The 57,058-nt window shown below is 68.7% G+C and carries 56 protein-coding genes and 1 pseudogene (1 of these 57 cut by a window edge); 26 read left to right on the top strand and 31 right to left on the bottom strand.

Translation table 11 applies throughout. The annotated features are described in order from the left end of the window. Positions 1-679, top strand: the 3' portion of a protein-coding gene (locus PGN37_RS20160) for an MBL fold metallo-hydrolase (RefSeq protein WP_335332843.1). 197 nt of this gene lie to the left of the window's left edge; the window shows 679 of its 876 coding nt (coding positions 198-876); the start codon falls outside the window, past its left edge; it ends in the stop codon at positions 677-679. Here PGN37_RS20160 and PGN37_RS20155 read toward each other — a convergent pair. Next, positions 676-1,302: a TetR/AcrR family transcriptional regulator gene (locus tag PGN37_RS20155; RefSeq protein ID WP_335332772.1), complete on the bottom strand. Its 627-nt coding sequence runs from the start codon at positions 1,300-1,302 to the stop codon at positions 676-678. The two genes, PGN37_RS20160 and PGN37_RS20155, sit on opposite strands and share 4 nt — an antisense overlap. A 74-nt stretch (positions 1,303-1,376) precedes the next feature. On the opposite strand from PGN37_RS20155, the gene PGN37_RS20150 reads away from it, so the two are divergent. Continuing rightward, entirely contained in the window at positions 1,377-2,000 is a 624-nt protein-coding gene (locus PGN37_RS20150) for a DUF998 domain-containing protein (RefSeq protein ID WP_335332771.1), read from the top strand. A 1-nt stretch (position 2,001) separates the two neighbouring features. On the opposite strand, the gene PGN37_RS20145 is transcribed toward PGN37_RS20150, so the two are convergent. From PGN37_RS20145 to PGN37_RS20115, 7 genes are all read right to left on the bottom strand, one after another. After that, a complete protein-coding gene (locus tag PGN37_RS20145) occupies positions 2,002-3,336 on the bottom strand; it encodes a serine/threonine-protein kinase (RefSeq protein ID WP_335332770.1) in 1,335 nt (444 codons plus the stop codon). A gap of 10 nt (positions 3,337-3,346) precedes the next feature. After that, entirely contained in the window at positions 3,347-4,258 is a 912-nt protein-coding gene (locus PGN37_RS20140; protein ID WP_335332769.1) for a DUF4331 family protein, read from the bottom strand. A gap of 26 nt (positions 4,259-4,284) precedes the next feature. Further along, positions 4,285-5,838, bottom strand: coding sequence for an acyl-CoA carboxylase subunit beta (locus tag PGN37_RS20135; RefSeq protein ID WP_335332768.1), 1,554 nt, complete (start codon positions 5,836-5,838; stop codon positions 4,285-4,287). After that, positions 5,835-11,261, bottom strand: a complete 5,427-nt coding sequence (pks13, locus tag PGN37_RS20130) for a polyketide synthase Pks13 (protein WP_335332767.1) — start codon at positions 11,259-11,261, stop codon at positions 5,835-5,837. Before pks13 ends, PGN37_RS20135 begins: the two co-directional genes overlap by 4 nt. 67 nt (positions 11,262-11,328) lie before the next feature. Then, the gene (fadD32, locus tag PGN37_RS20125; protein WP_335332766.1) at positions 11,329-13,218 is read right to left on the bottom strand and encodes a long-chain-fatty-acid--AMP ligase FadD32; all 1,890 of its coding nucleotides are present in this window, start codon (positions 13,216-13,218) and stop codon (positions 11,329-11,331) included. A 188-nt stretch (positions 13,219-13,406) separates the two neighbouring features. Further along, positions 13,407-14,426 (bottom strand): carboxylesterase Culp6, encoded by a 1,020-nt coding sequence (gene culp6, locus PGN37_RS20120; protein ID WP_335332765.1) that lies wholly within the window; start codon positions 14,424-14,426, stop codon positions 13,407-13,409. 14 nt (positions 14,427-14,440) lie between these two features. Continuing rightward, entirely contained in the window at positions 14,441-14,677 is a 237-nt protein-coding gene (locus PGN37_RS20115) for a hypothetical protein (protein ID WP_335332764.1), read from the bottom strand. Between the two features lie 44 nt (positions 14,678-14,721). Between PGN37_RS20115 and PGN37_RS20110 the strand changes: the two genes are divergently transcribed. Next, on the top strand, positions 14,722-14,928 hold the full coding sequence (locus PGN37_RS20110; RefSeq protein WP_335332763.1) for a hypothetical protein: 207 nt from the start codon (positions 14,722-14,724) through the stop codon (positions 14,926-14,928). Between the two features lie 42 nt (positions 14,929-14,970). On the opposite strand, the gene PGN37_RS20105 is transcribed toward PGN37_RS20110, so the two are convergent. The 7 genes from PGN37_RS20105 to glf form a co-directional block, all read right to left on the bottom strand. Then, complete coding sequence (locus tag PGN37_RS20105) at positions 14,971-15,861, bottom strand: esterase family protein (RefSeq protein ID WP_335332762.1); 891 nt, start codon at positions 15,859-15,861, stop codon at positions 14,971-14,973. 127 nt (positions 15,862-15,988) lie between these two features. Continuing rightward, entirely contained in the window at positions 15,989-17,020 is a 1,032-nt protein-coding gene (locus PGN37_RS20100; RefSeq protein WP_046365096.1) for an esterase family protein, read from the bottom strand. 215 nt (positions 17,021-17,235) lie between these two features. Next, positions 17,236-19,233, bottom strand: coding sequence for a flagellar motor control protein ZomB (zomB, locus tag PGN37_RS20095; RefSeq protein WP_335332761.1), 1,998 nt, complete (start codon positions 19,231-19,233; stop codon positions 17,236-17,238). Continuing rightward, positions 19,211-20,137 carry a decaprenyl-phosphate phosphoribosyltransferase gene (locus PGN37_RS20090; RefSeq protein WP_335332760.1) on the bottom strand — a complete coding sequence of 309 codons (927 nt, stop codon included), beginning with the start codon at positions 20,135-20,137 and terminating at the stop codon, positions 19,211-19,213. The genes zomB and PGN37_RS20090 overlap by 23 nt, the downstream gene beginning before the upstream one ends. Beyond that, positions 20,134-20,661: a phosphatase PAP2 family protein gene (locus PGN37_RS20085; RefSeq protein ID WP_335332759.1), complete on the bottom strand. Its 528-nt coding sequence runs from the start codon at positions 20,659-20,661 to the stop codon at positions 20,134-20,136. The genes PGN37_RS20090 and PGN37_RS20085 overlap by 4 nt, the downstream gene beginning before the upstream one ends. After that, positions 20,654-22,603 carry a glycosyltransferase gene (locus PGN37_RS20080; RefSeq protein WP_335332758.1) on the bottom strand — a complete coding sequence of 650 codons (1,950 nt, stop codon included), beginning with the start codon at positions 22,601-22,603 and terminating at the stop codon, positions 20,654-20,656. Before PGN37_RS20080 ends, PGN37_RS20085 begins: the two co-directional genes overlap by 8 nt. After that, complete coding sequence (gene glf, locus PGN37_RS20075; protein ID WP_335332757.1) at positions 22,600-23,817, bottom strand: UDP-galactopyranose mutase; 1,218 nt, start codon at positions 23,815-23,817, stop codon at positions 22,600-22,602. Before glf ends, PGN37_RS20080 begins: the two co-directional genes overlap by 4 nt. A gap of 177 nt (positions 23,818-23,994) precedes the next feature. Here glf and PGN37_RS20070 point away from each other — a divergent pair, with 177 nt between their 5' ends. Together PGN37_RS20070 and PGN37_RS20065 are read left to right on the top strand one after the other, a co-directional pair. Further along, on the top strand, positions 23,995-24,975 hold the full coding sequence (locus tag PGN37_RS20070; protein WP_335332756.1) for a hypothetical protein: 981 nt from the start codon (positions 23,995-23,997) through the stop codon (positions 24,973-24,975). 133 nt (positions 24,976-25,108) lie between these two features. Further along, positions 25,109-26,725 (top strand): N-acetylmuramoyl-L-alanine amidase, encoded by a 1,617-nt coding sequence (locus PGN37_RS20065; protein ID WP_335332755.1) that lies wholly within the window; start codon positions 25,109-25,111, stop codon positions 26,723-26,725. A gap of 2 nt (positions 26,726-26,727) precedes the next feature. Here PGN37_RS20065 and PGN37_RS20060 read toward each other — a convergent pair whose 3' ends face one another. The 3 genes from PGN37_RS20060 to PGN37_RS20050 are packed head-to-tail and all read right to left on the bottom strand — an operon-like array spanning position 26,728 to position 29,057. After that, positions 26,728-27,540, bottom strand: a complete 813-nt coding sequence (locus PGN37_RS20060; RefSeq protein WP_335332754.1) for an HAD family hydrolase — start codon at positions 27,538-27,540, stop codon at positions 26,728-26,730. Further along, positions 27,537-28,283, bottom strand: a complete 747-nt coding sequence (locus PGN37_RS20055) for a lysophospholipid acyltransferase family protein (RefSeq protein ID WP_335332753.1) — start codon at positions 28,281-28,283, stop codon at positions 27,537-27,539. Before PGN37_RS20055 ends, PGN37_RS20060 begins: the two co-directional genes overlap by 4 nt. Before the next feature lie 3 nt (positions 28,284-28,286). Continuing rightward, the gene (locus PGN37_RS20050) at positions 28,287-29,057 is read right to left on the bottom strand and encodes a lysophospholipid acyltransferase family protein (protein WP_335332752.1); all 771 of its coding nucleotides are present in this window, start codon (positions 29,055-29,057) and stop codon (positions 28,287-28,289) included. A gap of 37 nt (positions 29,058-29,094) precedes the next feature. Between PGN37_RS20050 and PGN37_RS20045 the strand changes: the two genes are divergently transcribed. The 3 genes from PGN37_RS20045 to PGN37_RS20035 are packed head-to-tail and all read left to right on the top strand — an operon-like array spanning position 29,095 to position 31,719. Further along, positions 29,095-29,790, top strand: coding sequence for an aminoglycoside 3'-phosphotransferase (locus tag PGN37_RS20045; protein ID WP_335332751.1), 696 nt, complete (start codon positions 29,095-29,097; stop codon positions 29,788-29,790). Between the two features lie 37 nt (positions 29,791-29,827). Further along, the gene (locus tag PGN37_RS20040; RefSeq protein WP_335332750.1) at positions 29,828-31,378 is read left to right on the top strand and encodes a Rieske 2Fe-2S domain-containing protein; all 1,551 of its coding nucleotides are present in this window, start codon (positions 29,828-29,830) and stop codon (positions 31,376-31,378) included. Further along, entirely contained in the window at positions 31,375-31,719 is a 345-nt protein-coding gene (locus PGN37_RS20035) for a hypothetical protein (RefSeq protein WP_335332749.1), read from the top strand. Before PGN37_RS20040 ends, PGN37_RS20035 begins: the two co-directional genes overlap by 4 nt. Here the strand turns inward: PGN37_RS20035 and serS are convergent. Continuing rightward, positions 31,716-32,972 carry a serine--tRNA ligase gene (gene serS / locus PGN37_RS20030; protein ID WP_335332748.1) on the bottom strand — a complete coding sequence of 419 codons (1,257 nt, stop codon included), beginning with the start codon at positions 32,970-32,972 and terminating at the stop codon, positions 31,716-31,718. The two genes, PGN37_RS20035 and serS, sit on opposite strands and share 4 nt — an antisense overlap. 94 nt (positions 32,973-33,066) lie before the next feature. On the opposite strand from serS, the gene PGN37_RS20025 reads away from it, so the two are divergent. Continuing rightward, a complete protein-coding gene (locus PGN37_RS20025) occupies positions 33,067-34,470 on the top strand; it encodes a septum formation family protein (RefSeq protein WP_335332747.1) in 1,404 nt (467 codons plus the stop codon). Then, positions 34,470-34,820, top strand: a complete 351-nt coding sequence (locus PGN37_RS20020; RefSeq protein ID WP_335332746.1) for a metallopeptidase family protein — start codon at positions 34,470-34,472, stop codon at positions 34,818-34,820. The genes PGN37_RS20025 and PGN37_RS20020 overlap by 1 nt, the downstream gene beginning before the upstream one ends. Positions 34,821-35,068: 248 nt before the next feature. Here PGN37_RS20020 and PGN37_RS20015 read toward each other — a convergent pair whose 3' ends face one another. Beyond that, entirely contained in the window at positions 35,069-35,761 is a 693-nt protein-coding gene (locus PGN37_RS20015) for a histidine phosphatase family protein (RefSeq protein ID WP_335332745.1), read from the bottom strand. Next, the gene (gene pheA / locus PGN37_RS20010) at positions 35,758-36,675 is read right to left on the bottom strand and encodes a prephenate dehydratase (RefSeq protein ID WP_335332744.1); all 918 of its coding nucleotides are present in this window, start codon (positions 36,673-36,675) and stop codon (positions 35,758-35,760) included. The genes PGN37_RS20015 and pheA overlap by 4 nt, the downstream gene beginning before the upstream one ends. Positions 36,676-36,781: 106 nt before the next feature. On the opposite strand from pheA, the gene PGN37_RS20005 reads away from it, so the two are divergent. Genes PGN37_RS20005 through PGN37_RS19995 form a run of 3 tightly spaced genes read left to right on the top strand, consistent with a single transcriptional unit; the run spans position 36,782 to position 39,623 of the window. Further along, positions 36,782-37,552 (top strand): DUF2470 domain-containing protein, encoded by a 771-nt coding sequence (locus tag PGN37_RS20005; protein ID WP_335332743.1) that lies wholly within the window; start codon positions 36,782-36,784, stop codon positions 37,550-37,552. Positions 37,553-37,577: 25 nt separating this feature from the next. Beyond that, the gene (locus PGN37_RS20000) at positions 37,578-38,336 is read left to right on the top strand and encodes a CPBP family intramembrane glutamic endopeptidase (RefSeq protein ID WP_335332742.1); all 759 of its coding nucleotides are present in this window, start codon (positions 37,578-37,580) and stop codon (positions 38,334-38,336) included. A 9-nt stretch (positions 38,337-38,345) separates the two neighbouring features. Further along, positions 38,346-39,623, top strand: coding sequence for an LCP family protein (locus tag PGN37_RS19995; protein WP_442932969.1), 1,278 nt, complete (start codon positions 38,346-38,348; stop codon positions 39,621-39,623). Here PGN37_RS19995 and PGN37_RS19990 read toward each other — a convergent pair whose 3' ends face one another. The 3 genes from PGN37_RS19990 to PGN37_RS19980 all read right to left on the bottom strand — a co-directional run bounded on the left by PGN37_RS19990 (position 39,624) and on the right by PGN37_RS19980 (position 41,902). Next, positions 39,624-40,445, bottom strand: coding sequence for a glycerophosphodiester phosphodiesterase (locus PGN37_RS19990; RefSeq protein WP_335332741.1), 822 nt, complete (start codon positions 40,443-40,445; stop codon positions 39,624-39,626). Positions 40,446-40,449: 4 nt separating this feature from the next. Beyond that, positions 40,450-41,481: a DUF4328 domain-containing protein gene (locus PGN37_RS19985; protein ID WP_335332740.1), complete on the bottom strand. Its 1,032-nt coding sequence runs from the start codon at positions 41,479-41,481 to the stop codon at positions 40,450-40,452. Between the two features lie 70 nt (positions 41,482-41,551). After that, the gene (locus PGN37_RS19980) at positions 41,552-41,902 is read right to left on the bottom strand and encodes a rhodanese-like domain-containing protein (RefSeq protein WP_335332739.1); all 351 of its coding nucleotides are present in this window, start codon (positions 41,900-41,902) and stop codon (positions 41,552-41,554) included. 384 nt (positions 41,903-42,286) lie between these two features. On the opposite strand from PGN37_RS19980, the gene PGN37_RS19975 reads away from it, so the two are divergent. Further along, positions 42,287-42,445, top strand: coding sequence for a hypothetical protein (locus tag PGN37_RS19975; protein ID WP_335332738.1), 159 nt, complete (start codon positions 42,287-42,289; stop codon positions 42,443-42,445). 1 nt (position 42,446) lies between these two features. On the opposite strand, the gene PGN37_RS19970 is transcribed toward PGN37_RS19975, so the two are convergent. Then, positions 42,447-42,794 carry a S26 family signal peptidase gene (locus tag PGN37_RS19970; protein ID WP_442932968.1) on the bottom strand — a complete coding sequence of 116 codons (348 nt, stop codon included), beginning with the start codon at positions 42,792-42,794 and terminating at the stop codon, positions 42,447-42,449. Positions 42,795-42,817: 23 nt separating this feature from the next. Between PGN37_RS19970 and sodN the strand changes: the two genes are divergently transcribed. The 3 genes from sodN to PGN37_RS19955 all read left to right on the top strand — a co-directional run bounded on the left by sodN (position 42,818) and on the right by PGN37_RS19955 (position 44,815). Further along, a complete protein-coding gene (gene sodN / locus PGN37_RS19965; RefSeq protein WP_335332737.1) occupies positions 42,818-43,252 on the top strand; it encodes a superoxide dismutase, Ni in 435 nt (144 codons plus the stop codon). Between the two features lie 170 nt (positions 43,253-43,422). Continuing rightward, a complete protein-coding gene (locus tag PGN37_RS19960) occupies positions 43,423-43,956 on the top strand; it encodes a peptidase (protein ID WP_335332736.1) in 534 nt (177 codons plus the stop codon). Between the two features lie 460 nt (positions 43,957-44,416). After that, complete coding sequence (locus tag PGN37_RS19955; RefSeq protein ID WP_046363341.1) at positions 44,417-44,815, top strand: helix-turn-helix domain-containing protein; 399 nt, start codon at positions 44,417-44,419, stop codon at positions 44,813-44,815. Between the two features lie 6 nt (positions 44,816-44,821). Here PGN37_RS19955 and PGN37_RS19950 read toward each other — a convergent pair whose 3' ends face one another. The 3 genes from PGN37_RS19950 to PGN37_RS19940 form a co-directional block, all read right to left on the bottom strand. After that, positions 44,822-45,979: a hypothetical protein gene (locus PGN37_RS19950; protein ID WP_335332735.1), complete on the bottom strand. Its 1,158-nt coding sequence runs from the start codon at positions 45,977-45,979 to the stop codon at positions 44,822-44,824. Beyond that, positions 45,976-46,467 (bottom strand): ImmA/IrrE family metallo-endopeptidase, encoded by a 492-nt coding sequence (locus tag PGN37_RS19945; RefSeq protein WP_335332734.1) that lies wholly within the window; start codon positions 46,465-46,467, stop codon positions 45,976-45,978. Before PGN37_RS19945 ends, PGN37_RS19950 begins: the two co-directional genes overlap by 4 nt. A gap of 93 nt (positions 46,468-46,560) precedes the next feature. Beyond that, positions 46,561-47,466, bottom strand: a complete 906-nt coding sequence (locus PGN37_RS19940; RefSeq protein ID WP_335332733.1) for a hypothetical protein — start codon at positions 47,464-47,466, stop codon at positions 46,561-46,563. A 151-nt stretch (positions 47,467-47,617) separates the two neighbouring features. On the opposite strand from PGN37_RS19940, the gene PGN37_RS19935 reads away from it, so the two are divergent. The 6 genes from PGN37_RS19935 (at position 47,618) to rraA (ending at position 51,386) form a co-directional block, all read left to right on the top strand. Continuing rightward, on the top strand, positions 47,618-48,274 hold the full coding sequence (locus PGN37_RS19935; RefSeq protein ID WP_335332732.1) for a DUF6474 family protein: 657 nt from the start codon (positions 47,618-47,620) through the stop codon (positions 48,272-48,274). A 5-nt stretch (positions 48,275-48,279) separates the two neighbouring features. Further along, entirely contained in the window at positions 48,280-48,798 is a 519-nt protein-coding gene (locus tag PGN37_RS19930) for a hypothetical protein (protein ID WP_335332731.1), read from the top strand. 41 nt (positions 48,799-48,839) lie between these two features. Next, positions 48,840-49,415 carry a copper resistance CopC family protein gene (locus tag PGN37_RS19925; RefSeq protein ID WP_335332730.1) on the top strand — a complete coding sequence of 192 codons (576 nt, stop codon included), beginning with the start codon at positions 48,840-48,842 and terminating at the stop codon, positions 49,413-49,415. Beyond that, positions 49,412-50,335 (top strand): CopD family protein, encoded by a 924-nt coding sequence (locus PGN37_RS19920; protein WP_335332729.1) that lies wholly within the window; start codon positions 49,412-49,414, stop codon positions 50,333-50,335. The genes PGN37_RS19925 and PGN37_RS19920 overlap by 4 nt, the downstream gene beginning before the upstream one ends. A gap of 76 nt (positions 50,336-50,411) precedes the next feature. Beyond that, positions 50,412-50,861: a histone H1-like repetitive region-containing protein gene (locus PGN37_RS19915; RefSeq protein ID WP_335332728.1), complete on the top strand. Its 450-nt coding sequence runs from the start codon at positions 50,412-50,414 to the stop codon at positions 50,859-50,861. Between the two features lie 45 nt (positions 50,862-50,906). Next, positions 50,907-51,386 carry a ribonuclease E activity regulator RraA gene (gene rraA, locus PGN37_RS19910; RefSeq protein WP_335332840.1) on the top strand — a complete coding sequence of 160 codons (480 nt, stop codon included), beginning with the start codon at positions 50,907-50,909 and terminating at the stop codon, positions 51,384-51,386. Between the two features lie 14 nt (positions 51,387-51,400). On the opposite strand, the pseudogene PGN37_RS19905 reads toward rraA, so the two are convergent. Then, positions 51,401-52,878: pseudogene (locus tag PGN37_RS19905) on the bottom strand (flavin-containing monooxygenase). A gap of 76 nt (positions 52,879-52,954) precedes the next feature. Here PGN37_RS19905 and PGN37_RS19900 point away from each other — a divergent pair. Together PGN37_RS19900 and dinB are read left to right on the top strand one after the other, a co-directional pair. Continuing rightward, complete coding sequence (locus PGN37_RS19900; RefSeq protein WP_335332727.1) at positions 52,955-53,596, top strand: TetR/AcrR family transcriptional regulator; 642 nt, start codon at positions 52,955-52,957, stop codon at positions 53,594-53,596. A gap of 48 nt (positions 53,597-53,644) precedes the next feature. After that, positions 53,645-54,859 carry a DNA polymerase IV gene (gene dinB / locus PGN37_RS19895; protein WP_335332726.1) on the top strand — a complete coding sequence of 405 codons (1,215 nt, stop codon included), beginning with the start codon at positions 53,645-53,647 and terminating at the stop codon, positions 54,857-54,859. A 3-nt stretch (positions 54,860-54,862) separates the two neighbouring features. Here dinB and PGN37_RS19890 read toward each other — a convergent pair whose 3' ends face one another. Beyond that, complete coding sequence (locus tag PGN37_RS19890) at positions 54,863-55,867, bottom strand: PHP domain-containing protein (protein WP_335332725.1); 1,005 nt, start codon at positions 55,865-55,867, stop codon at positions 54,863-54,865. Positions 55,868-55,905: 38 nt separating this feature from the next. Then, positions 55,906-56,484 carry a TIGR03086 family metal-binding protein gene (locus PGN37_RS19885; RefSeq protein ID WP_335332839.1) on the bottom strand — a complete coding sequence of 193 codons (579 nt, stop codon included), beginning with the start codon at positions 56,482-56,484 and terminating at the stop codon, positions 55,906-55,908. Positions 56,485-56,555: 71 nt separating this feature from the next. Here PGN37_RS19885 and PGN37_RS19880 point away from each other — a divergent pair. After that, on the top strand, positions 56,556-57,058 hold a 503-nt coding region (locus PGN37_RS19880; protein ID WP_335332724.1), incomplete at its 3' end, for an LLM class flavin-dependent oxidoreductase.

Genomic DNA, 57,058 nt, shown 5'->3' with positions numbered 1-57,058 from the left:
GCTGACCGTGCTCGTCGACACCGGGGTCGGCAACGACCGGCACCGGCCGCACTTCCCGCCGCTGCATCACCTGCAGACCGGCTACCTCGACGCGCTCTCGGCGGCCGGGGTCACCCCGGAGTCCGTGGACGTCGTGGTCAACACGCACCTGCACACCGACCACGTCGGGTGGAACACCCGCCAGGTCGACGGGGCGTGGGTGCCGACGTTCCCCAACGCGCGCTATCTGATGCCCGAGCTCGACTACCGCCACTTCTCCCCCGACGGCGACAGCACGAACGACGGCATGCGAATCGTGTTCGCCGACAGCGTGATTCCTGTCTCTGACCAGACCGAGCTGTACTCCGGTGATCATCGGCTCAGCGACTCGCTGTGGCTGCGACCCGCCGGCGGTCACACACCCGGGTCGTCGGTGGTGTGGCTGGATGCCGGCGTGCCCGCCGTGTTCGTCGGCGATCTGACGCACTGCCCCATCCAACTCGTTCGGCCGGACGATCCGTGCGCGTTCGACGAGGACCCGGCCGCCGCTGCGCGCACCCGCCACCGGGTACTGACAGAAGCCGCCCGTCGCGGCGCCGCGATGATCCCAGCGCACCACCCCGGACACGGTGGTGCACGTATCTCGCCCCGCGACAACGGGTTCGGCGTCGAGGAGTGGCTGGCCCTCTCGCCGATCTAGGCTCGCCGGTAGGCGGCGAGAAAGACCCGCACCCCCGCCGCTGCCAGCACGTCCACGTCGACCGACTCGAGCACCGCGGGACCGCCCCGGAACAGCGCCTCGTCGATGCACCGGCCCACGATCAGGAACGCGAAATGCTCTGCGGCCAAACTGGATTCGACGATGCTCAGCAGCCCTCTCTCGTCCAGACGGCTGAAGCAGTCGGCGAACGCCGCCAGTGTCCGCTCCGGCGCCTGCCGAAGATAGGCCTCGGCGAGCTCCGGCACGCGGGTGGCCTCCCCGATCACCAGACGCCGCAGTTGCACCACCGGCTCGGCCAGCACCACGCGCAGGTAGTCGGCGGCCAGCTCCGTGAGATCCCGATCCAGGTCGATCGTGTCGGCCAGCGCCGACACCCGCATCGAGAACGCTTCGACGGTGTCCTGCAGAGCCTCGTCCACGATCGCCATCAGCAGAGCGTGCTTGTCGCCGAACTGCGTGTAGACCGTCTGCTTGGACACCGCCGCAGCGGCCGCGATCGCGTCGACGCTCGTGCCTTGGTAGCCGTGAGCCAGGAACAGCCGCCGCCCCTCGGCCAGGATCGTCGCCCGCTTGCGCGCCGAACGGCTCGTCGGTTCCGGCATCTCACCTCTCCAGTACTGGACAGTCCAGTTTTGAGTACTGTACGGTCTAGTTCCATTCTGACATGGAGGGTGCCGTGACCACGACAGATTGCCCACCGCTTGCGGACCGGATCACGAAATCGCTGTTCGGCTACGGCGTGATCGCAGGCCCCATCTACGTGTTCTCGGTGGCCGCCCAAGCCGCCACCCGCGACGGATTCGACCCGACCCGGCACGCCGCGAGCCAACTCGCCAACGGCGACCTCGGCTGGATCCAGATCGCCACCTTCGTCGTCTGCGGCGCGATGACGATCGCGGCCGCCGTCGGCGTCGGTCGCGCACTGGGTCCCGGACGACGAGCGATGTGGACCGCAAGCCTGCTCGGCGTCTACGGGGCGGGGCTGATCCTCGCCGGGATGTTCCGCGCCGACCCGTCCGACGGCTTCCCGCCGGGCACCCCCGCAGGCCCTGCAGTCATGACGTGGCACGGCATCACCCACTTCGCCGTCGCCGGTGTGGGTTTCGCTTGCCTGGTCGCGGCGTGCTTCGTGTTCGGTGGATGGCCATCACGGATCGTGGGTCTGGTGTTCGCGGCGAGCTTCCTGTGGTTGTCCTCCGGCCAGGGCCGCACACCTGCACTGCTCGCCTTCACGGTGGCCGTGGTGCTGAGCTGGGCGTGGCTGTGCGCGGTGTCGATCCGGTTGTACCGCCGCGTCTGAGCTAGCCGGTGTTGTCGTTCGCCGGAGTGTCATTCGCGGCGGGGTCCGCGTTCTCCCGCGCGATGTCGCCCTGGCAGTCGGCCTGCGACCGGTTGGTCTGCTGCACGCACACCTGCACCGGAACATCCCCGGTGCCGGTCGGCTTGGCGATGTCGGACGAATACAGCGACCACAGCTGCTGATCCGACCCACTCACCTTCGCGCAGTACGCCTGCGCCTTCTGCTCCGTGATCCCGGCCGCGCCCAGCGTCCCACAGTCCGCACCGACCACCACCACGGGCACGGCCACGGTGTCCGTCTTCGCGGGCTCGTCACGCAACACGACGAACAACGTCGCGGCGACCGCCACTACAGACAGCACGAGCGCCAGCACCGCCAGGATGCGCCCGCGGGACCGCGCGGCAGCCCGCGCCGTCCTGGCGTGACGCGGACCGGCCGTCGCCGCCTGTGCCGGCATCGTGGCCAGGGGATCGGCACCGAGCGCCGGGGCCATCATCCCCGTCCGGTTCGCCAGTGCCCTGGCGAAGTCGATGCAGCGCTCGAACCGGTCTCCCGGCGATTTCGCCAGCGCCTTCTCCAACGCTCCGCCCAGCCCCGACAGATCCGGGCGCGCCTGCGCGATCGACGGTGGGCGCGCCGACAGGTGCGAGCTGATGACGATCGCCGGGTTGGAATGCTGGAACGGTGGCGAACCCGTCAACAGCTGATAGGCCGTCGCCGCCAGCGCGTACTGGTCGGCCCGCCCGTCGATGTCTTTCTCGGCGGTGAGCTGCTCCGGTGCCGAGTACGCGACCGTCCCGACCGTCATGTCCGTGCCGGTGAGCGCACTAACCTCGCCCACGCGACGGGCAATGCCAAAGTCCGCCAACAGAATTCGTTCGTCATCGGTATCGGGATCGGCGATCAGGATGTTGGCCGGCTTCACGTCGCGGTGCAGCAGGCCGCGCGCGTGCGCGTAGTCCAGCGCCTCCCCCACGGCGGTGACGATGCGGACCACCAGATCCGGCGGCATCCCGTCCGGGTAGCGCTCGGCGAGTAGGCGCGCGGCGTCGGTGCCCTCGACGTGATCCATCGACAACCACAGCCGGCCGTCGAAGTCGCCGCGGTCGTGTACCGACACGATGTGCGGATGCCACAGGGTGGCCGCGATGTCGGCCTCCCGGTTGAAGCGCTCCCGGTACTCGGTGTCGGCGCACACCGCGGCCGAGAGGACCTTCAGCGCATCGTTGCGCGGCAGCCGAGGATGGCGCGCCAGATACACCTCACCCATACCCCCCGAGCCCAGCAGCCGCATGACGGTGTAGCCCGCGATCACGTCTCCGTCGGTCAGCGGCATCGCGAGACCCCTACGGCGCGCAGAGGTAGGGGAAGTCGGGCAGGAACTCCTGCCGCGGCGCGAAGTCGGTCAGGGCGGTGCGGCCGTTCGTCAGGAACTTCGACCGATAGTCGGCGACGTCGTCACGCAGCGTGCGCCCGTTCGGATAACCGGCGGGCTTGCGCGGGTTGTACGTCAGCACGTCGGGAAGCGTGCCCTCAGCGTTGATGGCAGCGATGGCCTCCGTACGGGTGTAGCCCCCGGTCTCGGCCATCAGGTCGATCAGATGCCCCATCCACCGGCCCTGATCCCGGTTCGGCTCGTCGGCGTTGAACTCGGCGAGTTCGGCGTCGTCGGGGAAGAAGCCGCTGACCCACGGATGCGCGACACGGTCGGCGTGCACCCACCGGCCGTCGGTGTTCACACTGCACCGCGCCCAGATGCGGACGTCCGGCATCGCGCCGAGGTACGCCGTCGGGAGCTCCACCGCCATCGCGATGACCCGCGAGCCCGCGAACGCGGCGTCACTACGGGCCCCTGCGAAGAACGAGAACGACCCCGACCGCGACCGCCACAGATGCGGCTCGTCCTCGAAGGACACGTCCGTGCCACCGAAGATCTCCGACCCCACGGCGGCGTCGACCCGTGCCTCGGCCTGCAGGGCCAGGCGGACGTCGACCTTCTGCCGTGGCGACGACGGCTCCCCGAAAGGTTCGGAGAAGGTGAAGTTGAACGCGATGTCGTTGCGCAGGTCACCGTCGTTGTCGATCGCGATGCGATAGACCGCGTCGGGATGCATCGCATCGGCGTTCGGGTTCGCGGTCAGGATCAGCGCGGTGCGCCCCGGATCGCTCGGCGACGGGAACACGTACAGATCGCACAGGTCCAGGCGTGGATCGCCCAGCGGCGCACCCCGACGCAGCCCGGTGAAGTCAGTCGACACGAGCTCTATCCAACCGCACGCCAGTTCTAGATGGGCGTCAGGCCGTGTTTGCGCAGCACCTTGGGGAACGGCTGCTTGTCGCGCAGCAGTTTCAGCGACTTGCGCAGCAGCAGCCGCGTCTCGTGCGGTTCGATGACGCCGTCGATGTAGCCACGCTCGGCGGCGATCCACGGGGTGGCCATGTTCAGGTTGTAGCCCTCGATGAAATCCTTGCGGATCTTCTGCACCTCGGGGGCCGTCGGATCCGGGAATCGCTTCACCAGCAGCTGGGCCGCGCCCTCGGCGCCGATCACCGCGATACGCGCCGTCGGCCACGCGAAGTTCAGATCCGCCGAGAGCTGCTTGGAGCCCATCACCGCGTAGCCGCCGCCGTAGGCCTTGCGGACCACGATGGTGACCTTGGGGACGTCGGCCTCGACGATCGCGTTGAAGAAGCGTCCGCCACGCTTGATGATGCCGTTCTTCTCCTCCGCGACACCCGGCATCGCGCCCGGAGTGTCGACGACGAAGACCAGCGGCAGGTTGAACGAATCGCAGAACCGGATGAAGCTCGACGCCTTGTCCGACGCCTCACTGTCCACCGCGCCGGACAGCACCATGGGCTGGTTGGCGATCACGCCGACCGGCCGCCCGTCGACCCGGGCGAACGCGGTGATCATCGCGCGCCCGCGCTGATCGGACGTCTCGAACACGTCGCCGTCGTCGAAGATCCTCAGCAGGATCTCCATCATGTCGTAGGCCTGGTTGTCCGAGTCCGGCACGATCGTGTCCAGCTCGAGGTCGTGCGGGGTGATCTCCGGTTCCAGCCCCGGGTTGATGATCGGCGCATCGTCGAAGTGGTTGGCGGGCAGGAAGCTCAGGTAGTCCCGCACGTACTGGTAGGCGGCGGCCTCGGATTCGACGACCTTGTGGATATTGCCGCGCTGCGCCTGCACGTCGGCGCCACCGAGTTCGTCGAACGTGACGTCCTCACCGGTGACGTCCTTGATGACGTCGGGGCCGGTGATGAACATGTAGCCCTGGTCACGCACCGCGACGATCAGGTCGGTCTGGATCGGCGAATACACCGCGCCGCCGGCGCACTTGCCGAAGATCAGCGAGATCTCGGGCACCAGTCCGCGCAGCATCTCGTGGCGGCGGCCCAGCTCGGCGTACCAGGCCAGCGACGTCACCGCGTCCTGGATCCGCGCACCCGCCGAGTCGTTGATACCGATGATCGGGCAGCCGACCATCGCCACCCACTCCATCAGCCGGGCGACCTTGCGGCCGAACATCTCGCCGACCGAGCCCTGGAACACGGTCTGGTCGTGGCTGAACACACCCACCGGGCGGCCGTTGATCGTGCCGTGGCCGGTCACCACGCCGTCGCCGTAGAGCGCATCCGGATCACCCGGCGTCTTGGCCAGCGCACCGATCTCGAGGAAGCTGCCCGGATCGAGCAGCTCGTAGATGCGGTCCCGCGCGCTCGGGATGCCCTTCTTCGCGCGCTTCGCGACGGCCTTCTCACCGCCCGGCTCCTTGGCGAGCTCCAGCTTCTCCCGCAGTTCGGTGAGGAGTTCGGCCGTGGTTTTGGTGGTCACTTGCTCTCGCTCTCGATCACGGTGATCGCCTCACTCAGGTGAGCCCCGACCTTGGCAATGTACGGCTCGTCGATGACCTGGATGTGCTCGCCCCCGACCGGCACCACTTCGAGATCCTCGACGAACTCGCCCCAGCCGCCGTCAGGCTGACGGACGGCGTAGCGCGGCTCGAAGAAGATCGCGTCGTCGTGATAGCGGTCGGCCATGTACAGCGTGACGTGACCGTCGTACCGCTGGATCTCCGCGGTCTCGAGCAACCGGTTGTCCAGGTACGACGTGCGCTGGTGCTCGATGATGCCGCCCGGGATCTCGACCCCGGCCTGCTGCACGGCGTCGAGCACGTAGCGAACCTGGCCGTCGTCGTCGAGCGCCTCGAGGTCCTCGTAGGGGATCTCGGGGATCTCGACGTTGAAGGTGCGCTGAGCGAACAACGCGTAGCGGTCCCACCGGGCGCGGGTCTCCTCCTTGGTCTGGGGGATCTCCTCGCCGGGACGCACCATGTCGATCAGTCCGACGAATCGCACGTCGGCGCCCGCGCGCTTCAGTCCGATCGCGCACGCGTAGGCCAACGCCCCGCCGAGCGACCATCCGACCAGGATGTACGGACCGTCGCCCTGGATCTCCCGCAGCTTGGGCAGATACTCGGCGGCACGCTCCTCGACCGAACCCTCGACGCGTTCGAACCCGTACATCGGGGTGTCCGCCGGCAAGCGCTTGAGCAATGGCTCGTAGACCACGGTCGACCCGCCGGCCGGGTGGAAGACGAACACCGGGATGCGCGTCGAGCCCTCGGGCCTGGCCCGGATGGTGCGGACAAACCCGTCGACCTCGCCGGCGTCCATCAGGTCGCGCACGACGGTCGAGAGGTCCTGGATGGTGCCGGCGGCCTTGACCTGGTCGGCGGTCACCTCGCCGTCGGCGCGCTCGGAGAGCCGCTCGGCCAGCTTCTGCGCGGTCGCGTCGTCGATCGACGGCAGCTCGTTGAAGATGCCGCCCGGCGACTTCCCGGTGACGATGGCCCACGTGGCGAACGTGACGCGTTCTGCGGCGTCACGCGGCGGCACGTCGGCGCCGAGCGCCTCGGTGACCGCTTCCTGCGTCAGCACCTTCGCGGCGAGGCTTGCCGCGCTGGGCTTCTCGGCGACCGGGCCGCTCGGGTCGGTGGGAGGGGGCGGGATGCCCGGACCGGACGGATCCGTCGGCGGAGCGGGGACCGCGACATCTGACAGCGGCGGCGGGACCGTCAGGTCCCGCTGGGCCTCGACGCTGTCGGTGGCGATCTGCTCGGCCGGGGACTGTTCAGCCGCGATCGGGTGACCCGCCTCGGCGAGCTTGGCCTCGAGCTCGGCGACCGTGCTGGCCCCGCCCATCATCTCGGCCTGCTCGGCCGCGATCTCCTCGGCGGTCTTGCCCTTCTGGGCCTCGGCGAGCTGGTCGACCTCGTCGCGGTGCTCGATCGCGTAGGCGATCAACTTCTCCACCGCGTACAGGTTCGCGTCGCGGACCGCGGTCAGTTGGATCGGCGGCAGGTCGAAGTCGTACTCGACGCGGTTCTTGATGCGCACCGCCATCAGCGAGTCCAGGCCCAGCTCGATCAGCGGGACCTCCCACGGCAGGTCCTCGGGCTCGTAGCCCATCGCCGAGCCCACGATCGTGCCGAGCCGCTCGCCGATCGTCTCGCCGGACTCCGGGGACCACTTCGCGAAACTCGCACCGAGGTTCGCCCCTGCGGTCAGGTTGTCCGCCTCGAACGCCGGTGTCTCCTCCGGCTCGTCGTCGACTGGTGCACTGGCGATCTCGGCGACGGTCCCGGCGCCGACTGCCGTCGGCAGCACAGTCTGTGCACCGTTACGACTGACGATCGCGTCGTAGACCAGGGTGAAGGATTCGTCGATGCGGGCATGCACCTGCACACTTGCCCCGCCCGGATGGCGGCTCAGCGTCGTGACCAGGCGCGAGCCCTCGGCGGGAACCGCGCGCTGTTCGGAAGCGACCAGCTTGGCATCCGGAAGGACCATCGCCGCAGCGCTTTTCACCAGAGCCGCCAGATCCGCCTCGCCGCGGGGCGAGAACTCCCACACGTGCCTGCCGTCTGGAGTGGCCACATGGCTGCCCGGCATCACCGACGAGCTGTCGCCGGTGAAGTGCGCGTCAAGCCAGTGCGGCTTGCGCTTGAACGTCGTCGGGGGGATGTTCGCGAAGTCCAGTGCCCCGGCGTACCCGCGCGACGTGCGCGGGAACAGGGTGCGGAAGTCGAGGTCGTGGCCGTACACGAACAGGTGCGCCATGGCCGTGGTCATCGAGTCGACCTCGTCCTGCTTGCGCGCCAGCGTCGGGATCAGCTGCGCGTCATGCAATCCCGCATCCGCAGTGGTGAGCCCGGCCTGCATCAGCGCCACCGGGTTGGGCGCCAACTCGAGGAACGTGGTGTGCCCGTTGTCGACGGCGTTGCGGATGCCGTGGGTGAAGTAGACGCTGTGTCGCAGCCCCTTCTTCCAGTAGTCCACGTCGTGGATCGGCTCGGCCCCGGCGCGGATCAGGTTGCCCTCGTGCACCGTCGAGTAATAGGCGACCTGCAGTGGATGCGCTTCGATGCCCTGCAGTTCCGCGGCGAGCTCCCCGAGCAGCGGATCCATCTGCGAGGTGTGGCTGGCGCCCTTGGTCTGGAACTTGCGGGCGAACTTGCCCTCCGATTCGGCCCGGGCGATGATCGCGTCCACCTCGTCGGGCGGGCCGCCGATCACCGTCTGCGACGGCGCGGCGTACACACACACCTCGAGGTTCTTGAAATCGGAGAAGACGGAGTCGATTTCGGCCGCCGAGTACTCGACCAGCGCCATCAACCGGATGTACTCGCCGAACAGCATCGCCTCGCCCTCACCCATCAGGTGGCTGCGCGAGCAGATGGTCCGGGTCGCGTCCTCCAGGGAGAGGCCGCCGGCGAAGTAGGCCGCGGCCGCCTCGCCGAGCGACTGCCCGACCAGGGCACCCGGGGTGGCGCCGTGAGACTTCAGCAGTTCGCCGAGCGCGATCTGGATCGCGAAGATGGCCAGCTGCACCTTCTCGATGGGCAGTTCGGTGGTCTCGTCGGTGTAGTCGATCGCGTCGTCGAGGATGAGCTCGAGGACCGAGAAGCCGCGTTCGTCCTGGATCAGGCTGTCCACCTTGTTGATCCACTCGGCGAACGTCTCGTCACGCAGGTAGAGGCTCTTGCCCATCTTGCGGTGCTGAGCGCCGAAACCGGCGAGCACCCACACCGGCCCGTTGGTCACCGGGCCGTCGGCGCTGATGACCAGCGGGGTGGGCTTGCCCTCGGCAATGGCGCGCAGACCCTTGATCGCCTCGTCGTGATCGTGGGCCAGCACCACCGCGCGGGAACGGCCGTGGTTGCGCCGCGACAGCGAGCGGCCGATGGACTCCAGCGACGATGCGCGACCCTCGGGGCTGTCGATCCAGTCAGCCAGCTCCGCGGCGGTGGCCCTCTTGCGTGACGTCAGGAATCCTGAGACAGCCAGCGGTACAATCGGATTCGGGGGATTCTCGGCGTCGGCGGCGGCCTGCTGCTCACGGGCGATCTCGAGCAGGCGCTGCGCTTCGTCGGTCAGGCCCGGCAGTTCGTACTCGGCCTCGGCCGCCGCGGCCGGGGTGTCCAGCGCGTCGTCATCGTCGTCAACGTCATCGTCATCGTCGAGAAACTCGCCGTACTCGTCCATCCGCACCCCACCGACGTAGACGTCTTTCGCGTCGTCGTTGGCGGATGTCGTGGCGGCGACGTCAGGCTCGGGCTCCGGCTCGACGAGGTCGCTGGGGAGCACCTCGCGCACCACCAGGTGGGCGTTGGCACCGCCGAAGCCGAAGCCAGACACACCGGCGATGGCCTTGCCGCTGTAGCGCGGCCAGTCGGTCACCGTGTCGGCCACCTTGAGGTGCTCGGCGTCGAAGTCGATGTAGGGGTTGGGTCCGGCGTAGTTGATCGACGGCGGAATCTTGTTGTTGCGCAACGACAACGCGACCTTGGCCAGGCTCGCCGCACCGGCAGCGGACTCCAAGTGGCCGACATTGGACTTCACCGCGCCCAGCAGAGCGGGCTTGTCCGCCGCGCGGCCTCGACCGATGACCCGGCCCAGCGCGTCGGCCTCGATCGGATCACCGAGGATCGTGCCGGTGCCGTGAGCTTCGATGTAGTCCACGGACCGCGGGTCGATGCCGGCGTCCTTGTATGCCTTGCGCAGCACCGCTTCCTGGGCGTCCGGGTTGGGCGCCAGCATGCCGTTGGAGCGACCGTCGTGGTTGACCGCACCGCCCGCGATCACGGCGAGGATGTCGTCGCCGTCGCGGCGGGCATCCTCGAGACGCTTCAGCACGATCATGCCGCCACCCTCGGAACGGGCGTATCCGTCCGCGTCGGCGGAGAACGACTTGATGCGACCGTCGGAGGCCAGCACGCCGCCGACCTCGTCGAACCCGAGGGTGACCAGCGGCGTGATCAGCGCGTTGACCCCGCCGGCGACGACGACGTCGGCGTCCCCGGCGCGCAGCGCCTTCATGCCCTCGTGCACGGCGACCAGAGCCGACGAGCACGCCGTGTCGATGGCCATCGACGGGCCGCGGAAGTCGAAGAAATACGACACGCGGTTGGCGATCACCGCGCTGGAGTTGCCGGTGATCGCGTAGGGATGCGCGACGGTTGGATCGGCCACCGACATGAACATGTAGTCGTTGACCGAACTACCGATGAACACGCCGACGTTGCCGCCGCGCAGACTCGACGCAGGAATCCTGGCGTGCTCCAACGCTTCCCACGTCAGCTCGAGCGCCATCCGCTGCTGCGGGTCGATGTTGTCGGCTTCCATCTTCGACAGCGCGAAGAACTCGGAGTCGAAGCCCTTGATGTCTTTCAGGTAGCCGCCGCGGGTGCGGGCCTTGGCCACACGCTCGGCGATGCGCGGCTCGGACAGGAACTCCGACCACCGCCCCTCGGGCAGATCGGTGATCGCGTCGCGGCCCTCGAGCAGCGCCTCCCACGTCTGGTCGGGGGTGTTCATGTCCCCCGGAAAGCGGGTGCCCACACCGACGATCGCGATGTTGAGCCTGCCCTCGTCACCGTCGCGCGACCAATCCTCGGCATCGAGGGCAGCCATGTCCGTTTCGGGCTCGCCTTCGATGATCACGGTCGCCAGCGACTCGATCGTGGGATGGCGGAACGCCACCGTCGCGGTCAGCGTCACGCCGGTGAGATCCTCGATGTCGCTGGCCATCGCCACCGCGTCGCGCGAGGACAAACCGAGCTCGACCATGGGCGTCGACTCGCTGATGGAGTCCGGCGACTGCCCGGTGGCATTGCCGATCCAGTTACGCAGCCATTCCCGCATCTCGTTCACGGTCATGTCCGGTACGCGCGAATTCTCTTGCGAGTCAGCCATGTTCACTTAACCTCACGATCGACAAGCGGCCCGTAGGGGCCGCTTCTGCCGTTGCTGTAGTTGGGTGTCAGTCGGTCTGGTCCGGGAAGGCGTTGGCCACCTTGCCGCTGCGCAGGCTTCCGTCGAGATAGGCCGAGCGGCAGGCCCGTCGGCCGATCTTGCCGCTCGACGTCCGGGGGATGGCCCCTGCGGGGGTGAGCAGGACGTCGCGAACCGTCACGCCGTGCCGCACGGCGATCGCCGCACGGATGTCGTCGGCGATCGGGCCCATCTCGAGCTTGTGGGCACCCGGCGCACGTTCGCCGACGATCACCAGCTGCTCCGAGGTGTCGTTGGGGTCCCGCTTGAGCCCTGAATGGGCATCGGCGAACACCTCGTCGGGCAGCTGGTTGGCCGGCACGGAGAACGCGGCGACGAAGCCGGTGCGCAGTGCCTTGGTCGCCTCCTGCGCGGAGTACTCCAGGTCCTGAGGGTAGTGGTTGCGGCCGTCGATGATCACCAGGTCCTTGGTGCGGCCGGTGATGTACAGCTCGCCGTCGTGATGGGCGCCGAGGTCACCTGTGCGAACCCAGGTCGCGTCGTCGGGGGCGCCCTGGGCGTGCGACGGCTCGGTGCGCGACTTGAGAATGTTGTGGAAGGTCGCGGTGGTCTCGTCGGGCTTGCCCCAGTAGCCGGTGCCCATGTTCTGACCGCTGATCCACACCTCGCCGATCTGCCCGTCGGGCAGCTCGGTGGCGCTGTCGGCGTCGACGATGACGGCCCACTCCGCGACACCGATCTTTCCGGCGCCTGCCTGCGCGACCGCCTTGGGCGAGTCCGCCGGCACCTCGACGAAGCGGTGCTCGTTGAGCGCGTCACGGTCGACGTGGATGATGCGGGGCTCGGCGTTCATCGGTGTGGTCGAGACGAACAGTGTCGCCTCGGCCAGGCCGTAGGACGGCTTGATCGCCTGCGGCTTGAACCCGAACGGGCTGAACGCCTCGTTGAACCGGTTGACGGTGGCGGCCGAGATCGGCTCGCTGCCGTTGAGGATGCACTTGATGTTCGACATGTCGAGCGGCTCTTCGCCGTCCTTCGGCACGCCGCGCGCTGCCGCGTGATCGAAGGCGAAGTTCGGCGCCACCGAGATGGTGCCGCCGGTGTCGCTCTCCTTGCGCGCCATCTCCCGGATCCACCGACCGGGGCGACGGACGAACGCGGCGGGCGTCATGAAGGTGATGTAGTGCCCGAGCATCGGGGACAGCAGCACGGTGATCAGGCCCATGTCGTGGAAGAACGGCAGCCACGACACCCCGCGGTCGCCTTCCTGACCGTCGAGGGCCTCGATGACCTGGACGACGTTGGTGGCGAGGTTGAGGTGGGTGATCTGCACGCCGGTCGGGATGCGGGTCGAGCCGGACGTGTACTGCAGGTAGGCGATCGTGTCGTGCTGCACGTCGACCGGCTCCCACGTGGCGCCGACCTCGGTGGGCACCGCGTCGACGGCAATGACGCGGGGACGCTGGTTGGCCGGCCGGGTGCGGAAGAACTTGCGGACGCCTTCTGCGGCCGCGGTCGTCGTCAGGACCGCTGACGGCGAGCAGTCGTCGAGGACGGCGTGCAACCGGCCGACGTGGCCGGGCTCGTTGGGGTCGAACAGCGGCACGGCGATCCGGCCGGCGTACAGCGTGCCGAAGAACGCCACCAGGTAGTCGAGGTTCTGCGGGCACAGGATCGCGATGCGGTCACCGGGCTGGGTGACCTGCTGCAGCCGCGCGCCCACGGCACGGTTGCGGGCGCCGAAGTCGGCCCACTTGAGGTCACGCTCGACACCGTCGCGCTCGGTCGAGAAATCCACGAACCGGTAGGCCAGCTTGTCGCCGCGCACCTTGGCCCATCGCTCGACGTGCTTGACCAGGTTGCCGCTGTCGGGGAACTTGATCAGCCCGTCTTTGATGAACGGGTTGTGGAACGCCATCTCAACTCCAATCACATGGGATGAATCCCAAACCCCCAAATCGTACCGGCGTGACGGCCCGCCGCCCCTGAGCCGCCATCCGAGTCTTCGAAGACCGCGCCCTCGGACTCTGCCCGCAGACTGTGGTCTTAGATTTCCCTTAATGTTAGGCGACGGCCTGACCGCCGCCAAATCTCCATGGTCACGTGTCAGCCATGTTTCGGCTGCGGAGCGTTACCTATCAACTGCCGCGCCCAGTTCAGGGTCCACTCGGTGGCCGGCTGGCCGTCGATGTTCCAGAACTGGGTAGTGGCGTACATCGCATGGACCGGCTGCCCGGCACCACCGCTGAGCACCTCCAGCGTCTTCGGCAGCTGGGTGATGTTGAACGCCGACGACGGCGCCGCACAGATCAGGTCGCCCTGCGCGCAGATCTCGTTGGTGCGGTCGTTGAGCGCACCGAACCCGCCCGGCCGCGGACCCGTCATCGTCAGACCCAGCGCAGAGAGGGTCGGCACCTCGTTCAACGTGATCTCGGCACCCTGGCCGTCCGGGTTCGGACCGATGTCCTGACCCACGCTGTCCTGGCGGCGACCGTCGGCGACCAGGGTCACGCCGAGCACCAGATCCTGGTCCACCGGACCACGCCCGTTGCCGATGTCGCTGGCGATGTCGCCGGCGATCACTGCGCCCTGCGAGAACCCGATGAGCACGTAGCTGGTGAGCGGGCACCGGTTGTTCATGTCGGTCATCGCCTGCACCGCGGCCCGGGTGCCTTCGGCACGGCTGTCGTTGTAGGACATCTGCTGATCTGCCGACAGCGGATTGTGGAACTGGGCGGTGTAGGGAACCGTGAACACCTCGACCCGGTCGGTGCCGAACTCGGCCCGGATCGGGTTCGTGACGCGAAGCAACAGCGCTGCGGGGAACTGCACGGGATTGAACGGGTCGAGCGCCCGGGAGGACTCCCAGGTTCCGGGGATCGAGATCAGCTGGACATCGGGGCAGCTGGCGTCCTGGAACTCCGGCCGCGGCTTGCTCGGGCCCGGCTGCCCGGAGGGCGCCGCCGTCGGCGGCAGCGCGGTGGGCGGAATCGCGGTCGACCCGCCGTCCGGCCGGCGCAGCACGACGATGACGACGGCGACGATCAGCACGACGACGAGACCCACCGCGCCGGCAGCGAAGAGCGCCAGCAGGCGGTGGCGTTTACGCCGGTTGGTCTTGGCCATGAGTTCGGGAGCTCCTAGCAGAGTTGATCGGTGGCGATGCGAATGTAGTCGGCGGTCTCGTCTTCCACTCGGCTCGCCGGTGGCGGCGCGGCGCCGGAGTTCATCACACCGCCGGACGCCGGTTCGCTCACGTCATTGCGTACCAGCGGCGCCACGTACTCCCACACCGCTTGGTCGGTCTGTCTGGCCGCGCGCGCCTGGCACACGTAGGAGCCGATGCTCAGGGCCGCCAGATCGCTGGATGGAGCCACCCCCCGCCGACCGGAGAGCGTCGAGGAAGGAGCGTTGGCGCGGCGTGACCACCAGCGCGTTAGAGCTCTCTCCCCCGGCGGGCTGCCCGGGCAGCTGCGCTCCGGCCTGGCCGTGCGCGGGGGACGGCTCGATCTCCGAGGCCGGACCGGTGACCATCTCGTCGCTGGCACCGCAACCGGCGAGCCACGAGGAGGCGACCAGCAAGCACCCCGCCACACCTGCGCCCGCCACAGCGGTCCGTGACCTGTGATGCACGGTCTCCAAGGTACCGGGGCTCCGCACCGGCCCTCGCCTACCGGATCGTCGTGACGAGCTCCCCGCTCATCGCGCCCAGCTGCCCGCTCCAGGTTCCCCAGTCGTGGGAGCCCGAGGTCGGGAAGTCGAAGTGCCCGTTACCGCCGCCGACTGAACGGTAGTGCTGGTAGAACGCGCGATTGCTGCCCTGGGCCTGGTCGCAGTAGCCGATCATCGCCGGCACATCGGTACAGGTGGTGGTCGCCGGGCTGAAGATCCACAGCCGCGTGTTGTTGTCGGCCAGCAGCTGCACGTGCACGTCGGGGTCGTGCCACTTCCACCGGCCCAACTGCGGCAGGCCCCACATGTTGCGGATGTCCAGACCGCCGAACCGGGCCAACCCGTCGGTGATCGCGCCGTTCATCGTCGTGGCCGACGGGGTCAGGAACCCTGACAGCGAACCCGCGAAGCGATAACGGTCGGGATGGAACGCCGCCATCGTCACCGCGCCGGTGCCGCCCATCGCCGCGCCGACGATCCCGTGCCCGCCCGGCGCCAGACCCTTGTTGGCGGCCAACCAGTTCGGCAGCTCGTCGGCGAGGAACGTCTCCCACTGCTTGCTGCCGTCCTGCTCCCAATTCGTGTACATGCTCCACGCGCCACCGGCCGGGGCGACCACCGAGATGCCCTTTCCGGCCAGGGTGTTCATCGCATTGCCTGCCGTCACCCAGTTGCTGACGTCGGGCCCGCCGTTGAACGCGTCGAGCAGCACGACCGCGTGCGGACCGCCACCTTGGAACGCGACGGGGATGTCACGGCCCATCGCCGCCGAGGGCACCATCAGCATCTCGACGCCCTGGGCGTGGGCAGTGCCCACCACTGCACCGCCGGCGAAGCCTGCCGCGGCCGCCAGCACGACAGCCATGAATGTCCGGATCAGCCCACGCATCAACCCCACCTCTCGAATCGCACCGACCGCAACGTAGTGAACCACATCACCCGGACGGGCCGGGCCGCAAAGCGACTGACGGCGGTGCCCCGCGAGGGGACACCGCCGTCAGTGACGTTGCGATCGACTAGCCGCCGTTGGCCGGAGCCTCGACCGGCGCTGCCGGAGCCGACGGCTGCGGCACCGCGCCGAGCACGCGCTGCACATCCGGCTTCATCTGCTGGAGCTGCTGGCCCCAGTAGCCCCAGTCGTGGGCGCCGGAGGACGGGAAGTTGAACACGCCGTTGGTCCCGCCGTTGGCCAGGTAGGTCTCCTGGAACGTCCGGTTGGTGCGGATCGTCAGGCCCTCGAGGAACTTGGCGGGCAGGTTGTTACCGCCCAGCTCCGACGGCTTGCCGTTGCCGCAGTAGATCCAGATGCGGGTGTTGTTCGCGATCAACTTGTTGATGTTGACGAACGGGTCGTTGCGCTTCCAGGCGCTGTTGGGGTCCTCGGTCGGGCCCCACATGTCGTTGGCCTTGTAGCCGCCTGCGTCACCCATCGAGATGTTGACCAGCGCGGGCCACCAGCCCTCGGACAGGTTCAGGAAGCCCGACAGCGATCCGGCGTACTGGAACTGGTTCGGGTGGTAGATCGCCAGCGTCAGGGCGGCCGAGCCGGCCATTGACAGGCCGACGGCCGCGTTGCGGTTGGGGTTCACGCCCTTGTTGGCCGCGAGGTAGGCGGGGAGCTCCTGTGTGAGGAAGGTCTCCCACTTGTAGGTCTGGCAACCGGACTTGCCGCAGGCCGGCTTGTACCAGTCGCTGTAGAAGCTGGACTGGCCGCCGACCGGCATGATCGTCGCCAGGCCGGAGTCGAGGTACCACTCGAACGCCTGGGTGTTGATGTCCCAGCCGTTGAAGTCGTCCTGCGCACGCAGACCGTCGAGCAGGTAGAGACCGGGCGCGTTGGGGCCGCCGCTCTGGAACTGCACCTTGATGTCGCGACCCATACCGGCCGAGGGCACCATCAGGTACTCCACCGGCAGACCCGGGCGCGAGAACGCGCTCGCCGTTGCGGAGCCGCCCACGACACCGATCACGGCGGGCAACACGGCTGCCACCAGGGCCGCGATCGTGAGCCGTCGCGCATTGGCGCGCAGCCTTGAACCGAACTTCATGCTTTGTTGTGTCCCATCTTGTCGTACAGCAGCAACCAGCCGCCGGTCCCCGACCCGGCCTCGTGCCCGTGTAGTCAACCACACCTTTGTGGCCGTCTCTTGTCGCCGCGATACGCGCTCGCGACCCGTCGTCCCATGCCTATCCGGCATATCTGCTGCGGGAGTCCCTCATGTTACGAAAGCAGAAACCATGACGCCCGGCCAAATCGTGGGGCTCACGGGCCGGTCGGAGCCAACCCCGTATAGGGCGGATTGACGGGCTCCGGGATGGGCAGGCCGCACCGGGCGAGCTCGTAGAGCGGCACCCGATCGATGCGGTAGCGGGTGTACTCCGCGGCGTGCACGACGTTGGACAGGAACCGCCTGATCCCCATCGGGGCGCGGATCGCGTCGAGCACCTTGTCGGTCTCCGGGCACTTCAGCGCGGCCTCGGCCTGACGTATCCAATCCTCGTCCAGATACGGCGGAATCCACGGCGGCTCCTTGAGGAACGGGCCCTCGGCCACCGCCCAGTCGGGGAACAGGTTCTTGTCGTGTCCGATACGCCCGTCCGTCAGCCGGGCGGTGTGCGCGGCCAACGGGTTGGCCAACCCGATCTGATCGATGACGCGCACGTCGAGCCCGACGTTCATGCCGAGCATGCCGAGATTGGTGAAGAACACGGTGTGCGGGCCGACGTAGCCGCCGACCGCCGCGCGACGGACCTCAGGAGGCGGCGGCAACGCGGGCACGACGTCCCAGCGGTCGTAGTTGCCCGACGGGAGCAGGAGCGCGCCGTCGGGGGTGTTCTGGATCGCGGTCAGCACCGCCCGCATGCGCGGATAGTCCAGATAGTCCGCCGCGGTCAACGGGTGGGCGTGCCCGGTGGCCTGGGAGTAGAACCGGCGCTCGTCGACGATTCCGCTGTAGGTCACCCGGGTGGCGTCGGCGCCCAGACCCGGTGAATTGGCCGCCCACAGTGACCATCCCGCCACAGCCAGCCACAGCACCGCGGTCGCTCCGGCGTAGAGGTAGCCGGCGCCGCGCGCCATCCGGGTGCGGTCGGGCAGCAACAGCGGGATCACCGCCACCGGGGCGAGCAGGCAGAACATCGGGGTGAGCAGCACCCGGCCGTGCATGAAGTCGCCGCCCTGACGGATCCAGTACACCGCCTGCAGCACTCCGGACACCAGCATGAACGCCACCACCGCAGGCGGGCTCTGGACGGCGCGGGCCACCCAGCCGGATTCCCTGCGGGCGTTGCCTGTCGGGGTGCGCTGCGCCCATCGGGGCCGGCCGCGCAGCAAAAGCACCATCAGGCCCAGCCCGATCAGCAGAATGGCGGGCGCCCACAGCAGGTAGGGCCGGTTGAAGTTGGCCAGGTACACCAGGCCCTGGTCCCACTTCGCGCCGGAGGCATCCTTCGCCAGCGCGGTCCCTGGCACCAGCAGCCCGTAGTAGCCCATGCGAAAGATCTGGTACGCCACGGGAATCAGGCCGCCGGCGACGACGAGGAGCACCCGGGCGGCCCATCCGGTGGTCGCGATCAGCATCATCACCAGGGCGACGCCGCCGATCAGCGCCAGCTCGGGTCGCACCAGCACGGAGAATCCCGCCACGAACGCGAGAGCGATCTGGAAGCCGCGAGACGCGCCGCCGTGCCGAGGGGCTTGCGCCCAGCAGACCATCATCCACCACAGCAGCCCGAGATAGGCCAGCACCAAACCGTTTTCAAGCCCGGAGGTGGCGAAGTCGCGCGCCGGGGGAACAGCGATGTACACCAGCGCACCCGCGGGCAGGAAGATCGCGCGGCGCCCGCCGAGACCAGGGGCGTAGAGCCGCGCTGTACCGAGCATCACCAGGACCACGCCCACCACGCTGAGCACGAGGGCCAGCACAAGCGCGACGTACTCGAGCCGGGCCGATCCGGAGACGAACCCGCCGAGCGTCACGAGGTAGGACCAGGCGGTCGAGGTGTTGGCCTCCACCCGCTCACCGGCGTTGAACACCGGGCCGTTGCCCGCCAACAGGTTTCGTACGGTCCGCAGCACGATCAGGCCGTCATCGGCGATCCACCGGCGCTGCCAGGCGCCCCACCCGAAGAGCGCGGCCACCGCGGCCACGCTCACCCACAGGCTGATCCGCACCCATGCGTGGTACGGAAAGGCGGGCCACCGGTTCAGCCGGTCCGCCGCCGCGGAGGTGATGCGCTCAGCTGAAGAAGATTGCGGCACCGATGGTCCCGATCCACGCCAGCAGCAGCAGCTGCAGAACCCGGTCCTTCAGCGCGATCTCCTCCGGTTCACCGGCCAGTCCCCCGTCGACGTCGACGGCGTAGCGCAGGATCGCGATCGTGATGGGAATGATGGTGATCGCGTACCACGAGGCGTTGGCGCCGTCACGTTCGAAGGCCCACAGGCTGTAGCAGACCACCATCGCCGTGGCCGCCACCGTCCACACGAATCTCAGATACGAGGCGGTGTAGCTCTCCAGTGACTTGCGGATCTTTGCGCCGGTGCGCTCGGCGAGTTGCAGTTCGGCATAACGCTTTCCGGCCACCATGAACAGCGAACCGAACGTCATCACCAGCAGGAACCACTGCGACAGCGGAATGCCCGCGGCGGCGCCGCCGGCGATCGCGCGGATCAGGTACGCCGACGAGACGATGCAGATGTCCAGCACCGCTTGATGTTTGAGCCCGAAGCAGTAGGCCAGCTGCATCGCGATGTACACGGCGATGACCACGACCAGGTTGGGCGAGGCGAGGAACGAGATCCCCAGCGAGGCGAGACCGAGGACCAGCGCCAGGGTGTAGGCCAGCCACTGCGGGACCACCCCTGCCGCGATCGGCCGGAACCGTTTGGTCGGGTGCTGCCGGTCGGCCTCGACGTCGCGCGAATCGTTGACCAGGTAGATGCACGAGGCGGCCATGGAGAACGCCACGAACGCGATGACGATGTTGACCGCCATCACGTCGTAGTCGTAGCGGGCCGTGCCGCCGAACGCCGCGATCGGAGCCGCGAGCACGAGGAGGTTCTTCACCCACTGCCGCGGCCGGATCGCCTTGATGATGCCGGCGGGCAGGTTCTTTGGCGGTCCTGCCGCCGATCCCGTCTCGCGAACCTGGGATGTACTCATCGCGATCCTCCTTCGAGCACCTCGGCGGCCTTGGCGACCGCACCGGCCACGGCTGTGCCGACGGCGACCCCGGCGACGACGTCGCTCGGATAGTGCACACCGAGTACCAAGCGCGACAACGCCATCGGCGGCACCAGCAGAGCAGGCAGCGGCAGACCGGTCGGTCGGGCCAGCAGCACCGCTGCGGCCGCGGTCGAGGTGGCGTGCGCCGACGGAAAACTGAGCCGGCTGGGGGTGCCGACGTTCACCGCGATCGCGGGGTGGTGCGGGCGGGCCCGCCGGACCACGCGTTTGATCAGGACCGCGGCGGCGTGCGCGGCGAACGCGCCGACACCGGCGGTCACGTACTGCCGCCGCCGGGCGGGCACCAGCCATGCGCCGAGCGCGGCGACGACGAGCCATCCGAGGCTGTGCTCACCGAAGTGGGACAGTGCCCGCGCCGCCGGCAGCACGCCCGGCCTGCCGGCCACCGCCGACTGCACGGCCACCAGCACGGCGTCCTCGCCGCGCGGTGTCTCAGACACGGCCGGTTTCTGAACTGGCGTCCAGGAGCACGCTTTCCCATTTCTGTGTGCTCGTCAGCATCGGAAGGGCGGAGCGGTACACCTTGCGCATCTTGTTGAACTTCCGGGCCAGCAGCGCCTGCCGCTTGAGTGACTCGCGCAGCAGATCGAACATCTGCTCCCGGTCACGCTGGCGGTAGACCACGCCGCGGCCGTCGGCGGTGGTCACGGTGACGCCGTCGACGTTGCACAGCGAGAACCAGCGCGCGTCCTGGGTGGCGACGTTGACCTGCGGACGCTGGTGGTGTTCGGGATCGTGGGGCTTGAGCTGGTGCGCCACGCCGCGGCCCAGCCGCAGCGAGATCGACAACGGGTTGGTCGGGATCTCCACCTTCTTGCGCCAGCGCTTGTCCGACGGAGTCGGCAGCGTGGTGGCGCTGGGCAGGACCACCGCGTCGGGGAAGTCCTGACGCATCGCGCGGACGTCGGGCAGCGAGGACTCCAGGATCGAGAAGAGGTTCTCGGGTCCGGCGAGGAAGTCGTCCATCGCCTTGTTCTGGATCGCGACGGTCGAATACTCCAGGCAGAGAAGGTGTTTCAGCGTCGCCTTGAGATGGCTGCGCAGCAGGCCGCGAATGTTGCCGTCCCAGTGCAGGGCCGCGACGATCAGCCGGTTGCGCAGATGGAAGTAGGCCTGCCAGTCGATCGCGTCGTCTTTGTCGCTCCACGCCATGTGCCAGATCGCCGCACCAGGCAACGTCACCGTGGGGTAGCCGTGCTCGCCGGCGCGCAGGCCGTAGTCGGCGTCGTCCCACTTGATGAACAGCGGCAGCGGCTGGCCCAGCTCCTCGGCGACCTGCCGCGGGATCATGCACATCCACCAGCCGTTGTAATCGACGTCGATGCGGCGGTGCAGCAGCCGGCTGCGGTACTCGTCCTCGTCGTTGAGCGGGTATTTGGCGAAGTTGTGGTCGTACTCGGTGTTGACCGCCCCGGTCCACATGAAGTTCTCGGAGTCGACCATCTCACCCATCACGTGCAGGTGGCTGGGCTCCTGCAGGTTGAGCATCTGGCCGCCGACGAGGGTGGGCACCTTGGCGAAGCGGTTCATCGCCAGGGCGCGCAGGATCGAGTCCGGTTCGATCCTGATGTCGTCGTCCATGAACAGGATCTGTTCGCAGTCGGTGTTCTTCAGCGCCTCGTACATCACGCGGCTGTAGCCGCCCGATCCGCCGAGGTTGGGCTGGTTGTGGATCGAGAGCCGGTTGCCCAGCGCGGCGGCGGCCTCGGCGAAGCCGGGGTGGTCCTTGGCCTTCTTGGTGCCCTGATCGGAGACGATGACGGCGCTGATCACCTCGTCGACCAGGGGGTCGGACGTCAACGCGGCCAACGCGCTGACACAGTCCGAGGGCCGGTTGAACGTCGGGATGCCGACGGCGACGTTGGCCCGGCCGGGGGCGGGGATCGGGGCGTACCAGCCCGCGTGGTGCAGCGTCGTCGCCGCGTCGGTGGTGATGTCGAACCAGATCCAGCCGCCGTCCTCGAACGGCGTCAAATCGATCTCGAACTCGGCCACTGCGGGCTCGTCGCCACTGCTGACGACGGGGGCGCCGCCGACGGTGATGCGGGCACCGGTGGCCTTGGAGCGGTAGACGTCGACCCGGGCGCTGCCGGTCAGCTCCACCCGCAGGACCACGCTCTCCAGCACCGACCAGCGCCGCCAGTAGCTGGCCGGGAACGCGTTGAAGTACGTCGCGAACGACACCTCGGATTCGGTGCCGATCTCGAGCGTCGTGCGGGTGGGGGCGTGCGCGCGCCGGGCGTTGGTGTCCGACTCCTCGATGTAGAGCTTGCGGACGTCGAGCGGCTCACCGGGGCGCGGCAGGATCACGCGAGCCAGTGGACTCACGGCCTGCGACTGGCCTGACGCGAGCGCACCGGACGGGATGTCGCTGGTTGTCATGTGTCTGTCTCCTCGGCCAGCGGCGCACCGTCACGCAGATGCGGCGCCAGCGTGTTGTCGTACATGTTGAGCGCGCTGGCGATCGCCATGTGCATGTCCAGGTACTGGTAGGTGCCCAGGCGCCCACCGAAAAGCACCTTCGCCGAGGCGGTCTCGGCCTTGGCCCGGGTGCGGTAGGACGCCAGCAGCGCACGGTCGGACTCGGTGTTGATCGGGTAGTAGGGCTCGTCGTCGGCCTCGGCGAACCGGGAGTACTCCCGCATGATCACGGTCTTGTCTTGGGGGTAGGCCCGCTCGGGGTGGAAGTGCCGGAATTCGTGGATGCGGGTGAACGGCACGTCGGCGTCGTTGTAGTTCATGACGGGTGTGCCCTGGAAGTCACCGGTCGGCAGCACTTCGAGGTCGAAGTCCAGCGTGCGCCAGCCCAGCCGGCCTTCGCTGTAGTCGAAGTAGCGGTCCAGCGGCCCGGTGTAGACGACCGGCGCGTCGGGGTTGGCGGCCCGCAGCTCGTCGCGCACGTCGAACCAGTCGGTGTCCAGACGCACCTCGATGCGCTCGTCGGCGGCCATGTTCTGCAGCCAGGCGGTGTAGCCGTCGACCGGCAGCCCTTCATAGGTGTCGTTGAAGTAGCGGTTGTCGAAGGTGTAGCGCACCGGCAACCGGTTGATCGTCGAGGCGGGCAGTTCCTTGGGGTCGGTCTGCCACTGCTTGGCCGTGTAGTCCTTGACGAACGCCTCGTAGAGGGGTCGGCCGATCAGTGAGATCGCCTTCTCTTCGAGGTTCTGCGCGTCGGCGGTCTCGATCTCTCCCGCCTGCTCGGCGATGAGCGTACGCGCCTCGTCGGGGGTGAAGTAGCGGCCGAAGAATTGGCTGACCAGCCCCAAGCCCATCGGGAACTGGTACGCCTGCCCGTTGTGCAGCGCGAACACCCGGTGCTGGTAGCCGGTGAAGTCGGTGAACTGTCGCACGTAGTCCCACACCCGCTGATTGGAGGTGTGGAAGAGGTGGGCGCCGTAGCGGTGCACTTCGATACCGGTCTGCGGCTCTGGTTCGGAGTACGCGTTGCCGCCGAGGTGCGAACGCCGGTCCAGGACCAGGACGCGCTTGTCGAGCTGGGTGGCCACCCGCTCGGCGATGGTCAGGCCGAAGAACCCGGAGCCGACGACATAGAGGTCGAAGGCACCTTCGGGCAGGCGGGAATCAGAGGAGAACATCGGCAGCAAGGGTATCTGACGGTGGGTGCTCGCCCTGCGGTGGCGCAACGGCGGAGGTCGCGATTAGCTCACGATTCCATATCGTCACTCTGGTCCCACTAGTCACATCAGTACCATCAATCGCGTAGCACAAATCCGCGATCTACCGCCTGTAGTCCATGTATTGAGGAGACTTCCGTGCCGAACCGACGTCGCCGCCGGCTCTCGACAGCCCTGAGCACAGTCGCCGCTCTGGCCGTCGCAGGTCCCGTTGCAGTTGTCGCCACCACCCAGCTGACCTCGCCGTCCCCGCAGCAACCGCAGCACCGCGAGTTCCGCCAGGCCGCCACCATCACCGATCTGCCCGGCGAGCTGATTTCGGCTCTGACGCAGGGCCTTTCACAGTTCGGGATCAACCTGCCCCCGCTGCCCACCGGCCTGCTGACCGGCAGCGGAGCCTCGTCGCCGACCACGCTGTCGCCCGGCCTGGGCACCGGTCTGGGTACGGGCCTGGATTCCGGGGGCCTCGGTACGGGCCTCGGCACGCCGTCGCTGACCGACCCCGGTCTGGCCAATCCGGCGCTGACCAGCCCGATCGGCGCCACTCCGTCGCTGACCGACCCGGCTTTGAGCGCACCCGGCCTGACCACGCCTGGACTGACCACACCGAGTCTCACCACTCCTGGTCTCACCACACCGTCGCTCACCACTCCTGGTCTCACCACGCCCAGCCTCACCACACCCGCGGGTCTCACCACCCCGGGTCTGAGCACGCCGCCGGCGCTCACCGATCCCGTGCTCGGTGCAGCCCCGATCTCAACCGCCGGGTTGCCCGCCGCGGGCGAGGTGCCGATCTCGGCACCCATCGGTCTCGACCCGGCGCTCGGCGCGGGCTACCCGATCCTGGGTGACCCGTCGCTGGCCGCCACCCAGCCGGTGGCTTCCAGCAGCGGCGGCCTGATCGGTGACCTGAGCAGCGCGGCCAACTCGCTGGGCGCGGGCGAGGCCATCGACCTGCTCAAGGGCGTGCTGATGCCGGCGATCATGTCGGCGGTCAAGCCTCCCGCCGCGGCGGCCGCCGCCGCCCCCGCGGCAGCCGTCGACGCGGCCGGTGCAGCAGCCGCGCCGGCTCAGGCCGGGCTCGGCGCTGCCGAGGCGGCGCTCGACTCAGGCGCCTGAGCCACCCAGTCCACCCACGACTCGAGTCCACCCGCGACGATGGCACCGCAGAAGCCCTGAGCTCTGCGGTGCCATCGGCGCGTCGTGCGTGTCGGAACACCAGTAACAGCTGACACATACGTAACATCAGCCCGTGCTGTGTCGTCGCCCGAGGTCGACACTGATCGCCGCGCTGACGGGGACGGTGTTGCTCACCGCGCTGCTCGTGCGCGCGATCGTCACCGCCGACGCGCCGCCCACCCCCGCGATCGCCGCACCACAGATGGCCTCCCAGCCACTGGCCGAACTCGGCGGGGGCCGCACCGTGCGGGAGATCCACCAGGACACCCCCTTCTCGATGGTGGCGCTCACCTCAGGTGACCTGACAGGCACCACAGCACGCGTGCGGCCGAAGAAAGCGGACGGCACCTGGGGGCCGTGGTACGACGCCGAGACGCTCGAAGGCGTCGGCCCGACAAACCACGACGCCCCCCGCGGCACCGAACCCGTCTTCATCGGACGGACCACGACGGTGCAGATCGAGGTCACCCGACCTCCGAACGCGCCCGTCACCGGACGCGCAGAACCCCCCCAGGGTGCCCGCCCCGGACTCGGCTACATCCCGGCGACCGTCGAGCAACCGTTCGGCGAGAACATCAACGCGGTGCTGATCAGCCCGCCGCAGACGCCGGTCGATCTGCTCCCGCTGCCCAACGCCGCCACCCCGCCGGGACAGCCGCCCAGCATCATCAGCCGCGCAGCATGGGGCGCCGACGAATCGATGCGCTGCGGAGAACCGCGCTACGACAACAAGATCCAAGCCGGCGTCGTGCACCACTCGGCAGGAAGCAACGACTACACACCCCAGGACTCGGCGGGAATCGTCCGCTCGATCTACGAGTACCACACCCGCACCCTGGGCTGGTGCGACATCGCCTACAACGCGCTCGTCGACAAGTACGGGCAGGTGTTCGAGGGCCGCGCCGGCGGCATCCTGCGACCGGTCGAGGGCAGCCACACCGGCGGCTTCAACCACAACACGTGGGGCGTGGCGATGCTCGGCAACTTCACCGACGTGCCCCCGACGCCGATCCAATTGCGCACCACAGCAAGGCTTCTGGGGTGGGTATTGGGACAGGCCGGCGTCGATCCGAAGGGCACCGTGGTGCTGCCGTCCGAGGGCGGGGCGTTCACCAAGTTCCCTTTCGGCTCGTCACCGACGCTGCCGACCATCTTCACCCACCGCGACGTCGGCAACACCGAGTGCCCCGGTAACGCCGCCTACGCGCTGATGCCCCAGATCCGGGAGATGGCAGCAGCATTCAACGAACCGCCAGGTGCGGACATGCTGATCGAGCAGCTGCGCGGCGGCGCCATCTTCACCACGTGGGAGAAGCTGGGCGGGGTGGGCAGTTACCTCGGGAAGCCGACCTCGCCCGAGGCGTCCGGCGAAGGCGCGACCCGCTACGCCACCTTCGAGCACGGCGCGGTCTACTGGTCACCGACCACGGGTGCCGAGCCGATCACAGGCGAGCTCTACAACGCCTGGGGCACACTGGGATTCGAACGGGGGGCGCTGGGTCTGCCGACCAGCGCGGAGATCGCCGAACCGCTGTGGATCGTGCAGAACTTCCAGCACGGCACTCTCAACTTCGACCGGGAGAAAGGCACGGTCACCCGCGTGACCGACGGCATCCCGGTCGAGCTGACCCGCAAAGTCGACAACCCGGTTCAGCTCGAGCGCTTCACTCCCCCGATCAACCCGGCCTGACGTCAGCCCCAGAACCTCTCCAGCACCCGAGCAACCCCGTCCTCAGCATTCGTGGCCGTCACCTCGTCGGCGGCCGCGACAGCATCGGGATGAGCGTTGCCCATCGCGACCCCCAGTCCCGCCCAGGCAAGCATCGGGACGTCGTTGGGCATGTCCCCGAACGTGACGATGTGCGCGGCGTCGATGCCAAGGGGCACACTCAATTCCGCGATGCCGGTCGCCTTGCTGATACCGGTGGGGACGATCTCGATCAACCCGTTGTTCGTGGAGTAGGTGATGTCGCCGGCGCGGCCGACGTGCTCGAGCAGGACCGCCGCCATGTCGGCACTGCGCGCACCCGCCTTGCGGATCAGCAACTTCACCGCGGGTGCGCTCAGCAGATCATCCAGCGAGACCTCGGTGTTGTCCGGGTTGAGCCATGCATGTTCGTAGCCCGGCGAGCTGACGAACTGCGGAGTCGCGGCGTCGTGCGCGGATCGGCCGACCCGCTCCACCGCGAGACCGGCACCGGGGATCACCCGCGCGGCGATCTCGGCGAGCTCGGCCAGCTCGTCGGCGGTCAGCGTGCGCGCGCTGACGATGCGATCCGCCGACGGGTCGTAGATCACAGCACCGTTGGCGCACACCGCCATCGGCGCGAACCCCAGCTGGTCGACGATCGGGGTGATCCAGCGCGGCGGCCTGCCCGTGGCGAGCACGAACTGCGACCCGGAGTCGACGACCGCGCGCACCGCGTCCCGGGTGCGCGGACTGACCGTCTCGTCCTCGTCGAGCAGTGTGCCGTCGACATCGGTCGCGACGAGTTCGGGTGTCACGCGGTTCCTCCCCGCCTACGGGCCCGCTCCGCGAGCTCGGCCTCTTCACGCCGGGCGGCTTCGACCGGGGTGGGCGCACTTCCGCCGAGCCGCCGGGGCAGCCACGGCGCCCCGGGCGGTGCCGGATATCCCTGTTGGGCGTCGTGCAGCAGCTCTGTCATCGCCTCCCTCATCCGGCCACTGAGTTCATCGACACCGCCGTCGGGGGCGATCGGTGCGCCCACCGCGACGGTGACGGGAATCTTCTTGCGGCCCAATGCTCGTGGTTGATCTTTGGTCCAGATCCGCTGCGTACCCCAGACGACCAGTGGCACGATCGGCACCTGTGCCTCACGCGCCATTCGGGCGGCACCGCTCTTGAACTCCTTCAGCTCGAAGCTGCGGCTGATGGTGGCCTCGGGGTACACCCCGACGATCTCCCCGGCCCGAAGCGCCTCCACGGCACGGGAATAGGCGTGCGCGCCGGCCCTACGATCCACCGGAATGGTCTTGGTGTGCTTGATCAGATAGGCGACGGTCTTCACCTCGTTCATCTCGGCCTTGATCATGAACCGCATTCGGCGACCCCGGCGCATGGCGGCCAATGCTGCGGGCAGCCAGTCGACATAACTGGTGTGGTTGATGGCGATGACGGCGCCCCCCGAAGCGGGCAGGTTCTCCACCCCACGAAAAGTGATCGTCGTCCCGGTGGCCCGCACCGCCAACATCGCCGTGATCTCGAGCGAGCGGAAGACCGGTTCCATGGCTTATCCCGGCGCCTCGGTCGACGGCCCGGCACGACGGGCAGCCTTGGCGGCTGCCTCCTCGGCGTCCATCCGATTCGCCTCGGCCAGGGTCGGCGCGCCGCCGCCGAGGCGGTGAGGCACCCAGAACTCGCCGGGGGGATGCGGCCCGTAGGCGTCCTGCACCTCGGTCAGCAGATGCTGCATCCGCGAATGCAGCAGCGCGGTCAGTTCGGCGGCAGGCAGCGTCGGGTAGATGGGCGCGCCCACGGCGATGGAGATGGGCACCTTGGGTCGCCACATCTTCTTCGGGTGGCCCTTGGTCCAGATGCGCTGCGCGCCCCACACGATGTGCGGCACGATCGGCACGTCCGCGTCGATCGCCATCCGGGCCGCACCGGACTTGAAGTCCTTGATCTCGAAGCTGCGGCTGATCGTCGCCTCGGGGTAGACGCCGACGAACTCACCCTCGGAGAGTTTCTGGACCGCCTCGGCATACGACGCTGCGCCGCTGTCGCGGTCGACCGCGATGTGGCGCAGGCTGCGCATGATCGGCCCGGTGACCTTGTGGTCGAAGACTTCCTTCTTCGCCATGAACCGGACCTTGCGGCCCAGGTGCTGCCGGTAGGCGGGCAGACCGGCGAACGTGAAGTCGAAATAGCTGGTGTGGTTGATCGCGATCACCGCACCACCCGTGCGCGGCAGGTTCTCGATGCCGGTGACGGTGAAGGTCAGGCCCTGCGTCCGCCAGACGAGGCGGGCGAGCTGGATGACTGTGCCGTATACCGGTTCCACAGGCGCAAGCGTAGTGCGTGGCACAGTGGGGCTCGCCGTGAGTACGCCGAGCCAACCGATGCCCCTCCCGGCCGTCGTGTCCCGGATCGCGGGCGGCCGGCCGGTGACCGCGGTGTGGGTCAACGAGCTGGGTGGGGTGACCTTCGCCCTCGGCGGTGACCGGCCCGGTGAGTTCGTCAAGACCTACCCCGACGAGGTCGCCCACCTGCTGGACGACGAGGCGGTGCGGCTGCGCTGGGCACGTGCGCGCCACCCCGTGCCCGAGGTGCTGGCCAGCGGTCACGGCTGGTTGCGCACCGCGGCGCTTCCCGGTCGGTCGGCGGTCGACGTGCGGTGGACCGACCGGCCCGCCGACGCCGCGCGGGCCATCGGATCCGGTCTGCGCGCGCTGCACGAGACGCTGCCGGTCGCCGACTGCCCGTTCGGACCACCGTCATGGATCGGCGTCGGCGCTCCCCCACCCGACCGGCTCGTGGTCTGCCACGGCGACGCCTGCGCCCCCAACACACTGATGGCCGACGACGGTTCGTTCGCCGGCCACGTCGATCTCGGCGACCTCGGTGTCGCCGACCGGTGGGCCGACCTCGCCATCGCGACGATGTCGCTGGACTGGAACTATCCGGGAGACGGCTGGCAGGCCATGCTGCTCGACGCCTACGGGGTGCGCCCCGATGACGAACGCATCGCGTTCTACCGGCAGCGGTGGAACGACGAGCCGTCGCCGCAGGGCTAAGCTGACACACGAGCAAGCAGTCGTCAGAGGGGTATTTGTGCAGGTCACCAGTGTCGGGCACGCCGGCTTCCGCATCGACACCACGGCCGGGAGCATCCTGTGCGATCCATGGGTGACGCCGGCGTACTTCGCCTCGTGGTTCCCGTTCCCGGACAACAGCCAGCTCGACTGGACGGCGTTGGGCGATGTCGACTACCTCTATGTGTCGCATCTGCACAAGGACCACTTCGACCCCGTGATCCTGCGCGAGCACGTCACCAAGGACGCCGTGGTGCTGCTGCCCGACTACCCGGTGCCCGATCTGCGCCGTGAGCTCGAGAAGCTCGGCTTCCACCGGTTCTTCGAGACCACCGATTCGGTGAAGCACCGCGTCAGCGGACCCAAGGGCGATCTCGACGTGATGATCATCGCCCTGCGCGCCCCCGCCGACGGCCCCATCGGCGATTCCGGCCTGGTCGTCTCCGATGGCGAGACGGTGGCGTTCAACATGAACGACGCCCGCCCGGTCGACCTCGACGTGCTGGCCGCCGACTTCGGTCAGATCGACGTGCACATGCTGCAGTACTCCGGGGCGATCTGGTACCCGATGGTCTACGACATGCCCGAGCGGGCCAAGCACGCGTTCGGGGTGCAGAAGCGTCAACGCCAGATGGACCGGTGCAGGCAGTACATCGCGCAGGTCGGTGCCACGTGGGTGGTGCCGTCGGCCGGTCCGCCCTGCTTCCTCGACCCGGAGTTGCGCGATCTGAACGACGACCACGGTGATCCGGCGAACATCTTCCCCGACCAGGTGGTGTTCCTGGATCAGATGGCCACCCACGGACACACCGGCGGCCTGCTGATGATCCCGGGGTCGACGGCGAATTTCACTGGTTCTGCGCTGGATTCGCTGAACCACCCCGTGCCCGAGGACGAGGTCCGGGAGATCTTCACCACCGGCAAGGCCGACTACATCGAGGCCTACGCCCAGCGAATGGCGCCGGTGCTGGCTGCCCAGAAGGCGTCCTGGGCACCCGCGGACGGCGAATCACTGCTGGAGCCACTGCGCGAACTGTTCGAGCCGATAATGTCGGCGTCCGACCAGATCTGCGACGGCATCGGCTATCCCGTCGAGCTACGCCTGGGCCCTGACACCGTGGTGCTGGACTTCCCCAAACGTGCTGTGCGCGAAGCTGTCCCGGATGAGAAGTTCCGGTACGGCTTCGAGATCCCGGCTGAGCTGGTGCGCACTGTCGTGCGTGATCGCGAACCGGACTGGGTGAACACCATCTTCCTGTCCACCCGGTTTCGGGCCTGGCGGGTCGGCGGCTACAACGAATACCTGTACACGTTCTTCAAGTGCCTGACCGACGAGCGCGTCGCCTACGCCGACGGCTGGTTCGCAGAAGCCCACGACGACACGGCATCGATCACGCTCGACGGCTGGGAGATCCAACGACGCTGCCCCCATCTGAAGGCGGACCTGTCGAAATTCGGTGTGGTGGAAGGCAACACGCTGACCTGCAACCTGCACGGCTGGCAGTGGAACCTGGACAACGGCCGGTGCCTGACCACCAAGGGCCACGAGCTGAGGTCGCAGAAGCTGTGAGCGCCGGCGCCGTCTCGAGCCCGTTCTACGATGACGGGCTCATCCAGCTCGACCGGGAAGCGCTGACGTTGCGCCGCTACCACTTCCCGTCGGGCACCTCGAAGATCATCCCGCTGCGCGACATCCGCAGTTACCAGGTCAGCCCGCTGGGCCTGTTCACGTCACGATTTCGCCTGTGGGGCACCGACTTACGGTGCTGGCTGCCGCTGGATGTGAACCGGCCGCGCAAGTCCACGCTGGTCACCCTGGACGTGCGCGGGGCGTTCCCGCGACCGGCGTGCACACCGGTGGATCCGAAGGCGTTCGTCTCCCTGCTCGAAAAGCTGCTCGACGACCACTAGTTCGGGGTGAGCACCTCGGTGCCGAGGTAGGGCAGCAGCGCCTGGGGTACCCGCACGCTGCCGTCGGGCTGCTGGTGGTTCTCCAGGATGGCGACCAGCCAACGCGTGGTGGCCAGCGTTCCGTTCAGCGTCGCGGCGGTCTGCGGTTTGCCGTTCTCGTCGCGGTAGCGCACCGCCAGTCGGCGGGCCTGGAACGTGGTGCAGTTCGAGGTCGAGGTGAGCTCCCGGTAGGTCTGCTGGGTGGGCACCCACGCCTCGCAGTCGAACTTGCGGGCCGCCGAGGAACCGAGGTCGCCCGCGGCGATGTCGATGACCCGGTAGGGCACCTCGATCGCGGCGAGCATCTGACGCTGCCAACCCAGCAACCGCTCGTGCTCGGCCTCGGCGTCCTCGGGCCGGCAGTAGACGAAGCCTTCGATCTTGTCGAACTGGTGCACCCGGATGATTCCGCGCGTGTCCTTGCCGTAGCTGCCCGCTTCGCGCCGGAAGCACGACGACCATCCGGCGTAGCGGCGCGGACCGCCTGACAGATCGAGGATCTCGTCGGCGTGGTAGCCGGCCAGGGGCACCTCAGAGGTGCCCACGAGATAGAGGTCGTCGTCGGCGAGGTGGTACACCTCGTCGGCGTGGGCGCCCAGGAACCCGGTCCCGGCCATGATCTCGGGGCGCACCAGCACCGGCGGGATCATCAGCGTGAAGCCGTTCTCCGTGGCGGTGCGGACCGCGAGCTGGAACAGAGCCAGCTGCAGCAGCGCGCCGTAGCCGGTGAGGAAGTAGAACCGCGACCCGGACACCTTGGCGCCGCGATCCATGTCGATCAGGCCCAGCGACTCGCCGAGGTCCAGGTGGTCCTTGGGATTGTCCAGGGCCGGAGGTTCCCCGACGGTGTCGAGGACCACGAAGGCGTCCTCGCCGCCGGCAGGCACGCCGTCGATGATCACGTTGGCAATCGCCATGTGTGCCGCGGTGAAGGCTTTTTCGGCCTCGGCCTGGGCGGCCTCGGCGGACCGCACGCGCTCGGCGAGTTCCTTCGCCGCAGCCAGCAGCGCGGGCCGCTCGTCAGGAGAGGCCTTACCGACCGCCTTGCTGGCGGTCTTCTGCTCGGCGCGCAGGGTGTCCGCCTCGGAGATGGCGGCGCGGCGGGCGACGTCGGCGTCGGCCAGGGCATCGACGAGGCCAGGGTTTTCACCACGCGCCCGCTGGGATGCCCGCACCGCGTCAGGGTTGTCTCGCAGCACTTTCAGGTCGATCACATCGCGCAACCCTACGGGCCGCGGCGTCAGCCGCATAACGTTACAGCTGCATCACTTGTCACAGCACCTGACACGCCTGCCACAATGGTGGGCGATGTTCTCGTCGTCGTCCACCACCCCACCCGCACCGCCCGCCGGCCCGGAGCGGCGCCCGACGCGCTGGTGGCACAGCCTGCAGGCGGAGTCGACGCGCCGAGCCCTGCTGCTGACCGCCCTGGGTGGCCTGCTGATCGCGGGTGTCATCACCGCGCTGCCGCAGACCGATCCGGCCGGGGGACTGACCGCCAACTCGATCTCGCTGGGCCCGCGCGGCAATGACACGTTCGACCACGCCACGAGCGGCGACTGCCTGAACTGGCCGGAACGCACCCCGGACGCCGCGGAGATCGTCGACTGCACCGGCGAGCACCGCTTCGAGGTGGCCGAATCCGTCGACATGCGGACGTTCCCGGGCAGTGAGTACGGCCCCGACGCCGCGCCTCCGTCGACCGCCCGCATCCAGCAGATCAGCCAGGAACAGTGCACGGCCGCGGTCCGGCGCTACCTCGGCGCGAAATTCGATCCCAACAGCAAGTTCACGATCAGCATGCTGTGGTCCGGCGACAAGGCCTGGAAGCAGTCCGGGGAGCGCCGCATGCTGTGTGGCCTGCAGCTGCCCGGCCCGAACAACCAGCAGCTGGCCTTCACCGGCAAGGTCGCCGACATCGACCAGTCCAAGGTGTGGGCCGCCGGGACCTGCCTGGGCATCGACCCCACGACGAATCAGCCCACCGACATCCCCGTCGACTGCGCCGCCCCGCACGCGATGGAGGTCACCGGCGCGGTCAACCTGGCCGAGAAGTTCCCCGGCGGGCTGCCGCTCGAAGCCGAGCAGGACACGTTCATCAAGGACACCTGCACCAAGATGACCGACGCCTATCTGGCCCCGATCCAGCTGCGCAACACCACGCTGACGCTGATCTACAGCACGGTCTCGCTGCCGAGCTGGTCCGCCGGCAGCAGGCAGGTGTCGTGCAGCATCGGCGCCACGCTCGGCAACGGTGGCTGGTCGACGCTGCTCAACAGCGCCAAGGGCCCGCTGATGATCAACGGGCAGCCGCCGGTGCCGCCGCCCGACATCCCCGAAGAGCGTCTGAACCTGCCGCCGATCGAGGTGCCGAACGTACCGGACACGTCGTCGCAGTCGAGCAGCTCCAGCTCCAGTTCAGGGTCGAGCTCGAGTTCGAGTTCCAGCTCCCAGTCCGACGACAGCAGCCAGCAGACCCAGCACATGCCCCAGCTGGCGACGACGGCCGCGCCGACGCCCACCCAGCAGGCGCCGGCCACCGATCAGCCGCCGGCGCAGGGCAACACGTTCCTGGGCGGCCCACCGCCCCCGCCGGGGGCGCCACCGGCAGATGTACCGCTGCCGCCCGCCGAGCAGGCACCTCCGGCCGCGCCGGCTCCGGTCGACCAAGTACCGCCGCCGGCCGTGCCATTCCCGCCGCCTGCACCGTGATGGCCGTGCGGATGAGTCCGCAGCGGTTCGACGAGTTGGTGGGCGACGCACTCGATCTGATCCCCGGTGAGCTGGCCGCGGCGATCGACAACGTCGTCATCCTGGTAGCCGACCGGCACCCGGAGGAGCCGGAGTTGCTCGGGCTCTACGAGGGCGTGGCGCTCACCGAACGCGACTCCTGGTACGTCGGCGCTCTGCCCGACACCATCACGATCTATCGTGACGCGCTGCTCGACATGTGCCACACCGACGCGGAGGTGGTCGACGAGGTCGCGATCACCGTGATCCACGAGATCGCCCACCACTTCGGCATCGACGACGAACGGCTGCACGAACTCGGCTGGGGCTGAACGTCACTCGAGCGCGGCAACCCGATCCTGTCGGCGTTGGGTGCTATGAACGGACCATGAGTGACCAGTGCCGTGCCTGCGCGGCGGGTCTCGAGCACTGCCACGGTGCGTTGATCCACCACGCCTACCGTCGGGAAGAGTGCACCGAGGACGGTTGCCTCGCCCCACCTGCCGCCCATGACATGCATCTCGACTGCAGCGCTGTCGGCTGCGCGTGCGACGACGCGGATGTCGGCCTACGGCCGATGTCAGCCCATCGGGTCGGCTGACGCCTCGCGGCCGTCAGTCGCCACCGCCGCCGCATCGGGTCCGAACGGCGGTGTCAGAGCACCCCACTGCAGGCAACTCCACCGTCCGTCGGTGACCGGTGCGAGGACGACGGCTTCGGTGTTGGCGAGGTGGTGGTCGACAGCGAAGGTGCTGTCCACGCCGGCGAGCACAGCGGCCACCAGCCTGATGGCCGCGCCGTGGCTGACCACGACGATGTCGCTGCGCCAGCTGTCGTCGTCGAGGTAGCGCATCCGCAGGTCGTCGAGCACCGGCACGTACCGCTCCAGCACCTGGTTGCCGGATTCGCCGCCGGGTAGCGACAGGCCGAGTTCGCCGTCCTGCCAGCGCCGGTAGATCTCGGTGAACTGATCGTGGGCAGCCTCGTCTGAGCGGTCTTCCAGGTCGCCGACCTGCACCTCGTGAAGTCCCTGGAACTCGGCGGGCGGGCGCGCGGCGCCGAGTGCCGTGCTGATCTCGTGGGCGGTCTGCACGGCGCGGGTCGCGATCGAGTGCGCGATCAGACCGGGCTCGTGAGTCAGCGTGCTCGCGAAGCCGCGGGCCTGCTCCCGGCCGAGATCGGTGAGCTGAGCCCCCGGCGGGCGGGTGTCGAGCCGTCGCGCCACGTTGCTGTGCGTCTGCCCGTGGCGAACCAGCAGGAGTCGACCACTCACGGCGTGCCCTCGCGAAGGCGTGTCAGCCACGTCGTCGCCTCGTCGGTCGTCGGGGGCGGGGTGCCCGCCGGGTCACCGGTGGGCCAGGACCCCAGGTAGCGCACGTCGTCGCAGCGACGGTGCAGTGCACGCAGTGCGTCGGCGACCGGTCCGTCGTCGATGTGGCCGACGAAGTCGAGGAAGAACTTGTAGCTACCCAGTTCGGTTCTCGTCGGCCGCGACTCGATGCGGGTCAGGTCGATGTCGCGGATCGCCAGTTCCGTCATCGCCATCGCGAGAGAGCCCGGCACGTTCGCCAACCGCAGCACCACCGACGTCCGATCGGCGCCGGTGCGGGCTGGGGGCGCGGCCGGCGCTCCGACGAGGACGAAGCGGGTTCTGGCGTTCGGCTCGTCGACCACGCCGGAGGCCACCGCGTCCAGGCCGTACAACTCGGTGGCCAACGCGGTCGTGACCGCGGCGTCGGCTCGGCCGGCGGCCACCTCCGCGGCGGCCGCGGCATTGGAGAGCGCGGGCAGCAGCGTCGTGTCGGGCAGATTCTCGGCCAGCCACTTCCTCACCTGGGCGGTGGCGACCGGGAACGCCGCGACGGTGCGCACCGACTCGGTAGCGACGCCGGGCTGCACCGCGATCGTGAACGACACGTCGAGGGTGAGTTCGGCATAGATCTGCACCGGCGGTCCGTCGGCGAGACTGTCCAGCGTCGGCAGCACCGATCCCTCGATGGAGTTCTCGATCGGCACGCAGGCGAAGTCGGCCTCACCGCAGCGAACGGCAGCCACGGCAGCGGGTGTGCTGTCGGTGGCGATCCGGGTGACGGGGCCGGGCGCGGGGATCAGGTGGTCGGCGTCGAGCGTGCGCAATGCCGCCTCGGTGAACGTGCCCTCGGGGCCGAGGTAAGCGATGCGGGACACGGGGTCAGCCTATCGGGTGGGCGCAGTTGTCCTGGTGGACGACGGGACGCCTTGCGAGACACGTCCGACTTGTTTAAGTTAGCCTCACCTTACTTTGGGAGGCGGGATGACTGTGCAGGCACCGACGACGGCCGAGCGGATTCGCAGCGCGTGTGCGCGGGCTACAGGCGCGATGGTTGCCACCGACGGGATCGATCCGACGCCCACCCCGGTGGTCCACCTTCTCTGCGACGGCTCGGTCGCCCTGACCGTTCCCGCGGCGAGCGCCCTGACAGCGACGGTCGCCACGGCGGGTGCGGCCGGCGTGCAGGCGGTGCTCGAACTGACCGATTACGCACCGCTGCCGCTGCGTGAACCCGTCCGCTCGCTGGTGTGGATCCAGGGCAGGCTGTGGACCGTTGCGGACCGCGAAGTGCCCGCGCTGCTCGATCTGATCGCCGCGTCCAACCCGCACCCCGCCCTGCTGGGAGTCAACAGCGACGAGGGCCAGGACGCGCTGATGCGCCTGGAGATCGAGTCGGTCGTCGCCGCGGATTCGACCGGCGCCGAGTCGATCTCGGTCGCGAGCCTGCTGGGCGCACTTCCCGACCCGTTCTGCGCGATGGAATCCGCCTGGCTGCAGCATCTGGAGGCAGAACACCGCGACGTCGTCGACCGGCTGGCGAGCCGGCTGCCCGGCGCGCTGCGCAACGGGCATGTGCGTCCACTCGGACTCGACCGCTACGGCGTCGCGCTGCGGGTGGAGTCCGCCGACGGTGACCACGACGTCCGGCTGCCGTTCCCGCAGCCCGTCGACGACGTGACGGGACTGAGCCGGGCCATCCGGATCCTGATGGGGTGCCCGTTCCTCAACGGGTTGCGCGCCCGCCGCGTCTGACGCGCGCACCGCTACCGTAGCTGCGGTGAGCGAACCGCCGACCGATGCGCAGCGGCGCGCCCTGCGCATCGAGATCGCGGTGGTCCTGGCCGTCACCTTCGGGCTCAGCGGCTACACCGCACTGTTGCGCCTGATCGAAGCGGTCCTGCTGGGCCTGTCCGGCCAGACGGTGGCGCTCAACCCGAGGCGGTCACCGTTCAGCCTGATCGACCTCGGCCTCAACCTCGCCGGACTGTTCCAGCTGCTGGCCTGGGGTGGCCTCGCGCTGTACCTGCTGTGGCGCGCCGGTGACAGCCCCGCACGCATCGGACTGGCCCGGTTCCGTTGGCGCACAGACTTTCTCGGTGGTGTCGGGCTGGCCCTGATGATCGGGATTCCTGGGCTGGCGCTCTACCAGCTCGCCCGTGTCCTCGGACTCAACGCCTCGGTCGAACCGGCCGAACTCAACGACACCTGGTGGCGCATCCCGGTGCTCCTGCTGCTGTCGTTCGGCAACGGGTGGGCCGAGGAGGTGGTCGTCGTCGGCTTCCTGCTGACCCGGCTGCGTCAGCTGCAGGTCAACCCGTGGGTCGCGCTCGCGCTGTCGAGCCTGCTGCGCGGGATCTACCACCTGTACCAGGGCTTCGGGGCCGGACTGGGCAACGTCGCGATGGGCCTGGTGTTCGGCTACGCGTGGCAACGCACCGGCCGGCTGTGGCCGCTGATCGTGGCGCACACACTGATCGACGCGGTGGCCTTCGTCGGGTACTCGTTGCTGGCCGGCCGATTGACCTGGTTGCAGTAGGTTCTTGCTGTGACCGACGAGCGGCCGCCCGTCCCCAGGCCGGTGCCACCGCCCCCGCCGCGTGGCTATCCGCCGCGGCGGGAGCCGCCACCACAGCTGCGGCGCGACCCGCGCTACCGGCCGCCGGGCCCACCCGCACAGGCCGCCCCGCCGGCTCCGCCCGTCTCCCCGCCCCTCCCTTCTTCCCTCCCACCTCGGAGGCCCCCCGCTCCCCCGCCGGCCCCGCCGCGCCGGCCTCCCGCGCCGCCGCCCGCCCAGGTGCGCCGACCCCCACCTGCCGCGCGTCCGCCGGCCCCGCCCGTCCCGCCGCAGCGGCGAGCACCGCGCCGCCGCCGGCGTTGGCTGCGGCTGATCCCGGTCGTGCTGCTGGTGGCGGTGCTCGCGTTGATCGGTGCCGGCGCCTGGATCGACACCACGCTGAGACGCGTTCCTGCTCTGGCCGACTACGCCGACCGGCCCGCGCAGGGCGCCGGAACGACGTGGCTGCTGGTGGGTTCCGACAGTCGGTCGGACCTGACGCCCGACCAGCAGGCCGAGCTCGCGACCGGCGGCGATCTCGGCAACAGCCGCACCGACACGATCCTGCTGGTCCATCTGCCCGGGATCGGGTCCAGCACCCCGGCCACGATGGTGTCGATCCCGCGCGACTCCTATGTGCCGATCCCGGGATACGACAGCGACAAGATCAACGCCGCGTTCTCGCTCGGTGGGCCGGCGCTGCTCACCCAGACCGTCGAAGAGGCGACCGGGCTGCGCATCGACCATTACGCGGAGATCGGCTTCGGCGGCTTCGCGGGTCTCGTCGACGCGGTCGGCGGTGTCACCGTGTGCCCACCGGAACCGATCAACGATCCGCTGGCAGGCATCGATCTGCCCGCCGGCTGCCAGCACGTGGACGGCCAGCAGGCGCTCGGCTTCGTCCGCAGCCGCGCCACGCCGCGCGCCGATCTCGACCGCATGGTCAACCAACGGGCCTTCATGTCCACGCTGATGCATCGAGCGGTGAGCCCGTCGGTGCTGCTGAACCCGCTGCGCTGGTACCCGATGACCGCCGCAGCTGCCGACACCGTCACCGTCGCCGACGGTGACCACGTGTGGGACCTCGCCCGGCTGGGCTGGGCGCTGCGCGGCGACATGCAGAACATCACGGTGCCGATCGGCGAGTTCACCGAGAACGGCTCCGGCTCGATCGTCGTCTGGGACAGCGACGCCGCCCAGAGACTGTTCTCGGCGCTGGCCTCGGATGCGCCCGTTCCGCAGGACGTGCTCGACGCCTCGAATTCCTGACTAGTCGCGACCCGCGCCCTTGAGGCCGTTCTGCAGCCAGTCCTTGGTGCGCCCGGGATGGTTGGTCGCGATCCATGCCACCCCGAGGTCACGGCAGTACTGCACGTCCTCGTAATGGTCGACGGTCCAGCAGTACAGGGCGCGGCCCTGGGCCGCGGCCCGGTCGACCAGCTCGGGATGCTCGCGCAACGTCGCGATCGACGGTCCGACCGCCGTCGCACCGACCGTCGTCGCCGCACTGCCCCCGAGGAATCGCGACGTCTCGCCCAGCAGCACCGTGGGCAGCAGCGGCGCCGCCCGCCGAATCCGCCAGACCGCCGCGGCGGAGAAGGACATCACGACCGCCCGGGACGTGTCCGCCGAGGCGGGTGAGGCGATGCCGTACCGGTGCAGCAGGGCCAACACCTTGCTCTCCACGAGCGCGCCGTAGCGGACCGGGTGCTTGGTCTCGATGAACATCTTCACCGGCCGGTTCCAGTCCAGGACGAGAGAGACCAGGTCGTCGAGGGTGAGCAATCCGGTGTCGCCCTGGCTGCCGTCCGACCGCCAACTGGGGTGCCAGGAGCCGTAGTCCAGCTCTCGCAGCTGGGCCAACGTCATCTCGCTGACCAGGCCGTTGCCGGTCGAGGTGCGATCCAGCCGACGGTCGTGCACACATACCAGATGTCCGTCGCGGGTCAGCCGCACATCGCATTCGACCGCGTCGGCGCCCTCGTCGAGCGCCCGTTCGTAGGCGGTCCTGGTGTGTTCGGGCAGATCGGCCGAGGCGCCGCGGTGAGCCACCACGAAGGGGTGGCCGTCGGACGTCCCGCCGGAGTTCATATCGCTATGCTGCCGGGTTCTGCCCTTCGGGCTCAACCGCACGCGCCTGATCGTCAGCGGAAACTTTCCCCGGTTGTTTCTGCACGGCCACGTCGACCATCAACCACCGCTTCGACGGTCGCTCCACCGGCTGACGTTCGAAACCGAGGAACACCTGCAGCGCAAGGAGCAGCGCCCCCGCCGCGAACAGGTACGCCACGATCGTGGTGACGGTGTTGTCGGCGATGCCCTGCGGGTCGGTGGTGAAGCTGGTCGCGATCGAGAACACCGACACCGCTGTGCTGGCCACCCACACCGCCCACCACACCGAGATGGGCCGACGCAGCCAATTCTGGCGGCCCTCGAACTGCGCAAGCTCGATCACAAACACCGGCGCCCAGAACAAGTTCACCAGCGGCACCAGGCAGCACACCCGCAGCATCCAGGCCGGCCGGGGGTCCTCCTGCCCGTGGTGGGCGTAGGCGGCGGCTCTGCGGGACACCAACCACTGCGTGAGCATCAGCGCGCTCGCCACCGTGGTGAACAGGGCCACCACGCTCGCCGCCACCCCACCCCAGGTGGCGATGCCCGCTACCCACGGATTGAGCAGCACCGTGCGGTTGACGATGAGCAGGACGTACCGGATCAGGTGCACGAAAGCAGCGGCAGCGAGGACCGCGGCCGTGGTCACCAAGGTCATCTGCACCGCGGTCAGGGACGGGCCGGTGCGCACCGCCGTCTCGTCGTCGGCGGGGGCGTCGAAGTGCTCGACGAGACCCCACCGCGGGATCGCGGAGTACCGGGGCGTGGGGCCGAGGTCACGGCGATGACGGCGCGGCGGTGGCGGTGCACCGGGGCGCACCGCCACCCATCTGAATCCGGCGGGCAGACCGGGGGTGGGCCGCCGCTGGGTGGGCGCAGGATCTCGTCGGCCCCATTCCGGCGCGGGCGCCGAGCTCCCGGGGGCGAGCAACGTGCCGCGACACCGCGGGCACCAGACCCGCTGCCGATCGCGCACGTTCCACCGCGTCCCGCACTGGGAGCACACCTGGATCATCCGGCCAGCTTAATGTCGCCGCCTGAAAGCAGGATCAGACCCGTGCTCGGGCCCGCGTTCGGACCCGGACTCAGACGGTGCCCGGCTGACCGTCATCGGTCACCACAGGCCTACCGGCCCCGGCCCACGCCTCCATCCCGCCGCTGACGTTGACCGGCGAGTAGCCGTTGCGTGCCAAATAGTCGGCAACGCGCTGGGACCGGCCGCCGAGATGGCAGATGACATACAGGTCGGCGTCGGCCGGGATCTCGGACATCCGGGCCGGCACCTCGCCCATCGGGATGTGCCGCGCGCCCGGAGCATGTCCCAGTCGCCACTCGTCGTCCTCGCGGACGTCGAGCAGGACGGGCCCCTCCGACGACAGGTCGAATTCGGCCGGTATCTCGGCGATACCTGCTTGCCTCACCCCGGTGTGGTCCATGTGGCCATGCTGACACGAGCCCGCGGTGTGGCACCACCGCGTCTCACAGGCAGCGAAATCCGTCCCTGCATCCGAGCTATCCACAGATTCCACAGGTCTATCCACAGGCTGTGGGCACAGTTGCCGAGGCAGTGACGGTGTCTGTGGATGACGGCGCAGCCGAACACGCCGGGAATTCACAGCTACTGGTCAGTACAGGAAACGAACGGAGCGAAATGTCTCGGCCGCCTAACGATTTGGTGTGCGCGGCAGCGGTCCCGAGGTCGATTCTTCCGAGTAGGACAAATGAGGTTATGATCGCGATCACATGGTTCGTCTGTGACAGAAGTCACTGGGCTGCGCACGTGGGGGAGGGAGCATCAACGTGCAGGTGAGGAGCGTCTGATGGCTCAATCTTCCACAGGGCCGGGCTCGGCTTTTCCGCCGTCGGAGTGGCAGTCGTCGTCGCGCGCGTACACCCGCAGTCAGTTGATGTCGTGCCTGCGGGCCGGCGTGATCGCGCTGGTGCTGCTCGTCGTCCTGGCGTGGATCGTCCTGTTCTGACTCACGCCCCGCGGCGCACGGTCCACAGCACGCGATAGCTGTGGTCCGCCCGTACCCACCCGAACACCCGGGAGTCGACCACCCCCGGCGCGTGCGCATTGTCCGACACCGCCTCGAACACCAGACCCGCGGCGTCTCGGCGCACCTGGCCCACTCGCTTGACCAGATAGCGCGACGACCGCGACGGGTCCGGAAACACCCGCAGCTGGCCGGCCCGCACACGCCCGCACCGCAGCGCGAGCAGGCCGTCACCGGGGTGGAGAGTGGGCTTCATCGAATCCTCCACCACCAGGAATCGGCGCACCGGCGGGCCGTGCGGAAATACCGACCGTCCGGGGTTAGGCCTCATGATCTTGAGGGTAAGTTAAAGCCATGCTGCATCGACTCTTTGACTCCGTGTTCTCCAATGCCACTCCTGCCCACGCTCACTGCGATCTGTACTGCGGCGTGTACGACCCCGCGCAGGCCAAGATCGAGGCGCTGTCGTGCCTGAAAACCATTCAGAAGTACCACGATTCGGATGACGACCACTTCAAGGCCCGCGCGATCATCATCAAGGAGCGCCAGGCAGAAGAGGTCAAGCATCACCTGATGGTCCTGTGGGCGGACTTCTTCACCAAGGACCACTTCGAGCAGTTCCCGAACCTGCACCAGTTGTTCTGGGATGGCGTTCACGGCGCGGGCGATGTCAAGAAGTCGCTCGACGCCGCCGTCGCCGAGAAGCTGCTGAAGACGATCGACGAGATCGCCGACATCTTCTGGCAGACCGACAAGGGCAAGCAGATGGGCGTCTACCCGCCTGCGTGAGCCTTCCGCACTCTCGTCCACCGGCCCGGTCCTCGTCGACCGGGCCGGTTTTGTGTCTGAGGCGTATCGATCGGCCGTGTCCGCTTGCGCGCCTACCGCAGGCTGCCGCATCCTGAGCGAATCGACCCACAGACGTGTCTGGCTGTTGCTCACCGATGCCGGGAGGCGAGATGGATTTCGGGTCCGGTCGGGCGATCGAGATCGCACCGTTTCATTCGCGGGGGTGCTTGAAGGGCTTCGTCGTCTCAGGAAGGTGGCCCGACTCGACCAAGGAGTGGGCCCAGCTGCTGATGGTCGCGGTGCGGGTGGCGTCGCTTCCGGGCCTTCTGTCCACGACGACGATCTTCGGGGCGCGGGAGGAGCTGCCCGACGAGCCGGCACCGGGGACGGTGGGTCTCGTCCTGGCGGAGGGCACGGTGGTCGGCGAGGCGGCCGTGGCACCCGGACACTTCGCCGAGCGCCAGCCGCCCGCCCTGTTGATGCTCCACCCCCCGTCGGAGACCACCCCGTCGTTGCCCGAGTGCACCGGGGCTGCGTCGGGATGCGTCCTGCTGCCCGGACTGCCCCACCTGGGTCTCGAACACAGGGCCGCCTGGGTGGAGGCCGAGTCCGACGGCACGGTGACGTCGATGGTGAGCAGGGTGGGCGTCGATCCGATCAGCCACCCCGATACCGCCATTCTGGCGATGCTCCTGGCCGCCTGACCGGTCGGAAAGTCTTCTCGACCGCTGCCATTGGCTACTGACACCGTGGCGGCGTGCGTGACGGTGTGGTTGCGACCGGTTTGCGCATCACCGGGTGCGCAGCGCAGCTCACACGCCAGTTCGTAATGCGGCCTTTCGGATGCCCAGCAAATTTTCCACTGTTCGCTTTGCGTATGGCAGGTGGTTGCCGGCCACATCGAGGGCGGTCCCTGAGCCCCGGCTTCCGGGAAAGCCGCACGTATGCTGGCTACGGAGCCGTTATTATTTGCCTAGCTGCACCATGCCCCGCCCGTGGCAGATACCGCAACTACGCCGTTCACACCAGCAGCGGCGGCCATCGACGTAAGCCCTGGTTCACTTTTCTGTGGTTTGCACTTGGTTGTGGACACATCTGTCGCTACGATGATCAGCAAATCCACCGCCCTTGGACAACGCTCGTCAGTATGTGGAGGTCAATCCGATGAGCAACACGTTTGCCGCTCGCCTGAACCGCTTGTTCGACACCGTCTACCCGCCCGGACGTGGCCCGCACACCTCTGCTGAGGTGATCGCCGCACTCAAGGCCGAGGGCGTCACCATGTCCGCGCCCTACCTGTCGCAGCTGCGTTCTGGCAACCGAACCAATCCGTCTGTCGCCACGATGGCCGCGCTTGCCAACTTCTTCCGTATCAAGCCTGCGTACTTCACCGACGACGAGTACTACGAGAAGCTCGACAAGGAGCTGACCCTGCTGGCCGGAATGCGGGACGAGGGTGTTCGCCGCATCGCCGCCCGGACGGTCGGCCTGTCCGCCGAGGCGAAGCAGGACATCGTCCAGAAGGTCGATGAGCTGCGACGCAAAGAGAACCTCGACGTTTAGCCTTCTTCACTCCTGCGGGTTCGACGGGCGAAGAGTCGCCTGCGATCCCGCGGATTCAAGCGTTCGGTACTGACGGGCGATCTCCAGGATCCACTCGCGGTCGGAGTAGCTCGCCGGCTGTCGCAGCCAGGACATTCCCGGGAACTCCTGCTGCTCGGCGATCCACGCCGCGACGGCGGTGGCCTGCTCTACCGGTGTCGCGTCGGGTGGCTGGAGATCTGCGAGTTCGTCGTCTGCGTCGTGGTCGGCGGTGTCGGTTCCCGCAGAGCCCGCGTCGACGCGGCGCAGGGCGCCCGCCGCGGCTGTGGCCTCCAGGAACAGCGCGTCGGAGATCAGGGACATGCGCTCTGCCACGCGGAACACCAGGGGTCCGCGTGGACGCACCCCGATCCCCACGTCGGGGTGACGTCGGCCCAGTTCAGCCAGGATCGGTCCGATGGTGCGGAGTTCTCGGCGCGCCCCGAACCAGTCCTCGAAACTGGGTAGCAGCGAGCCCGCCGCCACGATCAGCATGGCGGCGCCGAGTAGCGTGGCCGCCGCGCCCACTCCCACCGATGCGCTGGTACCGACCGCGCGCAGCAGGAAGAACGCCGAGGCCGCGACGATCAGGACGATGCCGACGGTGAACACGAACAACGCTCGCCCCCGGCGGGTCCGGTTGCTGTGCCGCAGGCCTGCCCAGGCGACCAGACTCAGCGCCAACATCACGTAGAGCAGCGGCAGCAGCCACGGCAGCGAAGCGCCGTCGCCGGCGAGGCTGCGGCGCAGGTACTCCTGTGGCGCCATTTCGGTGCCGCGGCCCGCGGAGAAGAACACCGCGAGGCTGGCCACCGCGATCGCCCCCGCGACGCCGTACTGCACCATCGCGATCTTCTTCGCCGCCGTGGGCGACCGATTGCTCGAGACCGTCGTGATCATCACGCAGCTGCCCGCGGCACAGGAGATCAACGCCACCTGGCTGAACCCCATCGCGATGTTGGGCCAGTGCAGAAGCGTGTCGATCAGCAACGCCAACGGCTGCCAGTTGAGCGCTGCCACCACCCCGAGGCTGCCCAAAGCCAGAATCATCGCGGTGCTGACCAGGGACTGCTTGTTGACCAGCGCCCACCCGATGCGAAGTCCGGTCGCCAATCCCAGGAGACCGGCGATGACCCAGACGATCAACCAAACGCCTCTCCGAGACGCACCTGGACGATGGACGACCGATCTGACGGCAACCGCCCCAGCCGGTAGATGAGCAGTGCGGCGAAGTCCTCCGCCTCCTGCTCGGCGTCCTCCCCCGCGGGTCCCATGCACCCGGTGCGCTGATTGAGCATGTACCCGATCAGTTCTGAGCTGGCGACTTCGGTGTTGTCCCTCGCCGCCTGCGTCACGGGGATGCCTTCGTGGCCGAGAACGAGGTGGCCCAGTTCGTGGGCGAGGGTCCGATCCCAGGCGGGGAGGCCCTGCTGGATCAAGAACACGTCATGATCGGCGTATTGCCGCCACTGACCGCACACACCAGGCGGGAGTTCGGCCGTGGTCAGCTCGATCGTGCGGCCCCGGTGCTCGCTGACCGCCTGGACCAACCGCGGCAGGGTGATCTCACCGCGTCGCGGGGCCAGATCGAGGACCTCCCCCACCGCACGGGTGACTCGTCGGCTCGCAGGCATCGCTTCCCCCCTTTCGACCCTCTTCGCCCGTTCGGACCCCACTCCGACTTCTTTACTATGCGCCGGTTACCTCGCGCCGGCACGCATATCGTCTCAGTTCATGAATCGCGCCGTACCGCGAGCCCGGACCGCCTGGCCCGCCCTGGCCTGGCGGTACCCGAGCACGCCGCCGGCTGCGGTCAGGATCACGATGCCGGCAACGCCGGGCAGCGCGAGTGCAGCCAGCTGCGATGTGCCTGCGGTGCGCAAGGTTTCGCCGTAACCCACTCGGGTCGGCGCTGGTGGGGGCGACCCGGCCAGGATGTTCTCCACCGGCTCGGCCGGCCGGGCCGGTGCTGGTTCGGGTACGGCACGAGGCGGCGCGGCAGGTGCCGCAGGGGCCTCCGCGACCCGCGGGGCCGCGACACCCGGCCCGGCTGCGGTGGCCGGCGCGAACACGGGCAGCACAGGGAGCGTGATCGGCGCACCCGCTCCCGCGGCCGGCAGGCCGGCGCCGGGCACGACGTCGAGAACATCGGGGTCGAGGGGGAGCTCGACGGGTGGGCGCGTCTGGGGTGCACCGACACCGGACGTGCCGATCCCGCCGGGGCGCGGGGCGACCACGGGCCGGTCGCTGACGCCGCCGTGACTTTCGGGCGGGGTCGGGTCCGGGATCCCGGGTGGCTCCGGATCGCCGGGACGGGGCCACGGCCAGGGCCAGGGCCACCCCGGCCCGCAGTCTTTCCCGCCGTCGTCGGAGCAGGGTTCAGTCGGTTCTCGATCCACGTCACGGACGCCTCGGTGGGGGCGGCGCCATTTCGTGCCGATCCCCCGACGGGCCGACGGTTCCTCGGCCGCGGAAGGCGGGGCGACTCGGGGCGGGTCCTCGGAGGGTTCACCGGAGGTCGCAGGCCTCGACCCGTCGACGGGTTCTGCCGACGCGGTCGCTCCGACGCCACCGAGCCACAGCCCGCCGATGGTCAGGCCGGCTGCTACGGCACTGCGCGCTCGCGCACCCACGTCGTCACCACCTTCCCGGGCGTCGGGCTGGAGATGGGGCCCAGGTGAGGCTCGATTCTCGCACAGCAGTCGCAGCCCTCCAGGCGGTTGACCACCAGGGGCGAACGATAGTGTGGGGCAGCGCCGACGAGAGAGTGGAGAGGGCCCACGGATGAGTCTGTTCAAGCGACGTAAGTCCCGTGCGACCCGGAGAGCCGAGAGACGGGCGATCAGGGCCAAAGCGAAGCTCGAGGCCAAGCTCTCGGCGAAGAACGAGGTGCGACGCTTCAAGGCCGAACAGAAGGCCACAGCGAAGGCGTTGCGGGCGCAGCTGCGCGCCCAGCGGGACAGCGACCGCACCGCGCTGAAGGTCGCCGAGACTCAGCTGAAGGCCGCGCGCGAGGGAAAGCTGTTCACTCCCACCAAGATTCGCAGGGCGTTGACGGTGTCTCGTCTGCTGGCGCCGGTCGTCATCCCGCTGGTGTACCGCGCGTCGATCTCGGCGCGGGGGTTGATCGACGAGCGTCGCGCCGATCGCCTCGGCATTCCCGTCAGCCAGCTCGGGCAGTTCTCGGGGCACGGCGCTGAGCTGTCCGCCCGCATCGCCGGCGCCGAGCACTCACTGCGCCAGTTGACCGAGAAGAAGCCGAAGGACGCGGAGACCAAACAGTTCGCGGCGGCGATCAGCGAGCGCCTCACCGACCTTGCGGCCGCAGTCACTGCCGCCGAGAGCATGCCGCCCGCTCGCCGCAAGCCGGCCCATGCGGCGATCGCCCAGCAGCTCGACGGTATCGACGCCGATCTGTTGGCGCGCCTCGGCGTGGCCTGAGCGTCGTGTCCGACGCGACCGTCCGGAAACCGGTCCTGCTGCGTGGTGCAGCTGCGGGACTGGTGACGGCGGCGCTGTCGTTGGCCGCCCACGCCTTCGGCGGTGGTCATCTCGCCGTCGGACCGGCCATGGTCGGCCTGCTCCTCGTCGGCGTGACGGTCGGTGCGGCGGCCGTGGCGATACCCCGCACGGCCGGTGTCGCCGCGATGGGGGTGCTGCTGACGGCGGGGCAACTCGCGGGCCACGCTGTGCTCGCGGTCGGCCATCCTCACACTGCGGCCTCGCCGTCCTGGGCGATGGTGGTCGCACACCTCGGCGCGGTCACCCTGGGCGCGCTGCTGATCACCACCGGGGAGCGGCTGTGCCGCATGCTCGTCCGCGTCGTGCGGCGCGCGTCTGCCCCGGCGGGTGCGACGGAATTCGCCTCGCCCGCACGGATTCTCACTCCCGGTGACCAACCGCTGTACGCGGAGCTCCTGCTCACCACGTCGATGTCGCATCGGGGTCCGCCCGTCGTGGGCTGACCTCGACCCCGACAGATTCGACACAGGAAGCAGACAACCGAATGGATGCAGTTCACCGTGGGCGGCCCCGGCGTGCCCACCTTCTCGCGGTGGGAGCGACGGCGCTGGCCCTCGTCCTGACCGCGCTGATCAGCGCCGGTCCGGCGTGGGCGCACGCCGCTCGCTTGGCCGGCGACCCCGCTGACAACGCCGTCCTGGCCCAGGTTCCCGCCCGGGTCAGCGCGACGTTCAACGAGACGATGCAACCCGAGTTCGCCGCGATGACGGTGGTCGGCCCGGACGGCACTCAGTGGGCCGACGGGACGCCGACCGTCGACGGCGCAGTGATCAGCATCGGGGTCCGTCCCGGCGGACCTGCGGGCACCTACACCGTCAACTACCGCGCGACCTCGGCGGACGGTCACGTCGTGACCGGTTCGTGGCCCTTCCAGGTCACGACCGGCGCCACCGCGGCTGTGGCCACCCCGACGGCGTCAGCCGCATCTGAGGCACCGGCCACCACGCAGGCTGCGCCGGCCTCCCCACCGCCGGCGGGACTGCCCGCGTGGCCGTTCGCGGTCGGCGCGGTCGCCGTGGTGGCTGCGGGCGCGGTGTGGGCGGTACGTCGCAGGTCGTGACGCACGGCCGGGCGGTGGCGGGTGGTCTGCTCGTCACCGTCGCGGCGTGCGTCCTGGCCTGGGCGCTGGCGTTCCCGGGGGCGTCGCTGTCGGCCGCGCTGGTCCGCGCGGTGGCCGACGGCGCCGCCGTGGTGACCGCGGGGCTGACCGTGGTCCCGGCACTCGATGGTCCGCGCTACCGCGACGAGCTGCTGCGCCGCGGCACGGCGCCCCTGCTGGCGGCCTCGGCGGTGTGGGTGGCAGCCGAAGTGGTGCGGCTCGTGGTGGCGACCGCGGAGGCCGCGGGCCGCAGCGTGGCCGATGTCGGCCTGCGCACCGTGTGGGACTTCAGCGTGCACACCGCAGCGGGCCGAGCAGCTCTCGTGACGATCGCCGCCGCGGCCGTGGTCGGGCTCATGGCGGGCTTCGCGCCCAGGACGGCTGCGGTGGCAGCCGCCACCGCAGGTGTGGCGGCGATCGGTGTGGTGGGCCATCCGCTGACGGGACATCTCGGTGAGGAGGCGCTGGGCGGCATCGCCGTCGCGGTGCATTCACTCGCGGCCGCGCTCTGGTGTGGTGCGCTTGCCGCGCTGGTGCTGACGGTGTCGCATCGCGGCCAGTGGGCACGAGTGCTGCCGCGGTTCTCTGCGCTGTCGCTGGGCAGCGTCGGCGTCCTGCTCGTCGGTGGCGCGGTCGCGGGCCTGGCGGTGCTGCAGACGCCGATCGACCTCGTCACCACCGGGTGGGGAAGGGTGCTCTGCGCCAAACTGGCGCTCACAGCGGTCCTGCTGGTGTTGGCCTGGCGTAACCGTGCGTCCTGGTTGCCCGATGCGCGTGCCCACCGCTCCAGCGCTGTGCTCTCGCGCAGCCGCGCCTACACCGAGCTGGGGCTGATGGCGGTGACGCTGGCCGCCGCGGCGACGCTCGCGGTGACCGGCTGACACGGCAGCGGGTCGCGACGGCCCGCCTGGCATGATGAATTGACGCGCACGCCTGGACAGTCGAAGGAGCGGTGACATGGAGCAGTCGGATCGGCCCGAAGACCGGTCGGATGCCACGTCTCCCGACGATCCGGCGAAGGCGCCCGCCAAGAAGACGCCTGCCAAAAAGGCACCTGCGAAGAAAGCGCCCGCGAAGAAAGCGCCCGCCAAAAAGGTGCCTGCAAAGAAGGTGGCGGCCAAGAAGGCTCCCGCGAAGAAAGCACCCGCCGAGAAAGCTCCGGCGAAGAAGGCGCCCGCCAAGAAGATCTCCCCTCCCCTGGGCGACGACGCCTTGACCGCCGCAGCCAAAGAAGTTGCCGCGCAGGCGAAGTCGACAGTTGCCACGGCGAGCTCGGCGGCCACCGCACCGGTACCCGCCGCTCGGGAGGAGTCGCGGTCGGCGCGCGTACCTCTGGCGGCCGCAGCCATCACCGGCATCCTGGCGCTCGTGGTGGTCCTGCTCGCCGCGCGGCGCAACCAGGACTGACGCCCCGGTTCTGCGCGCCGTCATCACGGCATAATGGCGCGGTGACTGTCACCCCCCCGCCCCACCGCTGACCTGGTCGACGAGATCGGCCCCGACGTGCGCAGCTGCGATCTGCAGATGCGCCAGTTCGGCGGGCGCACCGAGTTCGCCGGCCCGATCACCACGGTGCATTGCTTTCAGGACAACGCGCTGCTGAAGTCGATCCTCTCGGAGCCGGGCGACGGCGGAGTGCTGGTCATCGACGGCGACGGGTCCGTACACACAGCGTTGGTGGGCGACCTGATCGCGGAGCTGGGCCGGGCCAACGGCTGGTCCGGGCTGATCATCAACGGTGCGGTGCGCGACGCCTCGACGTTGCGCACTCTGGACATCGGCATCAAGGCGTTGGGCACCAATCCACGCAAGAGCACCAAGACAGGTGAGGGCGTGCGGAACGAGCCAGTCGAGTTCGGTGGAGTGGTGTTCACTCCGGGCGACATCGCCCACAGCGACGACGACGGGATCGTCGTCGTATCCGCTTCATAGCCACTTCGACCCGGCTACGCCGAAGTCGGCACCCCGGCACGGTGTTTCGTGAACTCCAGGGCCTCGTCGTCGACCTTGCCGCGGCGGATCAACTGCAGATCGAGCAGATAATTCTGCTTGAGACGCCACGGCGTGCGCGAGCCCGACTTCGGCAGGTAGTCCAGGGCGCGCAGCACGTATCCCGGCGTGAAGTCCATCAGGGGCGCCTCGTCGACACTGCTGCCGGGGTGCGTGGGCTCGACGGTGTCATACCCTTTGTCGTTCATGTAATTGATGACGCGGCAGAAGAACTCGGACACCAGATCGGCCTTCAGCGTCCATGACGCGTTGGTGTAGCCGATCGTGAACGCCATGTTGGGCATGTTCGTCAGCATCATGCCCTTGTAGGCCATCGACTCGTTGAGCACCAGGGCTTCTCCGTTGCGGGAGATCGTCGCGCCGCCGAACAGCTGGAGGTTCAATCCTGTTGCCGTCACGATGATGTCGGCGTCGAGATGCTTGCCCGAGGCCAGCGCGATACCCGTCGCGGTGAAGCGCTCGATGGTGTCGGTCACGATGTCGGCCTTGCCGGCGCGGATGGTCTTGAACAGATCTCCGTTGGGCGCCAAGCACACTCGCTCGTCCCACGGGTTGTAGCGCGGGTTGAAGTGCTTGTCGACGTCGAACCCTTCGGGCAGCCGGTGCCGGGCCATCGTCAGGAGTTGCTTGCGGAAGAAGTCGGGGAAGCGGCGGGCGATCTGGTACTGCCGCAGACTGGGCGAGGATGCTCTTCCACCGGTTCAGGACGTACGCGACCTTGGCCGGCAGGCGCTTGTTGGTCGCGACGGTGAAGGGGTCGACGTCGGGCAGTGCGGCGATGAAGGTCGGCGACCGCTGCAGCATGGTCAGGTGTCCGGAACCTGAATTGGCCAGGGCGGGAATCAAAGTGACTGCGGTGGCACCGCTGCCGATGATGACGACGCGCTTTCCGGCGTAGTCGAGGTCGGTCGGCCAGTGCTGCGGGTGCACGATCGGTCCGGTGAAGTCCTCGGCGCCGGGGAAGTCCGGGGCATAGCCCTGGTCGTAGTTGTAGTAACCACTGCAGGCCATGAGGTAGCGGGCGGAGATCTCGACCTGTTCGCCGTCGCGCTCGACGGTCACCGTCCAGCGGTTCTCGTCGTCGGACCAGTCGGCGGTGGTGACGGTGTGGCCGTAGCGGATGTGCTTGTCGATGCCGAATTCGGCGACGGTCTCCTCGAGGTAGGTCATGATCGAGGGGCCGTCGGCGATGGCCTTGTTCGAGGTCCACGGTTTGAAGCGGAATCCGAGTGTGAACATGTCCGAATCGGATCGGATTCCGGGGTACTGGAACAGGTCCCCACGTGCCGCCCAGGTGGGCCCGCCGCTCGAGGATGACGTAGCTGGTGCCGGGGCAACGATCCTGCACGTGCCACGCGGCGCTGATGCCGGAGATTCCGGCTCCCACGATGACGACGTCGACGAACTCTGTCATCTCTGCAAGTTATCAACGCCGCGTCGAGACAGTCAACAGTGCGTCGATAATATCAACAGGGTGTAAAGTGCAGGAAGTGTCCACCACCAGCCATGCGCGTACCGGCCGCGGCCGGCGCAGTTCGCGCCCGTCCGGTGACGATCGGGAGCTCGCGATCCTGGAGACCGCCGAACGCCTGCTGGAGCACCGCCCGCTGGCCGAGATCTCCGTCGACGACCTCGCCAAGGGCGCCGGGATCTCACGGCCCACGTTCTACTTCTACTTTCCTTCCAAGGATGCGGTCCTGCTGACCCTGCTCGAGCGCGTGATCGCCGAGGCCGACGCCGCGCTGGCCGAGGCGATCGCGACCCGGCCCGCCGATCGACGAGCATTCTGGCGCCGAGGTATCGACGTCTTCGTGAGCACCTTCGGCGCTCACCGCGCGGTGTGCGCGGCGACGGTGGGTGTCCGCACCACGGACTCGGCCGCCCGCGACATGTGGGCGAAGTCGATGCAGCGCTGGATCGATCATTCGGCGACGGTGATCGAGGCGGAGAGGGCCGCCGGCGCGGCGCCGGTGACGGTGCCCGCGATCGAGTTGGCGACCGCGCTGAACCTGATGAACGAGTCGGTGATGGCGGCGACGTTCGCCGGCCAGCAGCCCGCGATCCCCGATCACCGCGTGCTCGACAACCTCGTGCACATCTGGACGACCAGCATCTACGGCGACTCGGCCTAGCTTTCCGGCCCTCGGATCGGCCGTCATGTCGGTCCTCGATGCGAACATGTGTTCGTGTCCGGGGAAGCCAGCATCCTCCACGCTGATCTCGACTCGTTCTATGCGTCGGTCGAGCAGCGGGACAACCCTGCGCTGCGCGGGCAGCCGGTGATCGTGGGCGCCGGTGTGGTGCTGGCGGCCAGTTACGAAGCCAAGGCGTTCGGTGTACGGACCGCGATGGGTGGCAGGCAGGCCCGGGCGCTGTGTCCGCAGGCCATCGTGGTGCCGCCGCGCATGTCCGCGTATTCGCAGGCCAGCGAGGCCGTGTTCGAGGTGTTCCGGGATACGACGCCGGCCGTCGAACCGCTGTCGATCGACGAGGCGTTCCTCGACGTGTCCGGATTGCGCCGGGTGTCCGGCACCCCGGTACATATCGGCGCAGGCCTGCGGGATCGAGTCCGCGACGAGGTCGGGTTGCCGATCACCGTCGGCATCGCGCGTACCAAATTCCTGGCGAAGGTGGCCAGCCAGGAAGCCAAGCCCGACGGTCTGCTGCTCGTGCCGCCGGACCGTGAGCTCGCGTTCCTCCACCCGCTGCCGGTGCGTCGGCTGTGGGGTGTCGGCGCGAAGACCGCGGCCAAGCTGCACGAGCACGGCATCGAGACGGTCGCCGACGTGGCCGAGCTGAACGAGGCCACGCTGCGGTCGATGGTCGGCGGCGCGATGGGCCGCCAGCTCTTCGCACTGGCGCACAATCAGGACCGTCGTCGGGTGGTGACGGGGCAGCGGCGCCGCTCGGTGGGCGCTCAGCGCGCCCTGGGGCGGGCAGGCAACACGATGTCGCCCGCCGAGGTGGATGCGGTCGTCGTCAACCTGGTCGACCGGATCACCCGGCGCATGCGCGCCGCCGACCGAACGGGACGCACGGTGGTCCTGCGCCTGCGGTTCGACGATTTCGGCCGGGTCACCCGTTCGCACACGCTGCCGCTGGCCACGGCGTCGACAGATGCGATTCTGCAGGCGGCGCGGGCACTGGTGGCGGCTGCGGCGCCACTGATCGCGGCGCGCGGTCTGACGTTGGTGGGCTTCGCGGTCTGCAACATCGATCGCGACGGCGCGCAGCAGATGGAGCTGCCGTTCACGCATGCCGATCTCGTCGCCGACAGCTCGAGCATCGACGCGGCGATCGACCGGGTGCGGGGTCGCTACGGCAACGCGGCAGTCACCCGAGGTGTGCTGGTCGGCAGGGACACAGGAGTGGAGATGCCGATGCTGCCCGACTGACGGTCATGCGCGAGTCCAGTCCAGCAGAGTGTCTGCGTCCCAGGTGTTCACGATGCGTTCGGCGGCCAGCCCGGCGTCGAGGGCGCGTTGGGCGCCGTAGCCCAGGAAGTCGAGCTGGCCAGGTGCGTGGGAGTCGGTGTCGATGGAGAACACGCAGCCGATGTCCATCGCGAGGGTGAGCAGCCGGGTCGGCGGATCCCGGCGCTCCGGTCGTGAGTTGATTTCGACCGCGGTACCGGCATCGCGGCACGCGGTGAACACGGAGTCGGCGTCGAAGGTGCTCTCGGGGCGCATTCCTCGTCCGCCGGTGACCAGCCGTCCGGTGCAGTGGCCGAGGATGTCGGCGTGCGGGTTGGTGACGGCTTTGATCATGCGCCGGGTCATCGCGGGGGCGTCCATCGCGAGCTTGGAGTGCACGCTCGCCACGACGACGTCGAGCCGCTCGAGCAATTCGGGCTCCTGATCGAGTGAGCCGTCTTCGAGGATGTCGACCTCGATGCCGGTGAGAATGCGCATGGGAGCGACACTTTCGCGGAGCTCGTCGATGACGTCCAACTGGTGTCTCAGCCGTTCGGGCGACAGGCCGTTGGCGATCTTGAGGCGTGGCGAGTGGTCGGTCAGCGCGCAGTACTCGTGCCCGAGGTCGCGGGCGGCCAGCATCATCTCCTCGATGGGCGCCGACCCGTCGGACCAGTTCGAGTGCACGTGGAGATCGCCGCGCAGGGCGGCACGGATCTCGCCGCCGCCGAGATCTGCGGCGGACTCGCGCAACTCGACCAGCACGTCGGGTTCCTGCCCCGCCCAGGCCTGGGCGATGACCTTGGCGGTCTTGGGTCCGATCCGCGGGAGCGATTGCCAGCTGTTCGCGGCGCCATGCTTCTCACGCTGGGCGTCGGTGAGCGCCTCGACGACGTCGGCGGCGTTGCGGTAGGCCATCACTCGGCGCGGGTCGTCGCGGGCGCGGTCCTTGTAGTAGGCGATCTGGCGCAGGGCAGTGACCGGATCCATGCCCTCAGTGTGCCCGCAGGGCAGGGCAGTAATTCCTGTCAAGACCCTCGGGGCGTCCAGGCGGGGTCCCGTCCAGTGAGCGCCACCACCCGATCCAGCAGGGGTGCATCATCATTCACCGGAACTGCCGCGGCGAAGAGCCCCTCGACCGGCGGCCCCGACGCGAATTCCGTCACGTGCGGCAGCACCGCGCGCAGGACGTCGTCGTCCACCTCATACGGTCGACCGGTGGCTCGCGCCAGATCCCACCCGTGCACGACGACCTCGGTCAGCGCGATTCTCCCGCCGACCTCGGCCGGGAAGTCCACGCCGCCGGCGCGAGACATCCCCTCCCACGCCGCGGGCTCGCCCCACGACGCTGCCATCTCCGTCAGCCGCTCCGGGTACGACGTCCGCCAGCCGTCGTCGAGCCGATCACTCACCTCCGGCGGCGAGTCGGTCAGCTCGCAGAAGTCCTTCCGCGCCGCCGCGGTGAACGCCGCCGCCAGCCCGCCCAGATGCGACACCAACGCCGCCACGCTCATCTCCGAACATGGCGTCGGCCCCGTCAACTGACCGTCACGAAGGGTCCGCACCAGATCCGCCGTGCCCGCACACGCTGAGGTCATATCGATCATGTGCATGCTGACTTTGATCGTCTGCCGAACTCATCGGCGCATCTCCAGGAATTCGTCCTAGAGTCGGCACAGTGAGATTCGCTTTCAAGACGTCCCCGCAGAACACCGCCTGGTCCGACATGCTCGCGGTCTGGAAGGCCGCCGATGACATCGATGTCTTCGAATCCGGCTGGACCTTCGACCACTTCTATCCGATCTTCTCCGACTCGACCGGCCCCTGCCTGGAGGGGTGGATCACACTGACCGCCCTCGCCCAGGCGACCACCCGATTGCGTGTCGGCGTGCTCGTCACCGGCATCCACTACCGGCACCCAGCCGTGCTCGCCAACATGGCCTCCGCACTCGACATCGTCTCCAACGGCCGACTCGAGCTCGGTATCGGCGCCGGCTGGAACGAAGAGGAATCCGGCGCCTACGGCATCGAGCTCGGCAGCATCAAGGAACGGTTCGATCGTTTCGAGGAGGCCTGCCAGGTGCTCACGGGTCTCCTATCCCAGGAGACCACGACCTTCGACGGCCGGTTCTACCAGCTCAAGGATGCCCGCAACGAGCCGAAGGGCCCCCAGCAGCCGCA

The organism is Mycobacterium kyogaense, from assembly GCF_036946525.1.
Taxonomy (GTDB): Bacteria; Actinomycetota; Actinomycetes; order Mycobacteriales; family Mycobacteriaceae; genus Mycobacterium; species Mycobacterium kyogaense_A.
Note: the sequence above shows the minus strand (reverse complement) of the source record. Positions and strands in the feature narration are given on the sequence as shown.

Coding starts and splice junctions, on each gene's coding strand:
- PGN37_RS19985 (WP_335332740.1), bottom strand. CDS start 41,481: ATGATCCAGGTGTGCTCCCAGTGCGGGACGCGGTGGAACGTGCGCGAT.
- PGN37_RS19960 (WP_335332736.1), top strand. CDS start 43,423: ATGGATTTCGGGTCCGGTCGGGCGATCGAGATCGCACCGTTTCATTCG.
- PGN37_RS19925 (WP_335332730.1), top strand. CDS start 48,840: ATGGATGCAGTTCACCGTGGGCGGCCCCGGCGTGCCCACCTTCTCGCG.
- pks13 (WP_335332767.1), bottom strand. CDS start 11,261: ATGGCTGACTCGCAAGAGAATTCGCGCGTACCGGACATGACCGTGAAC.
- sodN (WP_335332737.1), top strand. CDS start 42,818: ATGCTGCATCGACTCTTTGACTCCGTGTTCTCCAATGCCACTCCTGCC.
- PGN37_RS20090 (WP_335332760.1), bottom strand. CDS start 20,137: ATGAGTACATCCCAGGTTCGCGAGACGGGATCGGCGGCAGGACCGCCA.
- PGN37_RS19890 (WP_335332725.1), bottom strand. CDS start 55,867: ATGGATCCGGTCACTGCCCTGCGCCAGATCGCCTACTACAAGGACCGC.
- PGN37_RS20025 (WP_335332747.1), top strand. CDS start 33,067: ATGTTCTCGTCGTCGTCCACCACCCCACCCGCACCGCCCGCCGGCCCG.
- PGN37_RS19970 (WP_442932968.1), bottom strand. CDS start 42,794: ATGAGGCCTAACCCCGGACGGTCGGTATTTCCGCACGGCCCGCCGGTG.
- PGN37_RS19935 (WP_335332732.1), top strand. CDS start 47,618: ATGAGTCTGTTCAAGCGACGTAAGTCCCGTGCGACCCGGAGAGCCGAG.
- PGN37_RS20080 (WP_335332758.1), bottom strand. CDS start 22,603: ATGACAACCAGCGACATCCCGTCCGGTGCGCTCGCGTCAGGCCAGTCG.
- glf (WP_335332757.1), bottom strand. CDS start 23,817: ATGTTCTCCTCTGATTCCCGCCTGCCCGAAGGTGCCTTCGACCTCTAT.
- PGN37_RS20100 (WP_046365096.1), bottom strand. CDS start 17,020: ATGAAGTTCGGTTCAAGGCTGCGCGCCAATGCGCGACGGCTCACGATC.
- PGN37_RS19885 (WP_335332839.1), bottom strand. CDS start 56,484: ATGATCGATATGACCTCAGCGTGTGCGGGCACGGCGGATCTGGTGCGG.
- PGN37_RS20005 (WP_335332743.1), top strand. CDS start 36,782: ATGACTGTGCAGGCACCGACGACGGCCGAGCGGATTCGCAGCGCGTGT.
- PGN37_RS19980 (WP_335332739.1), bottom strand. CDS start 41,902: ATGGACCACACCGGGGTGAGGCAAGCAGGTATCGCCGAGATACCGGCC.
- PGN37_RS20145 (WP_335332770.1), bottom strand. CDS start 3,336: ATGCCGCTGACCGACGGAGACGTGATCGCGGGCTACACCGTCATGCGG.
- PGN37_RS19955 (WP_046363341.1), top strand. CDS start 44,417: ATGAGCAACACGTTTGCCGCTCGCCTGAACCGCTTGTTCGACACCGTC.
- PGN37_RS20155 (WP_335332772.1), bottom strand. CDS start 1,302: ATGCCGGAACCGACGAGCCGTTCGGCGCGCAAGCGGGCGACGATCCTG.
- PGN37_RS19975 (WP_335332738.1), top strand. CDS start 42,287: ATGGCTCAATCTTCCACAGGGCCGGGCTCGGCTTTTCCGCCGTCGGAG.
- culp6 (WP_335332765.1), bottom strand. CDS start 14,426: ATGGCCAAGACCAACCGGCGTAAACGCCACCGCCTGCTGGCGCTCTTC.
- PGN37_RS20020 (WP_335332746.1), top strand. CDS start 34,470: ATGGCCGTGCGGATGAGTCCGCAGCGGTTCGACGAGTTGGTGGGCGAC.
- fadD32 (WP_335332766.1), bottom strand. CDS start 13,218: ATGGCGTTCCACAACCCGTTCATCAAAGACGGGCTGATCAAGTTCCCC.
- PGN37_RS19990 (WP_335332741.1), bottom strand. CDS start 40,445: ATGAACTCCGGCGGGACGTCCGACGGCCACCCCTTCGTGGTGGCTCAC.
- PGN37_RS20105 (WP_335332762.1), bottom strand. CDS start 15,861: ATGCGTGGGCTGATCCGGACATTCATGGCTGTCGTGCTGGCGGCCGCG.
- PGN37_RS19915 (WP_335332728.1), top strand. CDS start 50,412: ATGGAGCAGTCGGATCGGCCCGAAGACCGGTCGGATGCCACGTCTCCC.
- PGN37_RS20055 (WP_335332753.1), bottom strand. CDS start 28,283: ATGGAACCGGTCTTCCGCTCGCTCGAGATCACGGCGATGTTGGCGGTG.
- PGN37_RS19945 (WP_335332734.1), bottom strand. CDS start 46,467: ATGCCTGCGAGCCGACGAGTCACCCGTGCGGTGGGGGAGGTCCTCGAT.